The sequence below is a fragment of the Lentibacillus kimchii genome, from assembly GCF_042666895.1.
Taxonomy (GTDB): Bacteria; Bacillota; Bacilli; order Bacillales; family Amphibacillaceae; genus Lentibacillus; species Lentibacillus kimchii.
This window is the reverse complement of record NZ_JBHTGR010000005.1, coordinates 57,490-115,160: the sequence shown is the minus strand read 5'-3', so window position 1 is coordinate 115,160 and position 57,671 is coordinate 57,490. Positions and strand designations below refer to the sequence as shown.

Here is a 57,671-nt window from a genome sequence, read left to right as displayed (position 1 = left end):
TGGACCCCAAGAATAATAAAAAGCTGGGACAAGATTAGTGGAGCCGCCCGCGGAAAGACGATGTCTATTTCCGCGGGCGGTTTAGTCAGGCAAGCGTTGGTTTTGGCTGTTCGCACTTTTGTCCCAGCTTCTTTAATAATCAGTCATACGTTTTTTCCAGTTCATCTATAAGCTGGCCGACATAGGCAACAGCTTCTTTGATGGCATCTGGATTGGTCATATCAACGCCGGCTTTTTGTGCCAATTCGGACGGTGTCCTGGTTCCGCCATCTTTCAGGACAGATAGCCAGCGATCGACAGCCGGCTGTCCTTCATGGCGGATCTGACCGGCCATTGCCGTGGAAATGGTCAAACCGGCTGAATAAGTATACGGATACAATCCCATATAATAATGTGGCTGGCGCATCCAGGTAAGGCCGGCGTCATCATCAATAACAGCAGCATCGCCCCAGAAGTTTTCGAGTGTTTCTTTTTTCTGTTTACACAGGACGTCAGCGGTCAGTGGAGTGCCTGTTTCCGCCAGGTCATAAACACGGCGCTGGAACTCACCTTCGAGCAAGTGGGTCACAAAGTTATGATAATACGTGCTTAAAAGCGAACTGATAACCCAGCGTTTCCTGCGCTTATCGTCCGTTTGGGCCAACAGATTATCAGCCAGCAGCAATTCATTCAATGTCGAAGGTGCTTCGATAAAATAGGTAGACGGGCGGGTGTTGACAAGGGACTGATTGCTACCGGCAAGATAAAAATGACCAGCATGTCCCAGTTCGTGTGCCAGCATAAATGCACCGCGTATCGAATTGGTCCACGTGATGAGAACATAGGGATGAACACCGTATGGCGATGAGCAGAATGCCCCTGTCTTCTTGCCGATATTATCTGCCCGATCAATCCAGCGCTCAGTGATGCCCTTGTTTATAATCGCACTGTATTCCGGTCCCATAATCTGAAGGGCCTCCGAAATCATATCGGTTGCTTCCTGATAACTCGTTTCGGGGTTAAATTCCGGATCGAGCGGTGCCTTCAGATCGCAAAAACGCATGTCACTCAGACCAAGTTTTTCTTGTTTCAGTTTAGCAAACCGGCGCATGTGCGGTGCCAGTTCCTGCTGAATGATGTCAAGCTGGTTGTGATACATCTCCCGGCTGACCTGCTGCGGCTGCAAAAGCATATCAGTGACGGAATCATACCCTCTTAAACGCGCGGTGGTAACTTGTTTGGTCACTTCAGTAGCGTAAACTGCTGCCTGCGTGTTCTTGTACTGGTTTAGAGTGCTGACAAATGAGTCATAGGCTTGACGACGCACATGTGTATCAGATGACATTTCATAGCTGTCTTCGAAAAGTGCGGCAGACATCGGCATCTTATTGCCATCGCGGTCCTTAATTGGCTCAAATGTCATGTCAGCTGTTTTATTTCGTTCATAGATCTTTTGCGGCGCACTATGGACATCGGCAAGCGCGGCGAGTGTTTTCTCCGTATCTGGGGATAAAGTGAACGGTTTTTTTGCCAGAATATCCTGCACCATTTTACGATAGACTGCCAGATCCGGCTCTTCATTTATGAATTGTGTTAGGGTCGCTTCGGATAGCATTAAGAGTTCATTTTCTACAAATGCCAGCTTAGCACCTATGTCAGCCAGCACGGCGGAAACTTTTGCTGCGTCAGCCTGATTGTCTGGATCGGAACCGTCGGCGCTTGATTTTAAATTGGCATAAGTGGCTGCACGAATCAGCCGCTTTTGAAAATTTTCTTCAGCCTGCAGTCCCTTGAGCAAGGTTTTGGCATTGGCAGTCAGCTGCCCCTGGAATTGTATGACCTCACTCACATCCGTTTGAATAGCGTTTAGTTCCTGCTCCCATTCCTTATGGGTGGTGAACAAATCAGTTAAGTCCCAAGTCTCCTCTTTTGGTACTTCGGCACGTGATAAACGTTTTGCTTCCCTGCTCATGATCATGCTCCCCTCCATGTAATTTGTTTCTCCAGTAAATTATAAAATAAATAAGGTATAAATAACATCATTTTCCGATATTTTAAAAATTATTTTTAGAATCTTTTTTGGATCAACGTTCGCTTTTTTTCTGCGGGGTCTTCTTCCCGCAGGAGTCTTCGTGTTTTCCTCCGCTAGCTGGTCTTGTGCCATATTGATTCATTAATATAAACCTTAGATTTTGGTGGAGAGCCTCTTTTTTACCGGCTCGATTTAAGACAAAAAAATACAGCTGTTGCATAGCTGTATCAATGGAAAGGAAGGCTATTGTGCAGTACAATGATGTTAGACTTATCTGGCCGGACTATCACAATTGTCACACAGGTTGCCGTAGCAATCGGCTTTCTCAGATATTATTTGACCGCAGTTATGGCACTTTTTGTGCGGCAGGTTCCGGAAAAACTCAACAACGTTCATCATGTGTTAACAACCCCTTTTGAATAGTAGTTACATTGTATTATAACAGTATGAAACAAGTCAACCCTGTGTTACAACAAAATGGATTAATTGAGGTGATTTTTTTGAAATTAACAATTATTGGTTTATGGGGTGGTTATCCAGCTCCGGGTGGTGCCACTTCATCTTATCTACTGGAAGAGGACGGCTTCACACTGCTTCTTGATGCAGGGAGCGGTTCTTTATCGAGATTACAGACCAGAAAACAGCTTACGGATCTGGATGCTGTTATCCTGTCACATTACCACCATGATCATGTGGCAGATATTGGTGTCCTGCAGTATGCTCTGCTGTCACAGTCCTTTATCAGTTATGATGGTAATGTCTTACCGATTTATGGGCATCAGGAAGACGCGGATGGTTTCGCTTCACTGACGCACAAGTACACAGAAGGGATTGCTTATGACCCGAATGCGTCACTGGAAATTGGGCCATTTACGATCACTTTTTTAAAAACGGTTCATCCAGTTCCCTGTTATGGCATGCGAATCAGTAACGGAGATAAGGTCATTGTCTATACTGCCGATACGGCATTTCAAGAGGATTGGTATGATTTCGCAAAAGATGCCGATCTTTTGCTGACCGATTCTAACTTTTATGCCGAGCAAGATGGCTCTCAAGCAGGCCATATGACCAGTCGGGAGTGTGGCATAATTGCGCAGGAAGCCAGTGTTCAGGAACTTGTTCTTAGTCATTTACCGCAATATGGTGATCAGAACAATCTGGTCCGTGAGGCTGAGAATTATTTCTCCGGCAAAATTGAGCTGGCCAGGGAAGGATTGACTTGGGAGAAATAGATTTTTTGCTTGTCACGGCCATTTCATATATGATTGAATGAGATTAACTTTATAAGGAGAGGGAGGCAGAAACATGAAATTCATTGATAATCAGGGGATTACCGATCCAATGCTTAATTTGGCAATTGAAGAATATATCCTGCGTCATTTCGGGGAACAGGATACCTATCTGTTATTTTACATTAATCAGCCGTCGATTATTATCGGGCGGAATCAAAACAGTATAGAGGAAATTAATACGGATTATGTTGATGATAAAGGCATTAAGGTCGTCCGTCGTTTATCCGGTGGCGGAGCAGTCTATCACGACGAGCAAAATCTTAACTTCAGCTTTATCACAAAAGATGACGGTGAAAGTTTTCAGGATTTTGAGAAGTTCACACAGCCGATTATTGAAGCTTTGAATGAATTAGGGGTGCCGGCTGAGATGAAAGGGCGGAATGACTTGGCTGTGGAAGGCAGGAAAATTTCCGGGAATGCGATGTTCTCAACCAAAGGACGTATGTTTAGTCATGGGACATTGATGCTTGATTCGGAAATTGAAAATGTTGTTTCCGCCTTGAATGTCAATAAGGAAAAAATTGAGTCAAAAGGGATCAAGTCGATTCGAAGCCATGTCGCTAACATATCTGAGTACCTTGATGAAAAACTATCAATCGATACGTTTAAAGATATGATTCTGAAACACATTTTTGCTGTGGACGATGTGCAGGATGTGCCGCGCTATGACTTAACAGAAGCGGATTGGGAAGCTATTCATAAAATTTCTGAAGAACGTTACCAAAAATGGGAATGGAATTATGGCAGATCACCTCATTTTAATGTGCAGGCCTCTCATAAGTTTGCTGCCGGCCTTGTGGACGTGCGGCTGGATGTACGAAATGGCATGATCGAAAATTGCACGATTTATGGTGACTTTTTCGGCTTAGGTGACGTTAGTGAGCTTGAAAATGCCCTGACAGGTATCCCTCATAAACGCCAAACAATTGAAGATGCACTGTCTGACATTGATGTGTCTTATTACCTTGGCAAAATTCCTGAAGATGAATTTATTCGAATGCTCTATTAATGAGACAAGCTTTGTTAATCGCTCAGTCACGTAACGATCCGGCTGCCTTAAAATGACTTCTGTGTGTCGCACAGGAGTCATTTTGAGTTTTTCTAATAAAATTTTGCTCATATTCACTGAAAAATTAAGAAAAAAAGCAATCTTCTATTGCCTTTTAATGAATAAATTGGTAGATTATAGACAGCCTCTTTCTTTTCATTTAATTATGAAAGGATGAAAAACAGATGAATCATTCATATTCACCTTCTTATGAAGTAACACCTCTCACTATGGCCATCATTAGAGAGCAGAGTGAAGATGGCAGTGCCCGTTCGTGTATTTTAGAAGAACAGGATGAATTTGCTGCTTACCATACTCCGAGTAAAATCATCGATAATGCCTGCAAGTTTTTTGGATCGAGTTTGAGAGGCAGACAGGACGGTACACGCAATATTTCCAACATCACACATAAAGCTCCAATTGCGGTTGACCCGGCCAGTGGTATGTACTTTTTCCCAACAGCTTCTCCAACAAGTGCCAAATGTTCCTGGATTGCTCATTCGCATATTAATCATGTGAACCAGGGGCCTGGAAAACAGACGAAAATTGTTTTTAAAAACCAGAAAACGCTTCTATTGGATGTATCGCTGGGTTCTATACTTAATCAGGTACAGCGGACAGCACAATACCGGTACGTACTGGATAATCGCATTAAGTATCTGCAGCAGCATAATGCTGATATGGTGGCTGAGCCTTTTCCATGAGTTCTTCAATAATAGCTTGCACCTTTTTTCGGATAGCTGGATTAAAGTAATTGTGTTTTTCTTCGCTTCCCCGGCAAAGAAATAAATAAGATGAAAACGAATCATTTTTAGCCAATGTTACGACGTCAATGTTTTTATCCCGCATCCTTCTGCGCAGCTCCCTTCGCTCATCGGTAGCTTCGGCAGTCATTTTCTCCAAAAGATTGAGATAAGGTTCCTTAATCTTAAACGTGCCTTTTTGGATATGCTGTTTATCCTGCTGAATGACAACCATAGCCATAGAAAGAAACAGGAAACGTGAAGCCAGCTGCAGTTCTTCATCAGACAGGTATCGCATGTAATCCCTCCGGTACGAACATTTGTTCCAAAACTATTATATGATAAATTTCACAAAAAATATACATTAAAACCATTATTTAAGGTAAAATGAAAAGAAAGAGGCAATATATTTCCCAGTGATGTTAGTGAAATAGTTGGAACTGTTTGAGGGACGGTGGCGTTACAGCAAGACACGTTTACCGGCCAGGTGGCAAACGTCTTCTGAGCATAAGGGGCAATGAACACAATGTATTGGTTAAATATAAGTATGGCGGATTGGCAAAACTTATTCGAACAGGAAAAAATTCAGCAATTACTGCAGTCGTACGAAAATCTTGGACCGCTGCCAGGCATTTTACTGCCATTTATCGAATCGTTTCTTCCATTTTTGCCGTTAGTTGTCTTTGTGATAGCCAATGGTGCTGCATATGGTTTATGGAAAGGGTTTATATTATCCTGGATCGGAGCCTGTGCTGGAGCAGTTATTGTGTTCTGGGTTATTCGTAAACTTGGGGACAAGTCTTTATTCAAGGCTTTACGCCGAAACAAGCAGGTGCGGAAAGTGATTGGATGGGTTGACCGGCATGGCTTTGGACCGCTTTTTCTATTAATGTGTTTTCCTTTTTCGCCGTCATCGGTCATTCATGTTGTTTCAGCCCTTTCAGGCATCAGTTTCCGGCAGTTTATGCTGGCAGTGCTCATGGGGAAGTCGATCATGATTTTCTCCATTGCTTTTGTCGGTTCGAGTATTTTTGAATTTGCCAAAAACCCGGTCCGTACAGTTGTTGTGGGTGGCTGCATAGGGCTATTCTGGATTCTTGGCAAGTATATTGAACGGCGTCTTCAGCGGAAATCCCTGCTGTATGATCAGGAGAGTCAGGAGGTTAAAAGATAGACAAGCTGGTTATGCTGGTAACAGTTATATAAACTGAAGCCATACCCAGGAGGAAAGCAAGAATGAAAACAGCCTATCGTCGCACGTTTATCTCGGTTGTCCTAATGGCAATCATTCTGGCGATTATGTTTCGCTCCTGTTTATATACCAGCTATGTCGTGAACGGTGAATCAATGGAGCCTACTTTGTATGACGGGAACCTGATGATGGTTAACAAAGTTGTCTATCAGCTGACAGATGTTAACCGTTTCGATGTTATTGTGTTTCATGCTGACAAGCAGGATGATTATGTCAAACGCGTGATTGGTCTGCCTGGCGATGAAATTGTTTATCAGAATGACCACTTGTATATCAATGGTGACATGGCTGAAGAGGCTTTTTTGCAGCCTTTGCAGAAAGCGAATGCCAGACAATTGTATACACAGGATTTTACATTAAAAAATGTGACGGGAACTAAAAAAGTCCCGGAAGGCAAGCTGTTTGTGATGGGAGACAATCGCCCCTATAGCTTGGACAGCCGTAAAATTGGGTTCATTGATGCTGACGAGCTGGTTGGAAAAGTTGATATCACCTACTGGCCATTCTCTGATATGAAGCTGAGTTTTGGTTAATCCTGTCTTAGATGTGTCTTAAGCCTTTTTCTCTGTTAAAATGAGAAAAAGGTTTTAGTTTAATGTTTCGTATGAGAGTATCGGCAGAATGGTTGCTTTGATATTGTTCAATAGAGGTTATGAATGTTTCATTCGTATATTTAAAGGCAGGGGGGATATGATGGGAATTCAATTTTTACTGGGACGGGCTGGTACAGGCAAACGTGAGAAAATTTTAACTGATATTCGGCGGCAGCTGACCGAACAGCCACAGGGTCCGCCGATTTTTTACATCGTCCCGGAACAAATGACGTTCCAGCAGGAATATGCTTTATTTCAGGATGAAACCGTGAAAGGCAGTATCCGTGCTCAGGTTATGAGTTTTTCCAGACTGGCATGGCGCGTTCTTCAGGAAACCGGTGGAGCGACGAGACAATTTATTAGTTCAGTCGGCACGCAAATGATGCTCCGTAAAATCATTGCGGAAAAGGAAAGCGACTGGCATGTTTTTCAGAAAGCCTTGGAAAAGCAGGGGTTTCTGGAACAGCTTGAGAAGATGATGACGGAATTTAAACGTTACCGGATCACGCCGGGCACGCTGCGTGGGCAAATTGACGAGATGGATCAATTCTTCCATAAGAATCCAGGCGAGGCAGCGCTGTCAGGAAAGTTAGATGATCTGGCCTATATTTATGATCATTTAATCAAGGCTTTGCATGAGCATTATATTGACAGCGAAGACCAGCTAAAGTTATTGGCTGATAATATGGAGGATGCATCGTTACTGGAGAATGCGATTATTTATTTGGATGGTTTTCACCGTTTTTCCCCGCAGGAAATGCAGGTTGTGGAAAAATTGATGCAGACATGCCGCTCGGTGACGGTTGCCTTGACTATGGATGAACCGGGCGCGACAAATCCTTCAGAGCTTGATTTATTTTATCAGACGAAGGATACCTACCATAAACTGCGAGCGGTTGCTGCCGAAGACGGTGTTCCAATTGATGATCCTGTTATCATGAAACCGGAAAATGGCCGGTTGTCCGAACGGCCGTATTTCGCTCATTTGGAGCAGTATTTCGATGACCGGCCTGCTCCAGCTTATGAAGGAGAGGTGCCCATTCAGATTGCTGAGGCTGTTCATCCGCGTGCTGAAGTGGAAGGTGCTGCCCAGGAAATCCTTCAGCTTGTGCGGGAAGACAAGTATCGTTTCCGTGATATAGCGGTTTTCATTCGTCAGCCTGAGGTGTATCAGGATTTAATTTCGACGATTTTTCATGATTATGGTATTCCCGTTTTTATAGATGAAAAACGCAGTATGCTGAATCATCCGCTGATCGAATTGATTCGGTCCGCTATGGATACTGTTGAAAGCAATTGGCGCTATGATGCTGTTTTTCGTGTGCTGAAAACTGGGTTTATTCCAGCAACTGATAAACGTTACCCGCTGGATGCTGATGCGATTGATGAACTGGAAAATTATGTGCTTGAGTATGGCATTCGCTCACGTACACAGTGGCTTGGTGATAATGAGTGGGCCTTCCAGCGTTTTCGCGGATTTGAGCAATTAGCGCAGACGGATGCGGAAAAAGAGACTGAACGCCGAATTAATGCTTTTCGCAAACAGGTCGCCGCAGCATTAGGGACATTTGACCAGGATTTTCGCCAGGCTGCTACTGTCCGTGAACGCTGTGAAGTCATCTACCGGCTCCTGGAACAGCTTGATGCACCCGGGAAATTAGAAGACATGCGGGAAACATATGATGCGGAAGGACAATTGGAAAAAGCACGTGAACAGGAACAAGTCTGGAATGCGGTGATTCAGCTGCTGGACGAAATGGTCGAAATGGCCGGAAATGAAACAATGACAGAGCAATCTTTTCACGCCGCTATTGATGCCGGCTTTGAGACACTTACTTTTGCACACGTCCCGCCGAGCATTGATCATGTCATTGCTGGCACGGTCGACAGGTCCCGTATCAGCGGTACAAAATGCTCGTTGCTGCTCGGTGTGAACGATGGTACATGGCCGATGAAACCAGCAGAAGAGGGTATGATTAATGAACAGGAGCGGGATCTGTTATCAGAACATGGACTGGAGCTTGCGGAAAACAGCAAACGCCAGCTGTTGGATGACTGGTTTTATATGTACGTAGCTTTTACATCAGCACGTGATTATTTATGGGTCAGTTACCCGCTGAGTGATGCGGAAGGCAAGGCTAAGATGCCTTCACAGCTGATTAAACGTCTGGAGGATCTGTTCCCGGCTTGCTGTGATCATCTTCTGCTGCAGGATCCGGATGAGCTTATGGATGCTGAGCGTTTCATAACGACACCGGTGAAGACACGGGCAGCTTTAACGGCCCAGCTTGCTCGCGGACGGCGAGGCTATCCCGTTAAACAAGTCTGGTGGCACGTCTTAAACTGGTATATTCAGAACCATCCTAAATACAGCACAACCTATACCGTCTTACAAAGCCTGTATTATGAGAACCAGCCGGCTAATTTAAATCAGCAGACAATCAGCCAGCTCTATCCCAAACAGGTGAAAGCGAGTGTATCACGGCTGGAATCCTACTACCGTTGTTCGTATCAGCATTTTGCCAAATACAGTCTGCAGCTGCAGGAGCGACAGATATATAAGCTTGATGCGCCTGATATTGGTCAGCTGTTCCATGAAGCGCTGAAAAAAATTACCGAATGGATTCAAGCAGAGGGTAAAGACTTTTCCAAATTGACACGTCAGGACAGTGCCGGTTATGCCAGCCAGGCTGTAGAAACGCTTGCCCCGGTTCTGCAGCATCAGATCTTACACAGTTCCAATCGCTATCAATATATTCAGCAAAAATTGCAGGATGTTATTACGCGCGCGACTTATGTGTTAAGTGAGCAGGCCAGGCAGAGTGACTTTGTTCCGGTGGGACTGGAACTTGGATTCGGGGATGACGAGACGCTTCAGCCGGTTTCACTTGATTTGTCCAATGGTTTTGAGCTGAAGCTGCGCGGCCGTATTGACCGCGTTGATAAGGCTGAAGATGGCGATGGTTTGTTTTTACGGATTATTGATTATAAATCGAGTGAAAAAGGTCTGGATCTTGTCGAAGTGTATTACGGCTTGGCCTTGCAGATGCTCGCATACCTGGATGTTATTCTGTCTCAGTCAGAACAATGGCTTGGAGCTGAAGCAACCCCGGCTGGTGTGCTGTATTTTCATGTGCACAATCCTATGATTTCAGCCAGTATGAATATGCCGGATGACTTACTTGAGAAGGAACTACTCAAGCAATATAAGATGAAAGGACTCATGCTGTCGGATGAGGCGATTGTCAAATCGATGGATACGTCACTTAATTCTGGCCGCAGCGAGGTGATTCCAGCTGGTGTGAAAAAGAACGGAGAGTTTTTCAGTAATTCCAGTGTTGCTAGTCTGGAAACGTTTCACAGTCTGCAGGATCATGTCCATCATTTAATGCGGCAGGCAGGGCTTGATATCACATCAGGCGGTGTTCATTTGAATCCGTTCCAGTATAAACAGCAGACAGCATGCACGTATTGTCCGTTCCGCTCAGTCTGCCAATTTGATCCCACGCTTGAAGATAACAACTACCGTAAACTGACAGATATGAAAGATGAAGATATTTTAGCTAATCTCCGTCAGTCGACTTTCGCGGACACATGATCATGCCTTATCAGTTCGATTGACGTTTCACACTAAAAGGGAGGAGCAGGAGTAATCATGGTCAAATGGACTACGGAACAAGAACAAGCCATTTATACAGATGGCCGGGATGTCCTGGTGGCTGCTGCTGCCGGATCGGGGAAAACAGCCGTCCTGGTGGAGCGGATCATTCAAAAAATCGTTCGTGCTGACGATCCGGTAGATATTGATTCGCTGCTTGTGGTGACATTCACCAATGCAGCAGCCCAGGAAATGCGCAATCGGGTTGGTTCGGCACTCGAGAATAAGCTGGCTGAGAATCCCGCCTCTAATCATTTAAAAAAACAGCTCTCATTGCTGCAGCGTGCTCCTATTTCGACATTGCATTCATTTTGTCTCGATATCGTCAGGCGATACGCTTATTTGCTTGATATGGATCCTGCTTTCCGGATTGCTGACGACATGGAAACCGATTTGATTAAGCAGGACGTTATCGATGACTTGTTTGAGGAGTGGTACGGAAAAGAAGGCAGCGAACAACAGACTTTCTTTGACGTGGTTGATCGTTTTTCCGGTGACCGGAGTGATACCGATGTAGAAAATCTGGTGCTTCAGCTGTATACGTTTGCCATGCAGAATCCCGACCCGGATCTATGGCTTGATTCCCTTGCTGATGTTTATGAGATTCCAGATGACTGGCAGGAAAAAGATTTAAACTGGCTTCCGATTATGAAACAGGAAGTGCGTAATGAATTTGCTGCTATACGGGAAGAAATGAATAAGGCGATGGATCTGACACGCGAAAAAGACGGTCCTTACCATTATGCGGATACGATTGAGTCAGAATTGCTGCAGCTGCAGGAAGCAGAAGCTCTGGCTGATTCGTGGCAGGATCTGCAGCCGTTTATGACGGCCAGTTCGTTTCAGAAACTGTCTGGAAAAAAAGTCGATTGTGATGAAGATAAAAAAGCACGGGCTAAAAACCTGCGCGACAGCTATAAAGAACGCTGGAATAAGATGAAAGAAAACTGGTTCAGCCGCAATCTGGAGGGCCATGCTGCTGACATGCAGGAATTAGCACCGGTTATTAGACAGCTGACGACGCTGGTGAAGGCGTTTGAAGTAAAGTACACAAAGCGTAAGCGTGAACAGGCGCTTGTTGACTTTCCGGACCTTGAACATTATTGTCTGCAGTTGTTAAGAGAGGACAGCGCTGACGAGCAAGCGGTGAAGCCGTCTAATATTGCTCTTAATCTGAAGGCGCAGTTTACAGAACTGCTGATCGATGAATACCAGGATACGAATCTGGTTCAGGAAACGATTCTATCATTAATCAGCGATCAGGAAGGGGCCGGCAATCGATTTATGGTCGGTGACGTTAAGCAAAGTATTTACCGTTTTCGGCATGCTGAACCTGCTCTATTCATTGATAAATATAAACGATTTGCGAGTGAATCCCTGTCAGCCAAACGCATTGACCTTGCGAGCAATTTCCGGAGCCGGGAACTGATTCTCTCAGGAACGAATTATATTTTCCGGCAGCTTTTGGACGAGAATGTGGGTGAGATCAATTATGATGCCGAGGCAGAACTGGTCTATGCTAACGCGATGTATGATGAGCTGCCGCTTCGGGACCCGGAGCCGGAACTTGTCATCATTGACCGGGAAGCGCCGGCGGATAACGATTCAAATGCGGATGATGACGAAGAGTATCAGGATCTGACAAATGCTCAGCTTGAGGCGCGTGCCTATGCTGATAGGATAAAAGACTGGATTGGCCAGACAAACGGATCTCCGCTGCAAATTCATGATAAAACGACGGATGCACAGCGCGAAATGCAGTATCGGGATATCGTGATTCTGCTTCGTTCCATGACGTGGGCACCGACGATTATGGATGAGCTGCAAAAACAGGGGATCCCCGTATATGCCGAACTCTCGTCTGGTTATTTCGAAGCCATGGAAGTCCAGATCATGCTGAATTTGCTCAAAGTGATTGACAATCCAAGACAGGATATTCCGCTGGCGTCTGTCCTGAAATCGCCGATTGTCGGCTTGGATGAGGATGTTTTAGCCCAAATCAGGCTGGCTGATCGTCGCGGGACCTATTACGATGCTCTGAAAGCGTACCGGCAGCAAAATACGGGAGATGCCGTTTCCCAAGTGGCCGACTTTTTAGATCATCTCGAGCGGTATCGCCGTATGTCACGTCAAGGGGCTTTATCAGAGTTGATTTGGCAGATTTACCGTGAAACCGGCTATTATGATTTTGTGGGCGGCATGCCCGGTGGCCGGCAGCGTCAGGCAAACTTGAGAGCATTGTATGATCGCGCACGGGGGTATGAAACAACGTCCTTTCGTGGATTATTCCGGTTCTTGCGTTTTATCGAGCGGATGGAAGAGCGCGGGGATGATCTTGGTGCTGCGAGAGCCTTGAGCGAGCAGGAGGATGTTGTCCGGATTATGACGATCCACCGCAGTAAGGGACTGGAATTTCCGGCTGTTATACTGGGTGCGATGAACAAAGAATTCAATATGCGGGACTTGAATGCGCCTTATTTATTGCATAAAGATCTCGGGTTTGCCAGTAAATATATTGACCCGGTTAAACGGATTACTTACCCAACTTTGTTTCATCATGCTATAAGACAGAAAAAACGGCGTGAGCTGCTGGCAGAGGAAATGCGGATTTTATATGTGGCCTTAACCAGAGCAAAAGAAAAATTGCTGATGGTGGGTAACGTTAAATCGTTTGCGAAAAGCCAGGAAAGCTGGGAAGAAATCGCAGATCAGCCGGACTGGCTGCTGCCAGCACATGACCGTCTGGCGTCCAAGACCTATCTTGACTGGATTGGCCCTGCTCTGATCAGGCACCAAACAAACGGCGTTTTGCGTACGACTGGTGTCTCTGAACAGGTGCTGGAGGCCATTAGGATGGATCCATCTGACTGGTATGTGTCTGTTGTGCATGCCAGCACCTATACAGAGACGGCTGCTGATAGCAATGAGACTGCTGGCGATCTGAAAGAAAAAATCGTAAATTGGGAAAAACTTGATCTTGAAGATAATGCTTACCAGCAGGCAGTTCATAACCGGTTATCTTATACTTATCCGTATGACCAGGCTGCTCGTTCTCGTGCTAAACAGACCGTAACAGAAATTAAGCGGCAGCGGGAGACAGCAGATGAATACAGCGGTGATCAGATTGTCCGCCCATTTCAGCCTCCGATTGTTAAACGGCCGGCTTTCATGCAAGAACAGCAGACAATCACAGCAGCTGAGCGCGGCACAGCCATGCACACGGTTATGCAGCACATTCCGCTGCGGAGTCCGCTGAGCCCAAACGAGATTGCTGAATTTGTAGAGTCGCTGGCTGCTCGTGAAATACTGACGCGACAGGAAGCAGATGCAATTGATTTGGAAGCTGTTGCTGCCTTTTATCAGACGGATATCGGACATATGATCATGAACGCCGCGTATATTTACCGTGAAGTACCATTCAGCTTAGCCTTGCCGGCAGAAGAAATTTATGCCGACTGGACAGGCGATACTGGTGAGCATGTGCTGGTCCAGGGTGTTATTGATTGCGCCGTTCCGACAGAAGACGGCTGGGTGATTATTGACTATAAAACTGATGCTATCGATGAGGCTGTAACAGAAGAGCTGGAGCAAACATTGGCAGAGCGCTATGAAACTCAGATGACGCTGTATCGCCGAGCACTCGAGGACATTTGGCAACAGCCTGTAACAGCTGCCTACCTTTATTTCTTTAATATGAAGAGGCGACTGGAGATCCGTAAGACAGAGATCTTTCTGTAGGTTGCAAGGGGCTGGGACAAAAGTGCGAACCACTTGCATGACTGAACCGCTCCGGAAATAGACGTCGCTGAACCGAGCCATTGTTCGAAGCTCGAGTTAGTCGCTTTCGTTATGTCCCAGTCCCTGCAAATCCGTATTTTGTTCAATCAGCTAATTTTTAATGAATTTAGTCCCAGGACATGTTATGATAGATTTGATTTATGACAGCAATCCATTGATACATAAACATATTTGGAAAAAAGGGGGAACGATGACATGAATACACATTTGCATATAACCTCATGGGTTCTGGCTTTTATTTTGTTTGCCGTTGTTCTGATTTTGAATAAAAGCGGCAAGACCAAAGGTGCGACCATTGTGCAAATGATCTTGCGTCTGGATTATTTGCTGATTCTGTTTTCCGGCGGTCAATTGCTTTTCGCCTATTTTGGCAACGCGATGATGGGTGAGGCAATATTTAAAGGACTGGCAGGTATCTGGGCAATTCTCGCTATGGAAATGATCAGTCTGAAATCAGGACGAGAGGAGCCGTTGAAAGGCTGGTGGATTCAGCTTATTATTGCTGTCCTTCTCACACTGATTTTAGGTTTTGGCAGATTGCCTTTCGGATTTTTGCCATAAAGACGCAAGCGGCTTCCCGTTATATGGGAAGTCTTTTTCATACTGACCATGAAAAAGGCGGGGACAAAATATGAAACAATTACTTGGCATGCTGCTTGCTGTCGTTTTTATTTCAGGTTTGATTCACCCTGTTTCAGCTGCAGCAGACAAAGAAGATGTGAAGGACGAGATTATGTATGATATCGTGGTTGATCGGTTTAATAACGGCGATTCGTCGCTGAAAGGCCAGGCTGAACTTAGTGATCCATATACATATCATGGCGGCGATTTGCAAGGGATTATTGCTAAACTTGATCAATTGAAGAAATACGGTTATACGACCCTTGTTTTATCGCCTGTTATGGCTAATGCGCCTAAGGGCTATCACGGTTATTGGATAGAAGATTTTTATAAAGTCGATGAACAATTCGGGACAATGGCAGATTTGCAGGAACTAGTTAAAGAGGCGCATGACCGTGATATGAAGATTGTGCTTGAGTTTGTCACAAATTATGCTGCTGATACGCATCCCATGACTGACGATCCGGCGAAACATGATTGGTACAGCGAAAGCCAAGGTGACACATCCTTCCAGTGGCAGGATCATACCGTTACACTGGATCAGACCAATTCGCATGTCCGGCAATTTTTAACCGATGTGGCAGATTATTGGATGGATGAGACTGATATCGACGGCTATCAATTTCATGCAGCAGACAAAGCTAATCAAAATTTTTTAGGCGACTTAACCGCTCATCTGCAGGAAAACTATCCAAATATTTATTTGCTCGGCGACCGATTGGATAAAACATCCGGTGACGGGGAACTGACAAAGAATACAGCTATTCAAATGACTGATAATCCGGCATTGATGCCAGTGATGTCGGACGTATTCGCAGCTGCCGGAAAACCGGTTACATCCATCTACGAAACATGGCAGAACAATGGCCGCCAAAAAGGCCTGAATTATTTGGATACGCCGTCCAGTGAACGATTTAGCGAAAAAGTAGTGAACAGTAAACGAAACGTGCTGACGGCTTGGAAATTGGCGTTAACGTATTTGTATACACTTCCAGGCACCCCTATGGTTTATCAGGGATCAGAAATTCCAATGCTTGGTGAAGGTTTTCCGGAAAATCAGAATTTGGTTGAATGGAATAGCGCTGATGAGGATCTGGAGAAATTTAATAACCGCATTGCTTCACTAAGGTCGGAGTTTCCTGCACTGCGTCATGGCGACTATGAAATGGTTGACTCAAACGGGGCTATGAGCTTGTTTAAACGATCGTTTGAAGGTGAGTCCCTTTATATTGCGATTAATAATGATAAGGAATCACAAATGATACCAGTCAGCAGCATTAATCAAGGCAAGCAATTAAACGGTCTGCTAGGTGATAACCTTGTCAGGGCAAATGACGACGGTGACTTTGAAATTGTGCTGCCGCGTGAAACGGCGGAAATTTATTCTGTTGAGACTAATACGGGCTTGAATTGGTGGTTTATTGCTCCGATTGTAGGTATCTTGTTCATTTTTATAGCAGGGCTCATTTACTTAAAACGAAAAGAAAAAAAGCGGGAAGCTGCTGACTAATGTACAGCTTTCCCGCTGAGGGTTAATTTAAGTGTTCAGGTATATTCATGAGCAGAAATAGCACCTTGACGATGCAAATAGTAATAAACTTTCCGGTAATGGCTGATGTCAATGACGCCAGTGATGTATTTTTGCTGATAAAAATCCAACAGATCATTAATAGATTCCGGTGGGCGGTTTCGCTCGGTCTCGAAAATGGTAATCAATTCAAAAATACTCACCTTAATCCTCCTCCAAAGGGGCTTTATTAAACACTATGTCAGCGATAGCCAGTTCATGACAGAAGGCTGGCGCCGATAATAGTCACAGGAGTCTGCTGCACTGAAGGAAAAAGGCAGCTGGAGGGGATATGGCTTAATTCATTTAAAAAGGATACCCGAACGGATATCCTTTTTGCGTTTAGTTATAATGATCATTCAAAAAGAAAATAGCAATGGTGCCAGGACCCGCATGCGCTCCGATTGTTGCTCCGACCATATCGATCAGAATGTCGGCCGGATTGAATTTTTCCCGGATAGAGGCGGCTATTTCCCTGGCTGTTTCCAGATCATCTGCATGACTGATACCGACTGTTTGACTGGAAAAATCAGTTCCGCGTTCTTCCATAATCGTGAGCATCCGATTAAAAAGCTTTTTTGACCCGCGTTGCTTTTCTAGTGGAACCAATAGGCCGTCTTCAACATGCAAGATGGGTTTAATTTTCAGAAATGAACCCACAAAAGCTGCTGTCTTGCTGACGCGGCCGCCGCGATATAAGTATTCCAGATCATCGACGGTGAAAATATGTTCCATGTGCTCGGCATGATAGGTTACTGCTTCAATGATACGATCAAAGTCTGATCCATTTTGAGCAAGCTGGGCGGCGCGCAGGACGACCAGCCCGCATCCAATTGAGGCACATTTTGTATCAATTACCTGCATTTTAGCGTTTGGATATGTTTCCTTGATTTCCTGTTCAACCATTTTGGCGGTCTGATATGTACCAGATAATTCAGATGAGAATGCAGGGTAAATAAATGGCTGATCGGCCTCTGCGTAAGATGTGAAAATCTGCCTGAATAAATGTGGCGACACTTGGGATGTTTTAGGTGTTTTGCCTTCCCGCATAGCATGATAGACTGTCGTTGGTTTAATTTCGACCCCATCCTGGTACTCCTGATCGTCAAGATGAACCGTTAATGGTATCATCTCAATATTATATCGGTTATAATAGTCTTCAGATAAATCACATGCTGAATCAGCGAGGATTTTAACTGTCATATGTTCACCTCCTTTAACTGGGTTTAACGTTGACTTTTAGTTTAAAACGATTGCGGCAAATAGTCAAAGAATAGTCAAAATTCATGATAAGGCACTGTTCTTGTCAGGGGGAGTGAGACTTTTGTTCTTAGTTGAAGCCAAACGAATGATCATTGTGATAGTGGGTGCTATCCTGAATGCATTGTCACTGAATTTTTTCCTAATTTCCGCTAACGTCTATGCGAGCGGTTTCACGGGTGCAGCACAACTGATCGCAAGTGTTTTCAACGACTTTTTAGACATCGGATTATCGACTGGTATTATTTTATTTATCTTAAACATTCCCGTGGCTATATTAGGCTGGATTAAAGTCGGGAGAGGCTTCACTATATACAGTGTTGCATCAGTGTTTGTAACATCGTTTTTCCTTGAGGTGCTGCCAGTTATCCAGTTTTCGGACGATATTATTTTAAATGCCGTTTTTGGCGGTATACTTGCAGGTGCGGGTGTTGGACTGACATTAAAACATGGTGCATCCACTGGTGGTATGGATATTGTTGCAATGGTAATGTCCCGGCTTAAGGACAAGCCGATCGGAAATTATTTCTTATTGCTTAACAGCGTAATCACACTTATGGCCGGCATTCTTTATGAAGCTGAGAATGCTTTGTATACCCTGCTGACAGTGTATGTGACAACCCGCGTTATTGATGCCATCCATACCCGTCATGAGAAAGTAACAGCTATGATTATTACCCATAAGGCCGATGAACTCCAGCAAGCCATTCATAATACAATGGTGCGCGGTATCACGATCTTGCCAGCCCAGGGTGCCTATACACGAGAAGATAAAAACATGATGTATCTCGTTGTGACTCGTTATGAACTTTATGATCTGGAACGTATCATCGGTGAGGTCGACCCGAACGCCTTTACCAACATTGTCCAGACAACGGGTATATTTGGTTTCTTTAGACGGGATTGAACAGTTGTATTAGTAGCTATACATAAAAAGACAGCAATTGACGGTTGCTGTCTTTTTATGTATCAGTAGCCATATTTTTCAATGACATCAATGACTTTGGGTTTCAGTTCGTCCCATTCTACGTCAAATGCTTTATTGACAGTGATGAAGTTCTGGTAGCCAAATACATTATCGACACCATTAACTTCCATCAAATCATTTAGAATGGCGTGTTCACTTGTGTTGCCAGGCATGACAGAAATGCTGCTGTCACCTTCAAAAATCAGACTGTCTGTTGTGAATTTCAGTGCATTTGGATTTGGTGTAGCCTCAGCTATAACACCCATTTGTTGTCCCTCCATCACTTTTCATAATCAGCCCAATCATAACAGAAAAAATGACAAAAGGAAAACGCCCTTATTCAGTGGTATGAATAAGGGCGTGTGCATTTGTCTGTTAGAATCCCGCGCTTCATCATGATAATGAATGGTGGATCGTTAACATACAAGTTGTTAATTTTTAGCCTGAATGCTGTTGCTGGAAGTTATTTTGATTGGTTGCTCTGCTGTAATTGCTGTTTCAGTTCCTCCAGCTGTTGCTGTTCTTCAGGAGAAGCACTGTTTTTAGCGTCTTCAATCGCGTTGTGCGCTGTCTGCTGCTCCTCTTGATTTGCGTCAGCCGGATCGTTCATGAATTGGTCAACGGCGTTTTTAGCACGCTGCATCATACTGTTATTTTGCTCCTGTGCCATTGTAAGCCCCTCCTGTTAAATGACGGTTTTGTTCACGTGCTGTTCAACGTGAAACAGGATGAAACGAAGTGAACGCCTTTTCGCGTTCAATCCTAGTTTGTACCGTTTTAATTCAGGTATGAAAGGAAATTTCTAGAGGTTGTCGGTTTTAACGTCATGATAATGGAGGTTTAAATAGTCATTCAGGAAATGGCCAATGCCGTCCATTTCGTTTGTATCCGTTATGTATTTGGACACTGTTTTAAGCTCATCAATGGCATTGCCCATCGCTACCCCAACGCCAGCGTAATCAATCATTTCCAGATCATTATCCTCATCTCCGAATGCAATTATACGCTCTTTTGGGATATGATAATAATAAGCGACTTTTTGCAGCCCGATTGCTTTATTCAAACCTTTTTTGACAATCTCGATAATATTCCATGGCAGACCCCATTTACGGTGTTCGATGAGCTCGGCATGGTAATGATCAAGATGACTGCGCAGCTGGTCAGCGTTATCAGCATGAGGATGAATCAGCAAAGAGGTCGGATCCGTCTGCAGTTTGTTTTTCAAGCTGCCAATCGTAAACAAGGTATTTTGATCTGAGTTCTGGAAAAGCTCCATCATTTGTTCATCGTATTGATCTATATAGACACTGTCCATGACCTCGGCTACAATATTTCTGACGCCCAGATTATAACATGCTTCGATGATATGCTGAGCGCTCCTGACAGGCATAGGATTATGCAGTGTATGCCATTTGGCATCTGCAGGATGATGGATTAAGGCACCATTAAAATTAACCATCGGTGTATCCAGCTTCAGTGTTTGATAATAATCAATGCTGGAACGGTGCGGCCGTCCTGTAGCAATCACAACAATGTGTCCATTATTAATAGCTTTTCTGATTATGTTCAGATTAGTCTGACTGATTTTTTTATCAGCCGTTAAAAGTGTTCCGTCCAAGTCAAGTGCGATTAAGTGCTGTTTCGTTTTCATATTTTTCTCACCACCCCGTATGCTTCTTAGTTTATAGAGGTTAAAACATTATGTAAAGCATTCGTTTGCAATTTGCAAAAAACCCATATTATGATTAGGATACACTTATATTACAGGAAGGAACTTTAAGCATGATAGGAGTAACACAAGAGACCATTGCCAATGTGCCCAGTTTAGTCATTGTCGATCACGCAAAAGAATATGAAGCATTGCCTACAGTGACTTTCTTTCACGGATTCACCAGTGCTAAAGAACATAATTTGCCCTTAGCTTATCTGCTGGCTGAAGAAGGCTTCCGGATTATTCTCCCTGACAGCATGCATCATGGTGAACGGGACCAAGGTATATCCAGCATGAAAATCCAGCTCGCGTTCTGGGATATTGTTATGCAGAATGTTGCAGAGCTGCAGGCAATTAAAAATGAGCTGGACGAGCAAAACCTTGTGCTTGATAATCGTTTCGGCATTGCTGGGACAAGTATGGGCGGTATTACATCCGCGGCAGCATTGACACAGTATCCCTGGATTAAAACAGCCGGCATTTTGATGGGAACGCCAAAATTGCTGACATATGCCAAAACGCTTGTTGACGGCTATCAGAAAGTGGACGAAACTGCCATCACAGATGACATGACCAATGATTTGTACGCACAGCTGGAGGCATATGATTTGTCAAATCAGATCGATAAGCTGGCTGATCGGCCGGTACTCTTCTGGCATGGTGAACATGATGAGGTAGTGCCATTCAACCATTCTTATGCATTTTATGAGAATGCTCAGTCTTATTACAGCCATCCCGAGAATATCCGTTTTCTCAGTGAAGCAAATCGTGGTCATAAAGTCAGCCGTTATGCTATACTGGAAACAGTACGCTGGTTCAAACAGCACTTATAGCTATTTTATCAGGACACTGTTTCTGATAAATCAGCAGTCCTATGGTGTGCACCGCGCTGCATGAATCATTTAATCATGTATGTGTCATATGTTTAAATAAGGATAGTAACATTGAAGGAGGGATAGCTGTGGAGGCAGATCTCGAAGAAAATGTGATGGGTGCTCTTGAGAATGTTATCGACCCAGAGCTTGGTGTTGACATTGTTAATCTTGGTCTGGTATATGGCACTTCTCTGGATGATCAGGGTGTCTGTACGATTACGATGACGCTGACAACAATGGGGTGCCCGCTCCAAGGCATTATTGAGCAGGATGTTCAGCGTGTGCTTGCCGATATCCCAGAGGTCGAACAAGCTGAAGTGAATATCGTCTGGGATCCGCCATGGGGCAAAGAAAAAATGTCACGCTATGCCAAAATCGCACTTGGAATTCCGGATTGATAAGACAACTAGAGATAGTGAAAAGTATAGCTCTTCTGAAGGCTGATTCATAATATGGATCGGCCTTTTTTATGCTGTTTATTGGGAACAGACAGTCAGAAAGTGCCGCTGCAGTTTATTCAGGGGGGATGGATTCACCTAGAATAACTTTTCTTTCATTGCATCGGTATCAAGAACAAGCGCTCCCGATTCACTGGTTGTCACTAATTTTTGGTTCTTCAGCTGTGTTAATGTCCGGTTAATCGTCTCCCGGCTGGAACCGATCATGCTGGCCAGTTCACGATTGGTAAACAGGGTCGTGAATCTGACGCCTCCATTATCTGTTGCTTGCCCGTAGCTCCGTGACAGGCGCAGCAACAGCATAATAATTTGTTCATAAGTATTATGCAGCAATTTTTCTTCCAAACGCTCCTGTAAATCAACGATAATGTTGCCAAGCACCCGCAGCAGTTTGACGCAAATTTCGGGATGATTCAGCAGAACATTTTCAAACGGCTGAATCGGGATATAGATTAATACCGCGTCTTCTGATATCTCGGCGTTGGCTGGGTATTCATCCTGACGAAAGAAACCCTGATGCGGAAACATGTTGCCACCCTGGAGGATGTTGACAATCTGCTCTCGGCCGTGAACGTCGGTTTTATAGATTTTAACTTTGCCCTGATAGATAAAATAGACATCTGTTAAAGAATCGCCCTGCAGGAAAACGTATGAGCCACGCTGGTACTTCTGGTAACGGGCGAGATTTATAATGGGCGTGAGTTCGTCATCGGTCAAATCTTTGAACAGGGGAACACTCTGAAGCAATTCCTTAATGGTACGGGTGTTCATAATGCTCACTCCTTTTCCTGCCTATACTGTAAAAATAGCGTCACAGTATTGTATCATAAGTCGGCAAACACCGTCTTTTCCCAGTCTTGATTAAGCATGTGGAGTTCTATTCAGCGCGTGTTATAAAAATAGAATGACCAGTATGCCAACGATAAAGCAATACGAGGCAAAGTATTTCAGATTCCCTTTTGCCATAATATTCATGAACCATCTCAAGGAATAGTAAGTAGCTGTAATAGACGCCGCCAGTGCCATAATGGGTGGTATCATCCCAACATCAATATGACTGCTGCTGTTCAAAAGATCACTGGCAGACAGCAGCGTTATCCCAAGACTGACAGGTATATACAGCAGGAAAGAGAATCTTAAAGCTGTCTCTGTTTTCATGCCGGTAAGCATCGCGGCCACAATTGTGGCGCCTGAGCGGCTGATGCCTGGTACAAGCGCGACTGACTGGGCCAGTCCAACTATAATGGCATCGCGCATTGTAATGCTGCCGTCATGTTTATGCCCGCGCAAATTACGAATGACCCATAAGGCTGCTCCGGTTATCAAAAGCGTTATACCGACAATGGCAGCACCACTCAAGCGGCTTTCAATATAATCTTCAAATAAGAGACCAATGATTCCAGTCGGAATGGTTGCAATGACTAAACAGGACACAAAGTGAAAATCATCTCGTGAACGGCTTTCCCGCGTCATAATGAAACGGATGCTGTTTGTGATTAGATGATAAATAGCTGTCCGGTAAATGACCAGTATCGCTAGCAGGGAACCAAAATTGACCATAATCTCAAATGATAATCCTTGAATTTCGATACCGAAGAGTTCCCTGACAATAACGAGATGGCCGCTGGATGAAATAGGAATGGGCTCAGTGAAACCTTGCAGCAAACCGAGTACAATATACTTTACTAATAACCAAAACGCTTCAATTGTTTCCATTTGATGACCACCTCAATTTTTAATGCCATATAGTCACCAACCCATGGGTAAGTGAATAGGTTGGTGAGCAAGGAGGCTGATAAACATGGAAATGACGAATCATTATCAACATACGTATGACATGTGTAAACAGCATATGCATTCCTATGTTCTTGCTGAGATGAATGACGGTACACAAGTTGATGGGATTATTACAGGGCTGGATGGTGAGTGTGTCTATATGGCTGTTCCAATCAGCTGTGGTGAACAGGTGCCATATTCAGGGCAGGCGCCTTATGGACAGATGCCATATGGGCAAATGCCATATTCAGGCCAAATGCCTTATGGACAAATGCCATATTCGGGGCAAACACCTTATGGACAGATGTCATATCCTGGAGGCCATCAGTACCATAATTGCCACCAGCGTGAGGAAGATATAGGTGGTTTTGGCTATGGTAATCCTGGATACGGCTATGGATCCGGTTATGGCTATGGTTACGGCTCAGGCTATGGTTCTGGTTATGGGTATGGCTACGGCCCTGGTTACGGACATTACGGACGTCGGAGACGATTCAATCGGGCAGTCCTTCCACTGGCTGCTTTGATATCCTTAACCGCACTTCCGTGGTACTAAAATTAGACGATTCATGAAACGATCGAGACATAGCGTTTCATACAAAAAGCCCTTGTCCCCAAAACAATAGGGGGCAAGGGCTTCTCTTAAAAGTCTGTATTACTGACTCTCGTCTTTCAGCATACCTTCACCCAGTACATAGACAGCGACTGATATCGCAATGGTCATCACCAGGGTACCTCCAATTTGAAATGCATTACCTGCCATGCTGGATAATACATATGAAACAGCACAACTGATCACAAATGTCCAGATTAGTGGCCATATAAAACGCATGTCTCGACACCTCATTTTTAAGTAGACTCTCTGTTTACAGTTTAGCAAACCGATTCGGAAAATGGAAGGACTTAATTTAATCCGCGGCTATAAAACAGTCAGTGCAGTATGGGTATAACGGACCGTTTTGGTGATTTTAAGTAACTGTTTTAGCAAGGAGGTGTTCCGGTTAATGCTGTTAGTTGAAAATTGCTTTCACTGGATAGGTTTTCATATTACACGTCATTTGCTGGAAAAAGGGTATTCCATCGATGGTGTTGATGATTTGGAAACGGAAAAGAAAGAGCATCTATCGTTATTTGTTGGACGTCATAATGCGTTTCGGCACTACCAGACAATGTCTGAGTTATCAGAACAGCACTATAATGTTATTATTCGTATACAAGATCACAGATTAAGATTAGGGGGCGGTCGGTCAGTCACCGTCAAATTACCGTTCATATTCGGTGAGTGGATGCCAATTGTCAACAACAGTGAATCTGACAGCCGGCAAGAGAACATGCCATTTGATTTAGATGCGTATTTACGGGGAGCAGTTTATATTGATGACCTGGTTCAATGCCTGGGGCAGTGGATCGAAGCCTCACAGCTGCCGGCGGTTATGGAGGTTCGATCTGCTGATGGTCCGCACCTGGAAGGTGGACAACTTGAAAATTATGTCTATGTACGGAACAATAGACCTGTACTTGAAAATGCTGAGAAGGTTAAACGCCACTATCAGCGGTATCAGTCATTTTATTAATGCTATCAGAACAATTAGTGTTGCCATCTCTGTACAAGCTAATGATGGTTTAGAAATGGGGCGTCAACGTGAAACAGTTTTTGATGATTTTGATGACTGGTTTCGTGCTGCTTTTAGCCGGCTGCAGTCTCTTTATTGATTCAGGTCACTTGCAAAATGCCGGGATGCTGGTGGAAACGTCTATCGATAATCAGCCATGGAATCAAAAAGGTTACGACGGACTGCAGGCGATTGAAGACACCTATAATACCGATGTGTTCTATAAAGAAGAGATAAAAACGAAAGACGAAGTCCGTCAGGCCGTTGATGAATTTGCGGACAAAGGTGTCAATCTTATATTCGGTAACAGCAGCAGTTATGGCAAATATTTTGAGGATTTATCCGAAACATATCCAGGGATCCATTTTGTTTATTTTAATGGTGAAAAATTTGCTGAACGCGTGACCAGCCTGAACTTCAACTCACATGCCATGGGTTTTTTTGCTGGAATGCTTGCAGGCAAAATGAGTCATACGAATCAAGTTGGCGTGATTGGTGTTTTTGATTGGCAAGCGGAAATAGAAGGATTTTATGCAGGTGTGAAGTATCAGGATCCAGAAGTTAAGGTCCATTTAAACTATGTGAATGACTGGAATAACAAGGATAGGGCAATGCAAATGTACGATGAACTGAGAAATGATCATACAGATGTTATCTACCCTGCTGGGAATGCTTACAGTCAGAAAGTCATTAAACGTTCGCGCAATGATGGCATTTATACCATTGGTTATATAGCTGATCAATCAGAAATCGCAGAACAAAATGTGCTGACAAGTACTGTTCAGGATATCGAAACGTTATATAAACGAGCAGCTGAAAATGTTAATGAAGGTGATTTGCGCGGGGGTGTGCTGACGTATGATTTCCAAGACGATGTCATTTCGCTTGGTCAATTCAGCCCGGATGTGCCTGAGTCATTTCAGAAAAAACTGCAGGAAGAGGTGGATGCCTATAAGGATACAGGCATATTGCCGAATGAACGGGAAAATGAGCAGGGAATGGATTAGCAAATTCTTGCATATTAATTTAGCATACCTTAAAATTAAGACCAAGTCATAATGATTGCTTTTAAATTTATTTGCTTTTATAGTTTTTGAAGCGATGAATACTTGTAAAAATCGCTATTAACGATTCATAATAAGGAGATGGGAATTATGGGCGTTGGCTTGTTAGGGACGGGACATTTTGTACCGGAACATGTTTATACAAATAGCGACATGGAAAAAATCGTTGATACAAGCGATGAATGGATCCGGTCACGAACTGGGATTGAGGAGCGGCGTATTGCAGACGATGAGACGGACACATCTGATATGGCTTTCTATGCTGCGCAGAACGCTTTGGAAGAAGCCAATGTAAACGCTGAAGATCTTGATATGATCCTCGTTGCAACAGTGACCCCCGATACACCTTTTCCCTCAGTAGCCTGCATGCTGCAGGAGAGGCTTGGAGCAGGAAATGTTGCAGCTATGGATCTTGCAGCCGCATGCTCCGGCTTTATGTATGGTGTCATAACAGCTAAACAGTTCATTGAATCAAATGATTACGAAAACATTTTAGTAGTCGGGACAGAGAAGCTTTCTAAAATTACAGACTGGACGGACCGGAGTACGTGCGTTCTTTTTGGTGACGGTGCCGGGGCGGCCGTGGTTGGTCCAGTTTCAGAAGGGAAAGGGATTCTCTCATTTGAACTGGGATCCGATGGTTCCGGCGCAAAAAATCTTTATCAGGGTGAAGATTCAGGTTACCTTCACATGAATGGACGTGAAGTGTTTAAATTTGCTGTCAGACAAATGCCCGAATCATCTGTTAACGTCGTGGAAAAGGCTGGCTTTCAAAAAGATGATGTCGATTATTTAATTCCGCATCAGGCAAATATTCGTATTATGGAGTCAGCCCGCGAGCGCCTGGGTATTTCTGAAGATAAGATGGCAACATCGGTTAAGCGGTATGGCAACACTTCTTCTGCTTCCATTCCTATTGCTTTATCAGAAGCCGTTAAAAGTGGTAATATAATAACTAATGATTTAATCGTTCTCGTTGGTTTCGGCGGCGGTCTGACGTGGGGTGCTGTTGCCTTGCGCTGGGGCCGTTAAGACTACTCAGGGATCTATAGGAGGCGTGAAAATGGTTGAAAAAAGAGTTGTGGTTACAGGTCTGGGAACGATATCTCCCAACGGTAACGATGTGGCAACAATGTGGAATAATGTTAGTTCTGGAACAAGCGGCATTGACTATATCACCCGGATTGATCTCGATGAACTGCCTGCAGTGGCAGCAGCTGAAGTGAAGGCGTTCGATCCGACTGGTTATATAGCGAAAAAAGATGCCAGGAAGATGGACTTATTCACACAATATGCTGTCGCAGCCTCCCGCATGGCAGTGGACGATGCGGAGTTGACAATTGATGAAACGAATGCCGATCGCGTTGGTGTTTGGGTTGGCTCCGGAATTGGCGGTATGGCAACGCTTGAGGATCAGCATACAAAACTTTTGGAAAAAGGGCCCCGCCGGGTCAGTCCTTTTTTTGTGCCGATGATGATACCGGACATGGCTGCAGGACAAGTATCGATTCAGTTGGGTGCAAAAGGCATTAATTCCTGCACAACAACGGCGTGTGCATCCGGTGCCAATTCGATTGGTGATGCCTACAGAGCGATTGAACGTGGTGATGCTGACTATATGGTTGCTGGCGGAACAGAAGCTCCTATAACCGCTCTGGCATTCTCCGGGTTTTCAGCCATGAAGGCACTATCGACAAATGAACAGCCGAATAAAGCAAGCCGCCCGTTTGATAGTGATCGTGATGGTTTTGTCATGGGTGAAGGGGCTGGTATTCTTGTGCTGGAAACATTGGAATCAGCCCTTGAACGTGGTGCGCATATTTACAGCGAGATCGTTGGCTATGCTGCAACTGGTGATGCCTATCATATTACAGCACCCGCTGAAGATGGGGAAGGCGCTGCTCGTGCTATGAAACAGGCTGTTCAGGATGCTGGCATCGCTCTGTCAGATGTTGATTACATCAATGCACATGGGACAAGTACAGAACTCAATGATAAATATGAAACACAGGCTATTAAAGATGTGTTCGGCGAGCATGCCCGGCATTTAGCTGTCTCCTCAACAAAAGGTGTCACAGGCCATTTGCTGGGAGCTGCTGGAGGCCTGGAATCAGTCATTTCCTCTAAAGTAATTGATGAAGGTGTGATTCCGCCAACCATGAACTATGAGACACCGGATCCGGATTGTGATCTGGATTATGTGCCAAATGAGGCACGGGAACAGTCAGTTAATACGGTCTTGAGCAACTCACTTGGATTCGGCGGACATAATGCTGCCTTGATCTTTCAAAAATATCAGTAATGAAACTGGCTGCTTAAGCAGTCAGTTTTTTTGTCCGCACACTTATAATACGTAACGACAAACTATAATCATGAATCATTTGCTGCCGCATAAACTATAGTAAATAGATTGGACAAGCTAAGGTGGGACAAGCGTATGCTGCTGATTTTTATTTTCCTCACCGGATTTGGTCTGGCTGTTTCAGGCGGCGTATCGATTATTGCCTATATGAATTTTTTGCCTGTTGGTGTAACCTGGGGAGATTATCTTATCTTTTTAGCCGGGCGGCCTGAGTGCTATTTCTTCCCGGCTGGTCTCTTGTTGATGGCTCTGACATTATGGCGCTACAGCAGTAACCCTTAATTTTGAATGGATCGAATAAAATTTTACAGGATGGTTAAAATGTATTTTAAATACATTTCTTTAATGATTCATTCAAAAGTGAGGGTGATGTATGCTATATTTACATGATGTTTGGCTGAACTGGTTTGAAGGCGAAGAGAATGGCTATAATGTATGTTTTTTTCATGAATGGCGCAGAAGTGACAGTATTGAGCTGCTTGATCAAGTACCCTTGCTGTACATAACAGAAGAACTTTTCGATTATATTGAGAATGACATGCATAGTCTGCCGGACGATATGATGAACCAAGTTTACAAGCGGGCTTACATGCGCAAGAATCAGGATCGTCAGCCTCTTGAGTTTGCAGCTGTGGTGACAGATGGCCGCGACATTATCGCTTTTGATACAATCGGCTATCAGATTCCTGTACGGAAGAGCCGGCTCATTCCAAGGCAGGAACAACTTGTTTATGATATGATCAAAACAACGCAGCCGGAATCGTTTAACTTTGACGGAAGTTCCGTTACCAAGGAATATCATATATTGTCTATGAATCCAGAATTCGTTCATGGTCTCACAAGGCGTGAACGCCAGCTGAAGCAGCTTCTGATGATTGCCATGGATCAGCTGAAGACTGCTGACAATCTGGAGGAACTGCGGTACTGGCTGACTGAATGGGATCCCAAGCAGTATCCCTATATACAGAATATGGATGTGACTGCGGTATGGAACAGACTGTATGATGGTGTTAAGTATGGCTGGCGACAAGCACATGAGGATTTGTGTCAGAAGATGATTAAAGGTCAGCCTTTTCTGGAACAGATGTGGGATATCGAGCAGAAGACGCTGCAAAATACGTCAAAACTGAAGTGAATCATGAACGTCTGGCTTGTAACATCAAAACGGCAAAGGACAACTTAAAGATCTGTTAATAAAAAAACGTGCGGCTCCTGCGAAAAGGGCAGAACCGCACGTTTTTTATTGTTTTTTCACGCGTCCGAGTCCCATGGCTTTTTTGGCCTTCTTCAGCATTTTATTGGCGGCATGGGAGGCTTTATCGGCACCTGTATCCAAAATATCATCAAGCGCATCAGAGTCAAGCAGTTCCCGGTAACGATCCTGGATGGGCTGCAGCACGCTGATGACGGCGTCAGCCGTGCCCTGTTTGAACTCACCATAACCCTTTCCGGCATAGAGTGTTTCTATTTCTTCAATTGTTCGGCCGGAACAGCTGGCGAAGATCGTCAGTAAGTTGGAAATACCAGGTTTGTTCGTTTCATCATACGTTACAATCCCGTCAGAGTCAGTAACGGCACTTTTAATTTTTTTGTCAATTTTTTTCGTATCATCAAGCATGGAAATGAACGCTTTTTCGTTTTCGTCCGATTTGCTCATTTTTTTAGATGGATCCTGTAATGACATAATCCGTGCTCCGACTTTTGGAATGCGGGTTTCAGGAATGGTGAAGATATCATTAAATTGCCGGTTGAACCGCTCCGCTAGATTGCGTGTCAGTTCCATATGCTGTTTCTGGTCTTCCCCAACAGGCACCATGTCTGTTTGATATAATAAAATATCTGACGCCATAAGTGATGGATAAGTCAAGAGCGCTGATGAGACCGTTTCTTGTCCGGACGCTTTATCTTTGAATTGTGTCATGCGTTCCAGTTCGCCGGTATAGCTAATGGACTCAAGCATCCATCCCAATTGTGTATGGGCCGGCACTTCGGACTGGATAAACAGGGTTGCTTTTTCCGGGTCGATACCGGATGCTAAGTATAAAGCTGCTAGTGAACGGATATTGCTGCGCAGTTTCAACCGGTCTTGTGGAACGGTGATGGCATGCTCATCAACAATGCAAAAATAACAGTTGCTGTCTTCCTGCAGCCTGACGAAATGCTGAATGGCTCCAAGGTAATTGCCCAGAGTTAATGTGCCGCTTGGCTGAATACCTGAAAAAATTGTCTGCATAGTTGTCACTCCTTCATTTTTGGCCAATAAAAAAAGATTCATTTATCCCAGTTGAAAGGGACGAATGAACCGCGGTGCCACCCTGTTTACCATACAATAACTATATGGTCACTTTAAAAATAAAGCTCGAAAGCCCATTTCCAAATTAACCCGGTGCTTGTTTTCACCAGCCACAAACTCTCTTGAATAACCGTGAGCTAACTGTACTTCTACTTTGTCATTGCTTTTTTATGATTTTTTATCATTATATACGATACTGATATCAAAAATCAAATGTTTTATGAAACAGTTTAGAGAAAAGACATGCGAATCGCGTTTACGGACACCGCCGATTCAGTTAGAATATAAAGAGTGGCTATAAAACGGCGAATTTTATGACGACTGTTAATTAGCTTGATAACTAAAAAAAACAGGGGGAGGCGTCATTAATGGTAACCAAATGGGTGATTATCGCTCTTGTGGTATTTCTGATACTGATTGTACTGATTCCGGGAGTGATTTTATTCAGGCTGTACAGGAGGGACACTCAACAAAAACAGCATGCTGTATTGCAAAATTATCCTGTTCTGGGACGAGTACGTTATATTCTGGAAAAAATCGGTCCAGAGCTTCGTCAATATTTGTTTTTGAATGATCAGGAGGGGAAACCCTTCAACCGGGATCAGTTTGAATTTGTCGTGAAGGCCGGCAAATATAACAGCAGTATTATGAGCTATGGGTCTGAACGGAATTTTGCGGATGATGGTTTCTATTTAACGAATAGTATGTTCCCGGCTTTAGATGATGAATTACGAATCGGCAAGACACCCGCAATTAAAACCCGAACGTATGAGATTGATCAGGAAAATCTGTTTAAACGTAAGGAAAAGAGCAAAGAAACCGAAATTAATCCGTCTTATCTGGCTGATGAAGATAATGTGATACTGGGATTCCATACGGCAAGGCAGCCTTTTTATTTAAAAGGCCTGATCGGCCAGTCTGCGATGAGTTATGGATCGCTGGGCGAGAATGCTATCACCGCCTTGTCTGAGGGACTAGGCATTGCCGGCGGTTCATGGATGAATACCGGAGAAGGAAGTGTTTCACCTTATCATTTAAAGGGTGATACAGATCTTATCATGCAAATCAGCCCAGGGTTATTTGGCGTGCGTGATAAGGCTGGTAACTTTTCCTGGGAGGCCTTTCGGAAACAAAGTGAGGTTGAGCAAGTTAAAGCTTTCGAACTGAAACTTGCTCAGGGTGCTAAAACAAAAGGCGGCCATGTGAATGGTGAAAAAGTAACTGAAGAAATTGCGAGAATCCGGCATGTTGAGCCGGGGCAGGATATTGATAGTCCCAATCGATTCCCCGGCATTTCCAGCCCAGAAGAATTGCTTTTCTTTTTGGACCAGCTGCGGGATGTCAGCGGCAAGCCGATCGGGATTAAAATTGTGGTCGGTGATGAACAGCAAGTTGACAGCCTGGTGAGTAAGATGGCTGATTCTGGGATTGTACCGGATTTTGTGACAATTGATGGAAGCGAGGGCGGCACGGGTGCCTCTTTTTATGCACTTGCGGAATCTGTGGGTCTGCCTGCTTTCTCGGCGCTTCCGCTTGTGGATGAGGCTCTGAAGCGATATGGTCTGCGCGATAACCTAAAAATTATCGCATCTGGTAAGCTGATGACACCTGATAAGATTGCCATCGCTCTCTGCCTTGGAGCGGATCTGATTAATATCGCGAGAGGTTTTATGATCAGCACTGGCTGCATTATGGCTCAGGTCTGTCATACGAACACTTGCCCAGTAGGGGTAGCTACGACTGATCAGCATCTGCAGCAGGGATTGGTTGTCGACGAGAAGAAATACCGTGTGGCTAACTATTTGACTGTCTTGCGTCAGGATCTTTTTGATCTGGCAGCGGTAGCTGGTCTGGATAGTCCGACTAAATTTAACCGCGATCATTTAGTATATCGTTCAGCATTCCGGCAGTTTTCACAGGAACAAGTATAATTAGCTTCAATGATTCCTGTATAAAGGTGAAAATATGGCCATGGCTATAAAAAATTGTATCATTTTGTCGTAAAAGGAAATTTTTATTCTATTAAAAATGCATTTTTTCCTATATAATAAATTAAAAAGGGATAGGAGACTGATGATATGAAGGCCAAACTTCTTAAGATGCCGGCATTTGGTATAATTCTGGCCATAGCTTTGCTGTCATTTGCACCATCTGCCGCGAATGCGGAAGAAGAGGACGACGCTTTAAAAGAAACGTCGCATATAAAGCGGCAAATCAGTTTGGAGCCAATTGACTTAGATAAGCATATGCAACGATTTACATATGACACAGGTCTGGATTTTGATTACCCGGATGCTGTGCGGGGTATCTATGTGACAGGCAATTCTGCGGGCGGTGATCGCCTGGATAAACTGGTTAATCTTGTGAACACGTCTGATTTAAATGCGATGGTTATTGATATTAAAGAAGACCATGGGAACATCACCATCAGTGTTCCGGACGATTCGCCATATAAAGATGCAGCATCTGATTTTATTGGTGAACCGAGAGAGCTGCTGGAATATCTGGAGGAGGAAGGCATTTATCCGATTGCCCGGCTTGTTGTCTTCAAAGACTCGGTCCTCGCGGAAAAGAACCCAGAGCTTTCGTTCAGGAAAAATGGGGAAATCTGGACAAATAATAAAGGCGAGGCGTTTGTCAGTCCGTTTCAGAAAGATGTCTGGAAGTATAATGTTGATTTGGCCAAAAAGGCGGCTGAACTAGGGTTTCAGGAGATTCAATTTGATTATGTTCGTTTTCCGGAGGGATTTGAAAAACGGGATGATGAATTGGACTACAGCATGGGTGACTATAAAAATGACGACACGAATAATGTCGAACGCCGTGTTCATGCCGTAACTGATTTTGTGGAATATGCCAAGGACGAACTTGATTATTATGATGTTGATGTAGGCGTCGATATTTTTGGATATACAGCAACAATCGACGATGCCCCGGGTATAGGACAGAATTTTTCAGATATATCCAATCAAGTTGATGTTATTTCGTCTATGATTTATCCAAGTCACTGGACAGCATATTTCGGCATTGACTTTCCTGATAAAGAACCTTACAAAACAGTCAATCGCTATGCGGAGACTGAAAATAAACTGCTTGAAAGAATTGACGACAAACCTGTTTCGCGTCCCTGGATACAGGACTTTGAAGCACCATGGCTGTACAGTGGTGCACCAACCAGTTATGGTAAACCTGAGGTCGAGGCCCAGATTAAAGCATTAAACGAAAATGGTATCGATGAATTTTTACTGTGGAACGCCGGCAACTCGTATACTGAAAATGTTGATTATACACCATTGAACTAATGTATTGTGCATCGAGTGGCTGATAATTTAATGAAATGCTGGATATTTAGTGAATAAATGCCGTCTAATCGTTGCATAATAGGCATAGAAGGCAACAACAGTGAAACTGTTATTGGTGAGGCAGAAAATCTCTTAATCGAGAATGCTGTGTTGTACTTGAAAACAGAATTTGCTAAGAAGAAAGGTTGTTGCCTGGCGAAGGTTCTTTCAATTAAATGGGTTTAGTTTAGCGTCAAATGTGGTATTAACTATTAGATGAGCATTTTATGAATTAACGTTTTGTCACTATTTCTCAATAAAACAACCTACATTTTAATTGACATGTATAGTATAATATACATATAAGTTATTTAAACCTATTTTAATCTGATAACAAGTTGTTCATGAGATGTATCCATATTTAGAATTGAGGAGTGATGTTACATGGTAACACTTTATACCTCACCAAGCTGTACATCATGCAGAAAAGCAAAAGCGTGGCTGGAGGAGCACGATATACCGTTTACAGAACGCAACATCTTTTCGGATCCATTAACGTTGGATGAGATTAAAGAAATTCTGCGTATGACAGAAGATGGAACTGATGAGATTATATCAACCCGTTCAAAAGTATTTCAAAAGCTGGATATTAACATTGATCAGATGCCAATGAAGGACTTGTTTCATTTGATTCAGCAAAACCCGGGTCTTTTGCGCAGGCCAATTATTCTCGATGAAAAACGGCTTCAGGTTGGCTATAACGAAGATGAAATCCGCCGCTTCCTTCCCAGAACAGTACGGACATTCCAGCTTCGTGAGGCCCAGAGACTGGTCAACTGATTTGTGCAATGTGTACAGCAAAATTAAAAACGCAGATCCTCAAAAATCAGGTCTGCGTTTTTTCATGAATTGGATTTGCTGGCTGACTAAAAATGTGAACAGCGCTAGTGACATGAAGGATGAAATCATTTAAAATATTGAATAAACATTATTTATAGGCAAATGAATTTTCAATTAGGATCCTGTTATCATATAATATAATAAAGAACCATGAATCGTACCATGTGTTCATAAATATATCACTGCGAAAGATACCTATTTGACTCTTCCGCCTTATACTGCAAAATATGAAATACATGATTCTTTATTAGAAGGGAGAGAAGCAGGATGGAAATAGAGCGGATTAATGAAAATACAGTTAAGTTCTATATTACGTATATGGATATTGAAGATCGGGGATTCCAGCGGGAAGAGATTTGGTATAACCGTGAACGGGGAGAACAGCTTTTTTGGCAAATGATGGAAGAGCTTAACTATAAAGAAGACTTTAACGTTGACGGGCCGTTATGGATTCAAGTACAGGCAATGGATAAGGGATTGGAAATCATCGTTACAAAGGCACAGATTTCTAAAGACGGTGAAAATCTTGAACTGCCGGATGACGACGGGCAGACTGTCGACGTTTCAGTAGATGAAAAAATTGAAAATGTACTGGATTATAAGTTTGGTTCCAATCAGCAGACCGACAATAAAAACGCTGACGAAGATGGAAGTCTGACATTGATTGTCCGTTTCAATGATTTTGAGGATATTATACAGTTAAGTCATTATGTCCGGGTTAGTGATGATGAACTGGAAAATGCCCTGTTTCATTATCAGGATGATTACTACTTGTCTATTGTGTTCCCGGAAGAGGATGATGACAGACAGGAGGATCTGCTCAGTCAAATATTTGAATTTGGCATAGATACGGATATAACTATTCACTTGCTTGAGGAATACGGCAAGCAGATATTTGCCAATAACACTTTCGGGCAAATTCGTACCCATTTCCCTGCTATGGCTGGACGCTCTGAATAAAAAGAGTGTCTTTTTTTTGTTTCTACAAATTTGCAGGATTTTGTCCATCTCTGTCGAATTAGATGCGAGGAGGTGTTTTTATGCTGCAAGCTAAAACAGAATATGGTGAGTTTGTGACCCTTGCATCGCTAAAGCGTGAACGTATTAGCCGCTTGAAAATGCAGAACCAATTTTTCTGTCCGGTGTGTGACAAGCCTGTTATTGCTAAAGCAGGCTCTCTGATGGTGCCGCATTTCGCCCATCATTCTAAGGGCAACTGTCCATCACATGAAGGTGGAGAAGGTGTTTATCATGAAAAGGGCAAGCTGCTGCTCTATCAGTGGCTCGTGCATCAGCACCTGGATGTACGTCTTGAAGCCTATTTGCCTGCTATTAACCAGCGTCCGGATATTCTTCTTAACGTGAATAATAAAACGATTGCTATTGAGTATCAATGTGCGAGAATTCCACTGAGTCAAATTATCAGTCGAAATGAAGGCTATTACAGTCAGGGGATTGAGCCGATTTGGATCCTCGGTGCAAACCGGTTCAACCGGCGTGGCCAGAATCACATTAAAATTGATCAGTTTCAGCTTCAGTTTATTCATCAGTTTTCTTCTGATTTTCCTCTTACGTTATACTACTTTTGTCCGAATACACTTCGCTTTATTTTATTTCAGGATTTTTATTTTTTAACATTGCAGAAAGCTGCCGGGAGATTGCTTATCAACAAATTGCCGCAAATGATTGTAACCGATTTATTTCAACCGGCATGGTTTCAGCATGAACAGCTCTGGCGAATATGGAAACGTGAGAAGCGCTCGTTCCGTTTAAAGCCTCCCGGACGGGGTTATGGACGTGAATTCGCATGGCAGCAATGGCTGTATGTTAATCGTCTGCATAAAGAAACACTGCCTGCTATCATCCATCTCCCTGTATCAAGTCAATTTAGAATGACAACGCCGCCTTGGAACTGGCAGAGCCGTCTTTGTACCGATATTATTGCTCCGCTCGAAAACGGTGACGCATTCAATCTGCAGGACTGCTTGCATTTTTTACGTCAGCATATTCGGAATCCACAGTCAACGCCGCTTGTTAAACCCTCTATCTGCCCAGTTTATCAGTACTTGCAGCTGTTGGAACACATGCAGCTTATTCAGGAAGTTACCCCAAATGTATTTGTCAAGAGGCAAACCATCCTATTTTTTAAGCATGTTGAAGATGCCTTACATGGTGAATCTGTATTGATGGAACAGATGATGAAGCAGAATACAGGCATGGATCACGTATAATTCGTTATACTAAGTTAGAAGGTTTTTTGTTTCAAAACAAGAATAAAATGGTTATGCTGAATGGTAAAGGAGGCTAAATAATGGCAAATGAAACGAAAGAATTACCGGCAAGAAGTGATATACCAGAAGAACGAAAGTGGAATCTGGAAGATATTTTTGCAACCGATGCTGATTGGGAGGAGGAACTTAAAGCACTGCAGCGTGCGTTTCCGGAAATTGAAGCGTTTCAGGGAAAAATCGCTGAATCGGCACAAAATTTATACGATGTTTTGCAGTTGCAGGATAAGCTTTCAGAGCGGCTTGGACAGTTTTTTGCCTATGCACATATGCGCAGTGATGAGGATACAACGAATCCAACCTATCAGGCGATGGAAGCCAAAGCGGAAAACCTTTTGACGATTGCTTCTAGTTCCATGAGTTTTATTGTTCCAGAAATTTTAGCGATGGACGAAAGCAAATTGAAACGCTTTTTGGAGGAAAATAAGGATCTGCAGTTTTATGAACACGTTTTAAATGACATTAACCGGCAGCGTCCACACGTATTGAACGAAAGAGAGGAAGCTCTTTTAGCGGAAGCATCTGAACCTATGTCGAGTGCACCGAATACGTTCAGCATGTTAAATGATGCCGACTTAGAGTTTCCTTCCATAAAAAATGAAAAAGGGGAAGATGTTGATTTAACACAAGGCCGGTTTATAGGATTTATGCAATCGAATGACCGTGATGTCCGCAAATCAGCTTTTAATGCGATGTATGGCACATATGGTAAATTTATTAACACCTTTGCCTCGACACTCTCAGGTATGGTTAAAGCCAATAATTTCAATGCTAAAGTGCGGAACTATGATTCAGCACGTCAGGCAGCATTGGACAGCGATAACATACCAGAACAAGTCTATGATAATCTGATTGAGGCAGTTAATGAAAAACTTCCGCTGCTGCATCGTTACATGCGGTTGCGTAAACAGGTCCTGGGTCTTGATGAGCTGCATATGTATGATGTTTATACCCCGCTTGTTAAAGATGTCGACATGAGCTTTTCGTATGAAGAAGCACAGGATTATGTGCTTGAAGGACTAAAACCTCTCGGGGATGAGTATGTGAATACCGTGAACGAAGGTCTTAATAGCCGCTGGATTGACGTGGAGGAAAATAAGGGTAAACGCAGTGGTGCTTATTCATCCGGTTCGTATGGGACACATCCTTATATTTTGCTGAACTGGCAGAACCAATTGGATGACGTGTTTACACTGGCCCATGAACTCGGTCATTCCATGCACACATATTATACAACCCATAACCAGTCATTCCGCTATGGCAATTATTCAATCTTTGTGGCTGAGGTTGCTTCAACAACGAATGAAGCTTTAATGAATGATTACTTGCTGAATAAGGTTGAAGATGATAATGAAAAACTGTATTTGCTGAACCACTTTTTGGAGGGCTTCCGCGGGACAGTCTTCCGTCAGACGATGTTTGCAGAATTTGAACATGAAATTCATAAGCATGCGCAAAACGGTGAAGCTTTGACAGCTGAGAACCTGACATCTATTTATTATGATTTGAATAAAAAATATTATGGTGAAGACATGGTGTCAGATGAGGAAATCGGCAAGGAATGGGCGCGGATACCGCATTTCTACATGGATTACTATGTTTATCAGTATGCAACCGGCTACTCAGCTGCTACGACACTTGCTAATAAGATTCTGAGCGGCGAAGAAGGTGCTGTAGACCGCTACTTGGATTATCTTAAATCAGGAAGCAGTGATTATCCGATTGAAGTGCTGAAAAAAGCAGGCGTTGATATGACATCGAAAGAACCAATTCTGTCTGCCCTCGATGTGTTTGAGGAAAAACTGAATGAAATGGAAAACCTGCTGCTTAAAAAATAATCGAAAAAAGCTGCTACTGCACTAATGCGCAGTGGCAGCTTTTTATTGCTGATATTAAGGTTTCTGCGGATAGCACGGCGTGAACACTCGGCCAGTTATCAATGATCCATTACCGCATCCGTTTTTTTGTGTGAATATTTCGGTGTGTGAAGGAAAAAATTGTTAAATAAATCGAGATGAACAAAAATGGCAGTGTAATGTAGAGCGGGATAAGCTGCATTAGTCCGAGAAGGTTAAAAAATATGGCGACCACTGTCAGCAGAAAAAAAAGAAATGGGAGGAGATTTTTCATCCTATCACTCCTATATAAAGATAATCAGTAAAACGTTAAAGGATTCCTAATGAATGGTATGTGACAGAGCTGTGAAATAGACGTGTGACATTTTTGTGAAATAGTGAACACACTAATTGCGAAATAAACAGGCCACTGTTATTATTAAAATGTGATATAAATCACAAACAAAACCCCTTTGTTTTGATCATGAAACTTTCTCCTACCCCCCTTTGTTTAATACAGAGACGGAGAAAAACAGGATGTGCGCTGCCCCGTACATCCTGTTTTTTTGCATTGTTATAGACTTTTATTAGAAAGTCAGGGTGCAGACTATTAAAAAACGCCCATGAGCTTTTTTCGGCTCTGAGCGTTAGTCTAGTCAGCTATATATCTCCAAAACGTTCCGTGCTTAACAGGGATTTTTTCCACTGTCTGCTGCAGTTTTAGTTTTTTCATCTCCTTATCCGTTTTGCTTGCGGACCAGTCATAGACAACTGAGATTTCTCGATTGCCGACCACCTTGTAATATTTAAGAAAACTTTCAAGCGGCGGCTTGCTTGAGGGGACTGGATCTTTCTGCAGAATTTGTTTAAGAATCTGGACGTAAATATCATATGGATAAAGACCTGATACTTTAATCCCCTGATCGTCCGTCTTTTGATTAAAAAAGACAATCGACGGCACATAGTCTACATTCATCTCGCCGGTCAGTTTCAAATCCGATTGAAAGGCTCTTTTAGCTGAAGATGAGTACAAGTCATCGGTGAATTCATCAATATCCAGCTTGGCTTTTTGGGCGCAATGTTTAAGAACATCTGCGTCAGATATATTTTCTTTTCCCAAAAATGCACTTTCTTGCATGCGGCGCAGGAACGTTTTACCTGCCTTTTTGCCCTGTAATTCAGCTGCTTTGACAGCAATCGAAGCAAGCCATGGAGACGAGATGTTATTTTCCGTCCATAAGTCACCGTCACAACACATACCCGTTCGCGTGGCTGTTTTTTCCCATATGCGTTTTAATTGCTGCGGTTTATCAAAATTGTCTTTATTCAGTGAATGAAGCAATCCGCTGACGATGGGCTGTAAAGTGAAAAAACGCCCAAATTCCATGGACAGTTTTTTTAGAAAAGGCTCAAGTGACCAGCATTCCGGACACAATGGATCGATAAAAACATAAACCTCAACAGGCTTTTGAAAGGAATCGACATAGCTGTATGTTGACGATGTTTTTGTATTTGATGAGCCTTGCAGCTCCTGCTGATTCCAACGCACATCGATTCTCCTCTCTAGTGGATAGTCAAAAAGTGAGCGGATCAGCTTTTGGACGGTAACATTTTTTCGCCGTGTTAATACGCCCATTTTGCGTTATCATTTGAACAGCTTGTTTCGTATGGTTTACACATTTTTGCTTTAATTGATCGCACCTATATTTTAGCAATGTCACATAAGCATGGCAACAAATCCGATTACCTGCTCGGTTTAGCGGCCTGGCATAGCGGCAAAGAACCGCTGGATTTTATTAGGTGTTGCGCGTTTTTTTATATCAAAGTCTTCCAGTGTTTTGCTGATCGCCTGTTCGCCATCCGTTTTGGAAGCTGCTTCAATTTCCAATTCATAGTCGGTAATACCGTGATAGGTGCTTTCATCCAGGACGAAAACCAGGCTGCTGTCATCGAATTCCCGCCGTTTTGTTGTCATACTTCCAAAATAAAGCAAATCTTCAATTGAAATATTTTTGTCGGTGAGCCGTTTAATGACACTGCTTCCTGCTGTGCCTGCTCTGTTCAGCCAGTTATGGGCCTCTTCCGGCGTCAGTGTATCATGCGTTTCCAATAGACCATCCGTGCTGGGCTCCTTTAGTGTTAATGTGAATGCTTGTTCTTTTTCGCGTATTCGAAGCGCACATCCCAGGTCTTTCAGGGCAAAATCAGGGGTTTCAAAGTAATGGTTTGTTTGCACGTCAGGATATTCCGGGAAAGCCAGCCCTCCGAAGAGACGGTCAAACTCTTCTTTTATTAATAAATTTTTGTACTCAATTTCGATTTCCTGCACAAGCCATTCCTCCATCATTATAAATTTAAAACGTTGCTTCAAGACGTATGCAACCATATGCCTTTCTGAACTCATTATGGGAAATGATACGTCAATATGCAAAATAAGACCAGGAAAATATGTTATGATAAGTGACAGAAGATAGATTGGACAGGTGATGTGAACAATGCAATGGGACGCAATGCTTGCACCGTATGAACAGGCAGTGGAAGAACTGAAGATTAAATTAAAAGGCATACGCAAACAGTTTGAGTTTGATGCAAAGCATTCACCGATTGAATTTATAACTGGGCGTGTCAAACCAGTGCCAAGCGTTTTAGAAAAAGCTGAAGCTAAACGAATACCGCTTGACCGGCTTGAGGAACTGCAGGATATTGCGGGTGTCCGTGTTGTTTGCCCATTTGTTGGTGATATTTATACAATAGTCGAGATGATTCGCTCACGTGAAGACTTAACCATCAGTGAGGAAAAGGATTACGTGTCACATAAAAAAGAAAGCGGTTATCGCTCGTACCATATGATTATTGACTATCCTGTCGAAACAATTCAAGGTGTTAAAATTGTTATTGCTGAAATTCAGATCCGTACCCTGGCCATGAATTTCTGGGCAACAAATGAGCACTCTTTAAACTATAAATATAAAGGGAATATCCCATCTGATATTAAAGCCAGACTAAAACGTGCTGCAGAGGCAGCATTTAAGCTTGACGAAGAAATGTCCATCATTAAGAATGAAGTACAGGAAGCAAAACGAATGTTTTACCGGAAATGAGGAGGACAGCTATTGAAATTTGCGATTGTATCGAAAGGCGATGAACGCTCCAATAAAATTCAGGCAACCATCAAGCAATATCTAACGGATTTCGATTTGGATTACGATGAAGCAAGTCCTGATCTGGTCATTTCAATTGGCGGTGATGGTACGTTTCTGGAAGCATTTCATCAATATATTGATTGTCTCCATTACACCTCATTTATAGGGGTGCATACTGGTCATTTAGGCTTTTATGCGGACTGGACATCGGATGAAGTCGAAAAACTGATTATCGAAATTGCCAAAACGCCTTTTCAAGTGGTGGAATACCCGTTGCTTGAAGTTGTCATACGGGATGAAGATGGAGGCGAAGAAGACCGCTTTTTGGCCCTGAATGAATCGACAATCAAGACAGCTGAAGGTTCAGTTGTCTTCGATGTGGAAATTAAAGGCTCCCACTTTGAAACGTTTAGAGGCGATGGGCTGTGTGTGTCCACACCATCTGGGAGCACAGCTTACAATAAAGCGCTGGGTGGCGGCATTATCCATCCGTCACTCGAAGCATTTCAGTTAACTGAAATGGCTTCCATCAATAATCGGATGTTCCGCACGATTGGTTCACCGCTTATTTTGCCAAAGCATCATACATGTATGCTGAGACCTATCGGCAGTAAAAAGACATTCTTAATTGCAGTGGATCATTTTGCGAAGACTTATTCCCATGTGAAATCCATTCAATTCCGGGTTGCGGAAGAACAAATACGGTTTGCCCGGTTCAGGCCATTTCCCTTTTGGGACAGGGTGCGTGATTCATTTGTTACAGATGATAATGTTTGATAGGGACATGTTTAAGGATGGTGCTGCAGCATGAACTGGATAATCACCGCACAGCATGAAGGATTGATGGTACGAACTTATTTGCAGCGGGAGAAGCGATTTTCCAAACGGCTGCTAAAACAAGTGATCCATGGTGGTACCATCCAGGTGAATCATGCCACAACAACAGCAAGACATATTCTGAAAGACGGTGATGTGCTCAGCATCCGTTTGCCGGAAGAGAAAAAAGGTGCTATGATGACACCGGAAAAGATGCCGCTGGCTATTCTATATGAAGACGATGCGGTTCTCGTCCTTAACAAACCTGCTGGGAGAGCGTCCATTCCATCGATCAATCATTCGAGCGGAACCATGGCAAATGGTGTTTTGGCCTATTATGCGGAGAAAGGGTTGCCTTACACTTTCCATATCGTGACCAGACTTGATCGGAATACATCTGGCGTTATGCTGGTGGCAAAACATAGCTGGAGCCATTCACTTTTAGCGGAAGCACAGCGAAACGGCGTTGTGGAACCGACTTATTATACCATCATCGAAGGCCATCTGAAGCAAAAACAGGGCAGTATCAGTGCGCCCATAGGTCGCAAGGATGGCTCAATAATTGAGCGGACGGTCAGAAGTGATGGCAAAAAGGCTCTGACACATTACCAGGTTGTTAAGGAGACCACGGAGCATACATGCGTTCTCGTCAGGTTGGTGACAGGACGCACCCATCAAATCAGAGTCCATTTTGCACATATGGGGCATCCGATCGCCGGAGATGATTTATACGGCGGGGCTCTTTCTTTTTTTAAACGCCAAGCGCTGCATTGTTATCAATTAACATTTGTACACCCAGTGTCAAGTGAGCGCATGACGTTTAACGCTGAACTGGCGGATGATCTGCAATTCCCGTGTTAATCTGTGACAAGAAATCAGACACCATAGTGGCAATTGACGTTGTTGATAATCGTCCAGCTGGTGTCATACAACACCGAGAAAGGTTGTGCTCATATGGACAATAACGACAATGAAACAATCCTGGCAGAGGAATTGCAGCAGTCTGTTAAACATGACGATATGCAGGCTTTCCGCACCGCATTTTTCGATTTGCATCCTTATGATCAGGCCTCTTTTTTTACTGAACAGCCCAAAACCGTTCGCTTGCAAGTTTATACATATTTATCTCCAGAAGAAACAGCAGATTTTATAGAGCACATTGATCTGGCTGATATTCGACCGCTTGTCAGAGAAATGGACCCGCGCTTTGCTGCTATGGTGATAGCGGAAATGGCCACAGATGATGCGGTCGACATATTAAATGAACTGGAAAAAGATGTTGTTGTCAGCCTGCTGACCATCATGGATCAAAAAAGTTCTGCGGCGATTAAAGAGCTGCTTCATTATGAAGAAAAAACGGCTGGCAGTATTATGACCACCGAATATATTGCCATCGACGAATCTAAAACCGTGAATGAGACAATGGCTTATCTCCGGGCTGAGGCGCCTGAAGCGGAGACTATTTATTACTTGTACGTCGTTGACGAGGATAAGCACATTGCTGGTGTTTTATCACTGCGGGATCTGATTGTGGCAGAAGCGGATGTCCGGGTTGACCAGTTAATGAATGAAAGTATCTATGCGGTATCAGTCGCAGAGGATCAGGAAGACGTGGCGCAGATGATTCGTGATTACGATTTTCTGGCACTGCCTGTCGTTGATTTTCAAAATCATTTGCTTGGTATTATTACAGTCGATGATATTTTAGATGTGATGCATGAAGAAGCCGGTGAGGATTATTCGATGCTGGCTGGTGTATCCGAAATGGACCGATCAAAGGATGGTGTACTGAAATCAGCCAAAAAACGTTTGCCATGGCTTATCATTCTTTTATTTTTAGGAATGCTGACCGCCAGCCTGATTGGCCAGTTTGAGGATGCACTTGAAAAAGTAGCCGTGCTTGCTGTTTTCATACCGCTGATTGCTGATATGGGCGGGAATACAGGAACTCAGGCCCTGGCCATTGCTGTGCGCGGTATTACAACAGGAGAATACGGCAAGCAGGGAAAAATGAACCTTATTTTACGTGAGACAGGCATTGGCCTGATTAATGGGCTGGTTTGCGGTCCGATTATTGCTGTCATTGTTTATTTCTGGCATGATAATCTTGTTCTCGGTCTCCTGGTCGGATTATCGATTGCCTCAACACTGCTGGTGGCGACACTGGCAGGAGCGCTTGTTCCGCTTCTCATGCATCGATTGCACATTGATCCGGCTGTCGCTTCCGGCCCATTTATCACAACCATTAATGATATTATTTCTATTATGATCTACTTTGGAATGGCAACGTTATTTATGCAGTATTTAATTTAAAGTCAGGCTTAATCAAGCTGCCCGGTGGCTGCTGATTAAGCCTGTATTATGTTTGAAAATAATGGATGCTATAAGCAGGCAGACACACAAAGAAAACAGTTCTCATATAATGGGGTGATGAATGGTTAAAAAGGAGCTGATAGCAATGGCTAAAAAAGAGGCGAGAAATCCATTACTTTATATTCAGCAGCCGGGTATCAAACCACCAGAAGCAACCATGCAAAGTCATTACAGGACCCCCAAAAAAGAGAATCAGACCGAGTCTAAAAAAGTTAAGACACACCCGTTTAGCCGAAATTATTTTGAACATAAACAAGACATATATGAAGAGGCGGAAGAGGCGGATGTTCAGAGGGCTGAGCCAAGCGGCGAATTCCTTGATGACAACGACCAGCCAATTGATGAGCCTGCAGAAGATCAAGCGCGCAAAAAGCGGTTCAGGGATATGGACTTGGAAGAACGGATCAATTATTTTCTGGTGACGCCTGACCATGTCCCGGCTATGCGGGCTGAAGTTAAAACAGAGGATCAGAACTATCGTGGAAAGATTGTGGATTATCAGGATGCGACCGTCTATATGCGTGTGGGAAGGCGGCCAAAGCTGACAGAAATCCCGTTTGATACAGTTACAGAAATTCGTTTGATTGGCTTCTAGTGTCCATTTAATATGTGAAAATAAAATAAATAAAAACGGCACTCACCATTGAGGTAAGTGCCGTTTTTATTCATTACCTGAACGCGTTAATTGCTGGCAGGCATGTGACATGGCAAAAGCAGTCTAGATCTACAGTGATGCAAATGCCTGTGGCACACAAATGCTTCGTATATTGGTGGATTGGATCATGCGGTGATTCATTGTCATCATGTGGGTCGCGCAATAGTTCAACGACGGCACAGCAATTTTCGTCGATCTTTTTGACGCGGAAGTAAAAACTTGATGTCATGTTACTGACGTCATTCGGATTCGCACCATAACCTTTAAACGGCTCGCAGCCATCCCCGCAATAGAGTATAACGGGTACTGTATCCAGGCCATTGTTGCCGCCACCTCCATCTGACTCACCAAGAAGATCGTTTATAGACTTTTCACAGCTGGTGGAGCAGCAATTCTCGACGACATCCTGCTGGGCATCCTCAATTTCTTTTAGTACATCGCAGACACAGTTACCTGAACGATGGTCTTTTCCACATCCCATGAACGATTACCCCTTTCATGTTTTATTGACTTGATGTCTCTAATAGAGTATGTGCGGATGGGTATATGGTGTGGGCACTTGTCTCACCAGCATAAAAATATTCGGGCGGAGGTCGATTCGTGAACGTAAAAGGTGGATGGATTCAGTTAGCGGCGGGAATATAAGTCTGTACATTCAGACTTATTTATGCATAGACTAATAGCAATCATCTCATTTGAACTTTGTGTTGAAGCAAAAAGTTAGATTTTTGCGTGAATAGTGGAATATTTTGTACGCACAACGGGTATAGATAAGTAAGAACACATTTGAGGATGTGCAGAAAGGGGGGGGACGGATTATGGGTTATATACTGCCAGTGAATCATGATCAGTATTATAATTATCAAAGGCGTTCCATCAGAGAAGAGCAGAATCCCTTCCACATCGAAAAGCCAGCCAGGATCATTCTGAAAAAACTTAATCGTCAGGATTGGCAGTGGCGTTCGGATACCTATAGAACAGACAACCAGACTGCTTTAGAATTGAGACGACCTGGTCTGCCTGAAGCTGCTGAATTATATGGCCAATTGACCGGTAAAGGCCGGGAATTTAATCAATCTGTATAGAGAAGAGCGAACAGCGGGAGAACAAGAGTTGCAGAAGGAGGGTGGTAACCGCAGACGCCCTTCTTTATGCATTAGGTGCTCTTTTGATCATGATAAAGCGTTACAAACAGTTTTTGCTGGTTATCCTGCCACTCAGCATAAAAAACGTCGTCAATGGCCTGAATGTTTTGCCTGTGCAATTCATTTTCCAGCCATGTTTTTGTTAATTTCGCTTCTTCTAGATTGTCCCACACGATTTCGCCATCACTAATGACTGTTCTGCCAATTTTTACAGGCGTTGGCGTGACATTGAGATCAGCATTCGTGGGTGTCTGATAATCCGGTTTTTTCAATACAGAAATCGTGCCGTCCACTTCAAGAACAGCATACTCCACTTCTTCAACTGAAAAGACATCTTTAGAACGCAGCAAGTGCTGCAATTCATTAAGATTCAGCCGATTTTTCTTCAGAATATCATGGATAAGGAGACCTTTATGGATAACGAGAGAAGGCCGGCCTTCCATGACCGCTCGTGACCCTTTGAATTTCAGGGTGGTCTTTTCTGTAATGTACAGCAATAATCCCCATAGAACGACTAAAAAGGCGATTTCAGTTATCCCGGAATTTTTGTCAAATAAGGCGTTGCCAACAAGTTCCCCCAAGATAATAGCTGAAATAAAATCAAATGGCGTCAGAGCGGAAATCTGCGTTTTACCAAGGGCTTTTACCAACACGAATAAGGCAAAGAAACCAAAAACGGTATCAACGAGCATCAATAAGTATTTCAAGAACATTACCTCCTTCTGTAGGTAGTGTAACCATGATGGCATATGTCATACAGGAAGTAGAGGTGGTATTTGTTCTTAAAAAAATAGGCTGGGACAAACGTGCGAACCACTTGCGTGACTGAACCGCTCCGGAAATAGACGTCACTTTCCGCGGGCGGCTGGTGAGCCTTCTCGTGCTCGTCGCGTTAAAAGCTTTTTCGATGTAGCCTACGCTCCTCGCAGGTTGCAGCTTATTCGGCGAAGCTTTGCGCTGCGCTTGGCGCGCTCCGGGGTTTCACCTATCCTTTGCTCCCGCAGGAATCTCCGTCTTTTCCTCCGCTGAATCGGAGTATTGTTCGACGCTTGAGTTAGTCGCTTTCGTTATGTCCCAGCCTCAGTTAGCTCAATTGTTTGGACATGGCAACATGCGGAATGCCCGCTTCCATGAATTCTTCCGATATTGCATGATAGCCCAGTCTCTTATAAAAATGAATCGCATGTGTCTGAGCATTTAGTTGTGCTTCAGTATAACCTGCATTCTTTATGATCGTTTCCATCGCCTGGATCATCTGCGTTCCGAGGGATTGTCCGCGCTGCTGTTTAAGAACACAGATTCGTTCCAATTTGCCCAGGCTGTCAGCAAATCGGACACGGCCCACGGCAACGGGGCTGCCAGCATCATAGCCGAGCAAATGGATGGCCTCTTCATCATAGGCATCGATTTCTTCATCTGCCGGCACTTGCTGCTCGTCAACGAATACCGTTGTGCGAACAGCGAAAGCTTGCTGTTTTTCTTCCGCTGTTTCCACTACTTTGACGTTCATACAAATTCCTTACCAAATATAAAGGATTCATGAACATTCCAAATGCCATTATCGAGCTGATAGACCAAATGGAAGCGGTCAATCTTATCGGTGAGCTGAATATCTTTCATGCTGAGACTGCCATAAACATCTGAATATTCATCCTGGGAAAGATCCTGCGCCATTGTAATATGCGGAACAAATGAATACGTACGATTGTCCGGGAATTTGCCTGATTGCATTTTTTCCGCTAAGTCATACAAAGGCTGAACCGGTTCAACTTTTAAATAGATTGTGTTGGTAACCGGGGCAAAGGTGCTCACCTTATTGACGGTTAAGTCAAACGGTTTGGTTTCATTCGCGATATACTTTAATTCGGTTATCAATTCTGTGATTTTAGCATCGTCAGTATCAAATGCTTCTTTTAAGGTGAGATGAGGCGGAATCAGTGTATAGTGCGGATCATAACGTTTTCTGTAAGCATTAATTTCATCTTGAACCGGTTTTGAAGGAAATATAACAATACCGTAGTGCATGAAAAAACCTCCTCATTGTAATAACTGTGTTGCGTATTTTATAAACAGTTATGCACCCTAATTATAACAAACATAAAATTAATCTAAAATTAAAATGCGGTAAAATTTTAAATAGGCCCTAATATATTGGCAAATGCTTGTCTTAAATCATGCTGCCAATAGCCCCATGTATGGCGGCCATTTTCCAGTTCATGATAGGTGTTATCAACATGGGAAGTCTGCAGCAGATTATGAAGTTCACGGTTAGATGTTAAGAAGTCCTTTATATCGCCGTCGGTTGTTTCAACAGCAGTTTCTTCCGTGCCAATGGAGTGGTAAACAGCAATACTGGAAATGGCTTTTGCAGTTTTGACAGCATCTAAAACTGACTGATCCACGTAGGGCGATTGCATGATCACCTTGCCAAACGTATGCGGATACGTCAGGGCTGTCATCAAAGCTTGAGATCCTCCCAGTGAGTCGCCAGCCAGTGTTCGTGCATGGGCCATATAGAGGGAAGGAAAGCTGTCATCAAGATATGGAACCACCTCAAGGGCAAGAAATTTTCTGTAAGCGCGGCTTTGCTGGCCTTGCGGATGGTATTTTTCCCGGCGGTCCCATTTGTCGCTGTAATGGATTCCGACTAAAATGGTACCAGTTATAGCACCTTGTTCCTGCAGTTCGTCACACCACGTTGCAGCTCGTCCCATCTGATAATAATCATTTCCGTCCTGCATAATACAGAACTGATATTTGTACAGCGGTGAAAAGGCTTCCGGCTGATATATTTTCAGAGTCATTGTTTCCTGCAGATACTGACTGTGGAGCTGTTTTTCGGTCATGGTTCCTTTGTGTCTGATAATGACCACCTCGCTTGAGTGTGATTTGGGTTAAAACGTGATCGACTCAAGTTTATCATGTTTGGCTTCGATGTGTGACCTTTTAATCACCGGATCTGCTGTCAAAGCAGCGATGTTATATTTTTGACAGTCAAGGCAAATACTAATGGCCAAAAACAAGGTGAGGTGAGGATTCAGATGCTTTGGCTGATTGGAAAAACCGTTTTTCTATATTTTATTGTCATTATTATTATTCGCTTATTGGGAAAGTCAGCATTTGCCCAATTAACTGCACATGATATGGCTGGCATTTTTTTTGTGATTACGATTGCGTCCGGGCCAATAGTCACTGATCATTTTGGCCATACAATAACGGCTCTGGTGACGGTCAGTCTTGTCCATATTGGTATTTCCAGGTTAATGCTGCTCAATCGTCTAAAAAAACTTTTTATTGGCGAACCGGCAATTGTGATTAAACATGGCAATCTGGTCAAGGAAAACTTACAACATTTTCATATCACGCTGTCTGAATTGTTATCCGAATTAAGGGAAAAAGGCTATCCTGATATCGCATCAATCGATTATGCGATTATTGAGCCGTATGGGGGTATAAGTATTGTGCCAAAGCAGGAAGTGAGACCTGTCACATCGGATCAGCTGAATCTTGCAGTAAGCTATCAGGGTCTTCCTATTACAGTGATCGTGGAAGGCAGCATTCAACAGCAAAATTTAACATTGATTAATCGAGATAAGCAGTGGCTGATGCATGAATTAGAAAAAGCGGGGTTTTCGGGTCCGGGAACTATATTCTACGGCGCTGTCCGGGAGTTCAATCATTCGCTGGTCATTGATGACGGAACAGGTGATACAGGTTAATAAGGGGTGAAAACCTGGAAAATGTGATGATTTTTTTAAATATGTGTGGAAATGACGTCTCCTAAGTTTTTTTGCGTTACATTATAATAGACACGGATTTAAAAGGAGGATACGCTCATGGAAACAGGCGGAAATGAAAAAGCACAGCGATTGCAGGGAATGCTGGAAGAAGCCTTAACCTCTGTAACTGAAAGATTAGACGTATTAGAGCAGGAAATCGCCTCTGTCCGAAAAGAACAGAAAGAACTGAAAGAAATGCTGGAACATAAGGAAGAATAGTGTATTGCCATATGCAAAAGACTGAGCCTGACTATCATCTGTGGGGAAGTTAGCGACACTTGAGCAGGATACTAACGAACTTTAGACTGATCCGGTAAAATTAAGACTGTTATGTCAATTATTGGAACAAGATGTCGAAATAAAAAGGCTTAGGGAGATGTTATAAAATGGTCAGCGATTTTTACCACGCTTTAACAACAAGACACTCATATTATGAATTGGATAAAAACATACAGATATCCGATGAAAAGATTCAAGAGATCGTTGAATTTGCTGTAGCGCATACACCGTCCGCTTTCAATTCCCAAACGGCCCGTCTGGTAGTTTTATTGGGAGATGAACATGATAAGTTATGGGCTATTACAACGGAAAGGCTAAAACGGGAAGTTGGCGATAACGATTTTTCGAACACCCAGAAGAAAATGGATGCTTTTCAAGCGGGTTATGGAACCGTGTTATTCTTTGAAGATCAATCGGTCGTTCAGCGCTTCCAGAATGATTTTGCACTGTATGCTGATAAATTTCCTATTTGGTCAAGTGAGGCATCCGGTATGCACCAGTTAGTGGTATGGACGGCACTTGAATCAGAAGGGCTGGGAGCATCCCTGCAGCATTATAACCCGCTTATTGATGATGAGGTGAAAGAAACATGGAACATTCCTGATCACTGGGCATTGCATGCGCAGATGCCATTTGGCAATCCCACATCTTCTGTGAGCAAGAAGGACATGCAGCCTATTGCAGATCGTGTGAAGGTTTATAAATAAGGCAGTATCTAAAATATGGTGTGATTTGCGTTATCTTTTGATGTCAATTAATACTGAGTCCTCCTTGGTTCTATCATGTCGGAGTCGACGCTTCGATATCCTGTAATACGATACCAAGGGGCTCATTTTTGTATTAAACCTCACATTTTTCCTTGCAGGAATGCTCCGCTAATTTTGATTCGTTTTAAGTTTGATAAGTCTCTGTCCCAGTCTTTTTTTACTAAGAGGGACTATCGTCATCTGCTTACAATAAAAACGCCTACACCCGTTGGGGCGCAAGCGTTCTGCGGTATGATTCCGAGTGGGCTCGAACCACCGACCTCATGCCTGTCAAGCATGCGCTCTCCCAGCTGAGCTACGGAATCGTATATGTATTAATTTGTCGACAGTTAATAATATAACTGATTTATGGTTAACTGTCAATGGTTTTCTTATTGCCCCCTCCTGATTGGAAATGTCTTGCAAAGTCAAAATAATTAATCTGCTTTATCATGTATTTTATGTTAATCTACTATTAGGAGGAAAGAAGTTCTTCCTAATCTGCTAGAGGAGGGATGCAGATGAAACGAAAAATTCTGGTTGCCTATGATGGTTCTGATTTAAGTCATGAAGCACTGAATGAGGCCAAACTGCAGGCAAAAGGCGTTCCCGAGACGGAGGTTTATGTACTTGCGGTGGTGACTCAGGCAGGACCGGCCACCAATGCAACAGCTGCAAGCAGCTTTGAAAAGGAAATTGCGGATAAGTTCCATACCAAAATGGAAAAGATCAAGAGCGATTTTGAACAAAGCAATATAACTGTGTATACGGATGTAACGATTGACGTTGACAAGCGTAACGCAGGTGAGCAAATTTGCTCGTACGCTCTTGAACATCAGGCTGACTTAATCATAGTTGGCAGCCGGGGGCTCGGAGACGTAAAAAAACTGTTTCTTGGCAGTGTAAGCAATCGTGTTGTGGAGCTGTCACAATGCCCGGTTCTGATTATAAAATAATGTGTCATTAAAAAAGCGGCGCTTAACTGCTCGGGGCAGTCAGGCGCCGCTTAAAATGTGTTCCAGCGTTTAACTGGCATTACTTGCAGTGGGTGTTGTGTTCCGGATCATATAATCAAATGCACCTAAAGCGGCTGTTGCACCGGAACCCATAGAAATGATGATCTGTTTATAGGTCGTGTCGGTGCAATCGCCGGCAGCAAAAATCCCAGGAACATTTGTCGCACCTTGTTTATCAACGGCAAGCTCACCGTACTGGTTTTTTTCAATTGAGTCATCAAGCCATTCAGTATTTGGCAACAGTCCGATCTGAACAAAAACACCTTCAACGTCCAACTGATGGGATTCCTCAGTTTCACGATCAACGTAAGTCAGACCATTGACTGTTTCGTCACCGGTGATTTCGGTTGTCTGTGCATTTTTAATCACGGACACATTCGACATGCTGTTCAAACGATCCTGGAGAACGGAATCAGCTTTTAATACTGACGAACGTTCAAGAAGCGTAACATGTTTAACGAGTCCGGCAAGATCAATGGCTGCCTCTACACCGGAATTGCCGCCGCCGATCACTGCAACAGGTTTTCCTTCAAATAAAGGCCCGTCACAGTGTGGACAGTAGGCAACACCCTTGTTTCTGAATGCTTCTTCACCAGGGACATCGATTTGACGCCAGCGGGCTCCTGTCGCCAGGATGGCCGTTTTGCTTTCGAGAACAGCGCCATTTTCCAGCTCAACCTCAATGAAGTTGTCTTTTCTTTCGAGACGTTTAGCATTTTGCTGAGCCATGACGTCCACCTTATAATCAGAAACATGGTTTTCAAGATTAGCAGCTAAGTTAGGGCCATCTGTCTGTTTAACGCTAATGAAGTTTTCAATCGTATTCGTATCGAGAACCTGGCCGCCAACACGATCGGTTAAGATGCCAGTGCGGATGCCTTTACGGGCAGCATAAATGGCAGCGCTGCCCCCAGCTGAGCCGCCGCCGACAACAAGCACATCGAAAGGATCCTTATCAGCAAACTCTGATGCGTCTGCACCACTTCCCAGTTTTGTCAGGATTTCTTCAAGTTCCATGCGGCCGCTGCCCCATTCTTCGCCGTTTAAGAAGATAGTCGGAACGCCCATGATGTTATTCTGGTCAACTTCATCCTGATAAGCTCCGCCTTCAATCATGGTATGCGAAATATTGGGGTTCAGCACACTCATAATATTTAACGCCTGAACAACAACCGGGCAATTATGGCAGCTGAGACTGACATACGTTTCAAAATGATAGGTGCCTTCCATGTTTTTGATCCGGTCAATAACGCTCTGCTCTTCTTTTGGAGAACGTCCGCTTGCCTGAATCAGCGCGAGTACAAGTGATGTGAATTCATGTCCAAAAGGGACGCCGGCAAATGTGATGCCAGTGTCCTCATCGGCACGATTAACGCTGAAACTAGGGGTTCTCTTCAGTGCTACTTTCTCGATTGTGATTCTGGAAGACATGGAAGACAGCTCGTCCACCAATTCCTGCATTTGTTTAGATACATCATCAGAACCGATGCTGACTTTTAGTACTAAATCGCCTTCTAGAAGCTGCAGATATTGCTCTAATTGTGATTTAATTTCAGCGTTTAGCATAATTATCGTACTCCTTAGATTTTACCTACGAGATCAAGGCTTGGTTCAAGCGTCTCGTCGCCTTCTTTCCATTTAGCTGGGCAAACTTCACCAGGGTTTTTCCGGACATATTGGGCAGCTTTGATTTTATCAATCAGCGTGCTCGCATCACGGCCGATGCCGTCAGCATTAATTTCCATAGTCTGAACAATACCATCCGGATCGATGATGAAGGTACCACGATCGGCAACGCCCTGATCTTCAATGAGAACATCGAAATTACGAGCGATTTGATGAGAAGGATCACCAATCATGGTGTATTCAATTTTGTTAATCGCTTCAGAATGATCATGCCATGCTTTGTGAACAAAATGGCTGTCAGTAGAAACAGAATAGACTTCTACGCCAAGTTCTTGCAGTTTAGCATATTGATCCTGCAAATCTTCAAGCTCAGTTGGGCAGACAAATGAGAAGTCCGCTGGATAAAAGCAAACAATACTCCAGTGCCCTTTTAGATTTTCTTCATTTACGTCGATAAAATCACTGCCTGGCTGATAAGCCTGAGCCTGGAATGGTTCTATTTCTTTGCCGATTAATGACATAGTATAGCCTCCTCAGTGTTGTTTGTAATTTTTATTACATAACTATTATTACATATATCTTAATTAATTTCAGCAGATGAAGCGTAAAATTTTGTGAACGGTGTCGACTATTAGGATTGACATAGACGTTTTAGTCTATACGTATTTAAAGTCAGTCGAAAATTGTTTAAGCTTTTGGCTACTATGTTATAATAAAATTATTTGCATCGAGTCTTAATGAAATAGGTGACGACTGTTGAAGATAGGAATTGATAAAGTTGGATTTTTTGCACCCCACTTATATTTGGATATGAGAAAATTGGCTGACAGCCGGGGGGTGGATCCGGATAAGTTTACGATCGGAATTGGTCAGGACAGAATGGCGATTGCTCCCATCACACAGGACGCGGTGACATTAGCTGCGAATGCCGCACTGAATATATTGACCGAAGCGGATAAACAGGCAATTGACTTTGTTATCTTTGGAACGGAGACGGGCGTTGATAATTCCAAGTCAGCAGCCGTTTATGTCCATGAACTGCTGGGACTCAATCCGTATGCCCGGGCGATTGAGGTGAAGCAGGCCTGCTACGGAGCAACAGCTGGTATTCAAATGGCTAAAGGGCATATTACACTGAATCCGGACAGTAAAGTGCTTGTGTTGGGGTCTGACATTGCACGATACGGCTTAAACACTGCAGGTGAGGCGACACAGGGAGCTGGCGCAGCAGCTATGCTGATCAGTGCTGACCCGCATATCCTGGCGCTGGAAGATGAGAGTGTCTACTTCACGTCTGACATTATGGATTTCTGGCGTCCGCTATATTCGGATAATGCTTTTGCAGATGGTAAATTGTCCAATGAGCAATACATAGCCTTCTTTTCGACTGTATGGGAAAAATACAGGGCAAAGACAGGGGTGACCCTGAATGATTTTGCTGCGATGTGCTATCATTTGCCATATACAAAACTGGGATACAAAGCCCTGAAAACGATTTTGGATGAGGTGTCCGAAGAAAAGCAGGAACAGCTGCTAGCCCGTTATGAGCAAAGCACTCGTTACAACCGGAATATCGGTAATATTTATACGGGGGCATTATATTTGAGTTTGTTGTCGTTGCTTGAGAACACAGATAATCTGCAAGCGGGTGACCGGATTGGCATGTTCAGTTATGGTTCAGGGGCTGTCGGTGAATTTTTTGCTGGTATACTGCAGCCTGGCTATCAGGATCATTTGTACACACAACAGCATCAGCAGCTGTTTTCCAGCCGATCTGAAGTGACGATTCCGGAATATGAGTCAATTTTTGAAAAGACACTCCCAAAAGACGGGTCAACAGTTGAACTGCCTGTCGCTAACGATCCCGCTGTGATTTGTCTGGCCGGTGTGGCTGAGGATAAACGGCACTATATTAATAAAGAGTCTGAACGTTAACGAACCGAGCGCGACTCATTTTATTTGTGTGCAGGAGACATGCTAATAATGGATGATATAATGAAAGCAACTGACCTGAAAACAAAACAATTTGATAAAGCATTGGATGATATCCTGGATTTGTTTAACAATTGCGTCCTGTATGACGGAGGATCGTGACGAATGATTATACAGGCTGTTCGCTTGTTTTCCCGGATAACGATCGTTAAACTGCAGTTATCGAGACAGGTCAGGAGGGGTCATGTTGAAAAGTGTTATCGTTAAGCAGAAGGAAGACGGAAATATATTGGCAACGACTGACAACCCGGCACCGGAAATGGGACCGGAGGATTTACTGGTTAAGGTGCATCATGCAGCAGTGAATCGGACCGATATCCTGAACAAAAAAGGGAAGGTAAATTACGCAGTCAATCCCATTTTGGGTGTCGAAGCTGCAGGAACGGTTGTCGATGCAAATGGCAGCCGGTCATTCTCTGAAGGTGACAGGGTGATGGGGCTTGTCAATGGCGGCGGATATGCCGAATATGCCGTGATGCCGGCTGATCGCGCGATGCCCATTCCTCAATCATTATCGTTTGCTGAAGCAGCTGCCATTCCGGAAGTTTTTCTCACAGCTTATCAAACACTGTTCTGGATTGCTGAATTAAAGTACCAGGAGACGGTCTTAATTCATGCAGGTGCCAGTGGTGTCGGGACTGCTGCTATTCAATTAGCTAAACAACTTCGTGATGCGCAGGTGATTGTGACAGCTGGTTCAGAGGAAAAACTGCAATTTTGCCGCGAACTTGGCGCAGATGTCCTGATTAATTATAAGGAACAATCATTTGCGGATGCTGTACAGGAAGCAACCAACGCACAAGGCGTGGATGTGATTCTTGATTTCGTCGGTGCC

The 57,671-nt window shown here is 43.6% G+C and carries 58 protein-coding genes, 1 tRNA gene and 1 other annotated feature (1 of these 60 running past the window's edge); of the genes, 37 read left to right on the top strand and 22 right to left on the bottom strand.

Annotation, left to right across the window (positions count from 1 at the left end; genetic code table 11):
- Window positions 1-139 precede the first annotated feature (139 nt).
- Both pepF (ACFQU8_RS03345) and yhfH read right to left on the bottom strand, forming a co-directional pair.
- The gene (pepF, locus tag ACFQU8_RS03345) at window positions 140-1,951 is read right to left on the bottom strand and encodes an oligoendopeptidase F (RefSeq protein WP_382357753.1); all 1,812 of its coding nucleotides are present in this window, start codon (window positions 1,949-1,951) and stop codon (window positions 140-142) included.
- Between the two features lie 330 nt (window positions 1,952-2,281).
- The gene (gene yhfH, locus ACFQU8_RS03340; protein ID WP_382357752.1) at window positions 2,282-2,410 is read right to left on the bottom strand and encodes a protein YhfH; all 129 of its coding nucleotides are present in this window, start codon (window positions 2,408-2,410) and stop codon (window positions 2,282-2,284) included.
- Window positions 2,411-2,511: 101 nt separating this feature from the next.
- On the opposite strand from yhfH, the gene ACFQU8_RS03335 reads away from it, so the two are divergent.
- The 3 genes from ACFQU8_RS03335 to ACFQU8_RS03325 all read left to right on the top strand — a co-directional run bounded on the left by ACFQU8_RS03335 (window position 2,512) and on the right by ACFQU8_RS03325 (window position 5,055).
- On the top strand, window positions 2,512-3,243 hold the full coding sequence (locus tag ACFQU8_RS03335; protein ID WP_382357919.1) for an MBL fold metallo-hydrolase: 732 nt from the start codon (window positions 2,512-2,514) through the stop codon (window positions 3,241-3,243).
- 73 nt (window positions 3,244-3,316) lie between these two features.
- Window positions 3,317-4,312, top strand: a complete 996-nt coding sequence (locus ACFQU8_RS03330) for a lipoate--protein ligase (protein WP_382357751.1) — start codon at window positions 3,317-3,319, stop codon at window positions 4,310-4,312.
- Window positions 4,313-4,536: 224 nt separating this feature from the next.
- Entirely contained in the window at window positions 4,537-5,055 is a 519-nt protein-coding gene (locus ACFQU8_RS03325; protein ID WP_382357750.1) for a competence protein ComK, read from the top strand.
- Here ACFQU8_RS03325 and ACFQU8_RS03320 read toward each other — a convergent pair.
- Window positions 5,003-5,392, bottom strand: a complete 390-nt coding sequence (locus ACFQU8_RS03320) for a hypothetical protein (protein WP_382357749.1) — start codon at window positions 5,390-5,392, stop codon at window positions 5,003-5,005. The two genes, ACFQU8_RS03325 and ACFQU8_RS03320, sit on opposite strands and share 53 nt — an antisense overlap.
- A gap of 228 nt (window positions 5,393-5,620) precedes the next feature.
- On the opposite strand from ACFQU8_RS03320, the gene ACFQU8_RS03315 reads away from it, so the two are divergent.
- From ACFQU8_RS03315 to ACFQU8_RS03290, 6 genes are all read left to right on the top strand, one after another.
- Window positions 5,621-6,268: a TVP38/TMEM64 family protein gene (locus tag ACFQU8_RS03315; protein ID WP_382357748.1), complete on the top strand. Its 648-nt coding sequence runs from the start codon at window positions 5,621-5,623 to the stop codon at window positions 6,266-6,268.
- A 62-nt stretch (window positions 6,269-6,330) separates the two neighbouring features.
- A complete protein-coding gene (lepB, locus tag ACFQU8_RS03310; protein ID WP_382357747.1) occupies window positions 6,331-6,879 on the top strand; it encodes a signal peptidase I in 549 nt (182 codons plus the stop codon).
- Between the two features lie 160 nt (window positions 6,880-7,039).
- Window positions 7,040-10,537, top strand: coding sequence for a helicase-exonuclease AddAB subunit AddB (gene addB / locus ACFQU8_RS03305; RefSeq protein WP_382357746.1), 3,498 nt, complete (start codon window positions 7,040-7,042; stop codon window positions 10,535-10,537).
- Between the two features lie 57 nt (window positions 10,538-10,594).
- On the top strand, window positions 10,595-14,335 hold the full coding sequence (gene addA, locus ACFQU8_RS03300; protein WP_382357745.1) for a helicase-exonuclease AddAB subunit AddA: 3,741 nt from the start codon (window positions 10,595-10,597) through the stop codon (window positions 14,333-14,335).
- A gap of 255 nt (window positions 14,336-14,590) precedes the next feature.
- The gene (locus ACFQU8_RS03295; protein WP_382357744.1) at window positions 14,591-14,956 is read left to right on the top strand and encodes a YisL family protein; all 366 of its coding nucleotides are present in this window, start codon (window positions 14,591-14,593) and stop codon (window positions 14,954-14,956) included.
- Between the two features lie 70 nt (window positions 14,957-15,026).
- Window positions 15,027-16,526, top strand: a complete 1,500-nt coding sequence (locus ACFQU8_RS03290; RefSeq protein ID WP_382357743.1) for an alpha-amylase family glycosyl hydrolase — start codon at window positions 15,027-15,029, stop codon at window positions 16,524-16,526.
- 35 nt (window positions 16,527-16,561) lie between these two features.
- Here the strand turns inward: ACFQU8_RS03290 and yppF are convergent, their stop codons facing one another.
- Both yppF and ACFQU8_RS03280 read right to left on the bottom strand, forming a co-directional pair.
- Complete coding sequence (gene yppF, locus ACFQU8_RS03285; protein WP_382357742.1) at window positions 16,562-16,747, bottom strand: YppF family protein; 186 nt, start codon at window positions 16,745-16,747, stop codon at window positions 16,562-16,564.
- Between the two features lie 178 nt (window positions 16,748-16,925).
- A complete protein-coding gene (locus ACFQU8_RS03280) occupies window positions 16,926-17,786 on the bottom strand; it encodes a DegV family protein (RefSeq protein WP_382357741.1) in 861 nt (286 codons plus the stop codon).
- A 121-nt stretch (window positions 17,787-17,907) separates the two neighbouring features.
- Between ACFQU8_RS03280 and ACFQU8_RS03275 the strand changes: the two genes are divergently transcribed.
- Window positions 17,908-18,750, top strand: coding sequence for a YitT family protein (locus ACFQU8_RS03275; protein ID WP_382357740.1), 843 nt, complete (start codon window positions 17,908-17,910; stop codon window positions 18,748-18,750).
- Window positions 18,751-18,812: 62 nt separating this feature from the next.
- On the opposite strand, the gene ACFQU8_RS03270 is transcribed toward ACFQU8_RS03275, so the two are convergent.
- The 3 genes from ACFQU8_RS03270 to ACFQU8_RS03260 all read right to left on the bottom strand — a co-directional run bounded on the left by ACFQU8_RS03270 (window position 18,813) and on the right by ACFQU8_RS03260 (window position 20,461).
- Window positions 18,813-19,076 (bottom strand): NifU N-terminal domain-containing protein, encoded by a 264-nt coding sequence (locus tag ACFQU8_RS03270; RefSeq protein ID WP_382357739.1) that lies wholly within the window; start codon window positions 19,074-19,076, stop codon window positions 18,813-18,815.
- Window positions 19,077-19,273: 197 nt separating this feature from the next.
- Complete coding sequence (locus tag ACFQU8_RS03265) at window positions 19,274-19,480, bottom strand: DUF3813 family protein (protein ID WP_382357738.1); 207 nt, start codon at window positions 19,478-19,480, stop codon at window positions 19,274-19,276.
- 132 nt (window positions 19,481-19,612) lie between these two features.
- On the bottom strand, window positions 19,613-20,461 hold the full coding sequence (locus ACFQU8_RS03260) for a Cof-type HAD-IIB family hydrolase (protein ID WP_382357737.1): 849 nt from the start codon (window positions 20,459-20,461) through the stop codon (window positions 19,613-19,615).
- Window positions 20,462-20,592: 131 nt separating this feature from the next.
- Between ACFQU8_RS03260 and yjfP the strand changes: the two genes are divergently transcribed.
- Window positions 20,593-21,354, top strand: coding sequence for an esterase (yjfP, locus tag ACFQU8_RS03255; RefSeq protein ID WP_382357736.1), 762 nt, complete (start codon window positions 20,593-20,595; stop codon window positions 21,352-21,354).
- Window positions 21,355-21,482: 128 nt separating this feature from the next.
- Entirely contained in the window at window positions 21,483-21,794 is a 312-nt protein-coding gene (locus ACFQU8_RS03250; protein WP_382357735.1) for a metal-sulfur cluster assembly factor, read from the top strand.
- Window positions 21,795-21,932: 138 nt separating this feature from the next.
- Here ACFQU8_RS03250 and ACFQU8_RS03245 read toward each other — a convergent pair whose 3' ends face one another.
- Both ACFQU8_RS03245 and ACFQU8_RS03240 read right to left on the bottom strand, forming a co-directional pair.
- On the bottom strand, window positions 21,933-22,625 hold the full coding sequence (locus ACFQU8_RS03245; RefSeq protein ID WP_382357734.1) for a Crp/Fnr family transcriptional regulator: 693 nt from the start codon (window positions 22,623-22,625) through the stop codon (window positions 21,933-21,935).
- Window positions 22,626-22,745: 120 nt separating this feature from the next.
- Window positions 22,746-23,570, bottom strand: a complete 825-nt coding sequence (locus tag ACFQU8_RS03240; protein ID WP_382357733.1) for an undecaprenyl-diphosphate phosphatase — start codon at window positions 23,568-23,570, stop codon at window positions 22,746-22,748.
- Window positions 23,571-23,655: 85 nt separating this feature from the next.
- Between ACFQU8_RS03240 and ACFQU8_RS03235 the strand changes: the two genes are divergently transcribed.
- Window positions 23,656-24,186 carry a hypothetical protein gene (locus tag ACFQU8_RS03235; protein ID WP_382357732.1) on the top strand — a complete coding sequence of 177 codons (531 nt, stop codon included), beginning with the start codon at window positions 23,656-23,658 and terminating at the stop codon, window positions 24,184-24,186.
- A 99-nt stretch (window positions 24,187-24,285) separates the two neighbouring features.
- On the opposite strand, the gene ACFQU8_RS03230 is transcribed toward ACFQU8_RS03235, so the two are convergent.
- Window positions 24,286-24,462 (bottom strand): DUF2929 family protein, encoded by a 177-nt coding sequence (locus tag ACFQU8_RS03230; RefSeq protein WP_382357731.1) that lies wholly within the window; start codon window positions 24,460-24,462, stop codon window positions 24,286-24,288.
- Window positions 24,463-24,634: 172 nt separating this feature from the next.
- Here ACFQU8_RS03230 and ACFQU8_RS03225 point away from each other — a divergent pair, with 172 nt between their 5' ends.
- The 6 genes from ACFQU8_RS03225 to ACFQU8_RS03200 all read left to right on the top strand — a co-directional run bounded on the left by ACFQU8_RS03225 (window position 24,635) and on the right by ACFQU8_RS03200 (window position 29,804).
- Window positions 24,635-25,204: a hypothetical protein gene (locus ACFQU8_RS03225; protein WP_382357730.1), complete on the top strand. Its 570-nt coding sequence runs from the start codon at window positions 24,635-24,637 to the stop codon at window positions 25,202-25,204.
- Window positions 25,205-25,272: 68 nt separating this feature from the next.
- Complete coding sequence (locus ACFQU8_RS03220) at window positions 25,273-26,250, top strand: BMP family ABC transporter substrate-binding protein (RefSeq protein ID WP_382357729.1); 978 nt, start codon at window positions 25,273-25,275, stop codon at window positions 26,248-26,250.
- A gap of 147 nt (window positions 26,251-26,397) precedes the next feature.
- Complete coding sequence (locus ACFQU8_RS03215) at window positions 26,398-27,339, top strand: beta-ketoacyl-ACP synthase III (RefSeq protein ID WP_382357728.1); 942 nt, start codon at window positions 26,398-26,400, stop codon at window positions 27,337-27,339.
- Between the two features lie 31 nt (window positions 27,340-27,370).
- Window positions 27,371-28,609 (top strand): beta-ketoacyl-ACP synthase II, encoded by a 1,239-nt coding sequence (gene fabF / locus ACFQU8_RS03210; protein WP_382357727.1) that lies wholly within the window; start codon window positions 27,371-27,373, stop codon window positions 28,607-28,609.
- Between the two features lie 135 nt (window positions 28,610-28,744).
- Window positions 28,745-28,951 (top strand): hypothetical protein, encoded by a 207-nt coding sequence (locus ACFQU8_RS03205; protein WP_382357726.1) that lies wholly within the window; start codon window positions 28,745-28,747, stop codon window positions 28,949-28,951.
- Between the two features lie 91 nt (window positions 28,952-29,042).
- Window positions 29,043-29,804 carry a YjbA family protein gene (locus ACFQU8_RS03200; RefSeq protein WP_382357725.1) on the top strand — a complete coding sequence of 254 codons (762 nt, stop codon included), beginning with the start codon at window positions 29,043-29,045 and terminating at the stop codon, window positions 29,802-29,804.
- Between the two features lie 105 nt (window positions 29,805-29,909).
- Here the strand turns inward: ACFQU8_RS03200 and trpS are convergent, their stop codons facing one another.
- Window positions 29,910-30,902, bottom strand: a complete 993-nt coding sequence (gene trpS / locus ACFQU8_RS03195; RefSeq protein ID WP_382357724.1) for a tryptophan--tRNA ligase — start codon at window positions 30,900-30,902, stop codon at window positions 29,910-29,912.
- 53 nt (window positions 30,903-30,955) lie between these two features.
- Window positions 30,956-31,132 (bottom strand) — a binding site (T-box leader).
- A 198-nt stretch (window positions 31,133-31,330) separates the two neighbouring features.
- On the opposite strand from trpS, the gene ACFQU8_RS03190 reads away from it, so the two are divergent.
- From ACFQU8_RS03190 to pepF (ACFQU8_RS03165), 6 genes are all read left to right on the top strand, one after another.
- Window positions 31,331-32,893, top strand: a complete 1,563-nt coding sequence (locus ACFQU8_RS03190) for an FMN-binding glutamate synthase family protein (protein ID WP_382357723.1) — start codon at window positions 31,331-31,333, stop codon at window positions 32,891-32,893.
- A 147-nt stretch (window positions 32,894-33,040) separates the two neighbouring features.
- A complete protein-coding gene (locus ACFQU8_RS03185) occupies window positions 33,041-34,264 on the top strand; it encodes a putative glycoside hydrolase (RefSeq protein ID WP_382357722.1) in 1,224 nt (407 codons plus the stop codon).
- A gap of 423 nt (window positions 34,265-34,687) precedes the next feature.
- Window positions 34,688-35,083, top strand: coding sequence for a transcriptional regulator SpxA (spxA, locus tag ACFQU8_RS03180; protein WP_382357721.1), 396 nt, complete (start codon window positions 34,688-34,690; stop codon window positions 35,081-35,083).
- Between the two features lie 327 nt (window positions 35,084-35,410).
- Window positions 35,411-36,103, top strand: coding sequence for an adaptor protein MecA (gene mecA, locus ACFQU8_RS03175; protein WP_382357720.1), 693 nt, complete (start codon window positions 35,411-35,413; stop codon window positions 36,101-36,103).
- 80 nt (window positions 36,104-36,183) lie between these two features.
- Window positions 36,184-37,374, top strand: coding sequence for a competence protein CoiA (locus ACFQU8_RS03170; RefSeq protein WP_382357719.1), 1,191 nt, complete (start codon window positions 36,184-36,186; stop codon window positions 37,372-37,374).
- A gap of 80 nt (window positions 37,375-37,454) precedes the next feature.
- Window positions 37,455-39,269: an oligoendopeptidase F gene (gene pepF / locus ACFQU8_RS03165; RefSeq protein ID WP_382357718.1), complete on the top strand. Its 1,815-nt coding sequence runs from the start codon at window positions 37,455-37,457 to the stop codon at window positions 39,267-39,269.
- A 649-nt stretch (window positions 39,270-39,918) separates the two neighbouring features.
- On the opposite strand, the gene ACFQU8_RS03160 is transcribed toward pepF (ACFQU8_RS03165), so the two are convergent.
- Both ACFQU8_RS03160 and ACFQU8_RS03155 read right to left on the bottom strand, forming a co-directional pair.
- Window positions 39,919-40,815: a ClpXP adapter SpxH family protein gene (locus ACFQU8_RS03160; protein ID WP_382357717.1), complete on the bottom strand. Its 897-nt coding sequence runs from the start codon at window positions 40,813-40,815 to the stop codon at window positions 39,919-39,921.
- 207 nt (window positions 40,816-41,022) lie between these two features.
- Complete coding sequence (locus ACFQU8_RS03155; protein WP_382357716.1) at window positions 41,023-41,595, bottom strand: CYTH domain-containing protein; 573 nt, start codon at window positions 41,593-41,595, stop codon at window positions 41,023-41,025.
- 166 nt (window positions 41,596-41,761) lie between these two features.
- Between ACFQU8_RS03155 and ACFQU8_RS03150 the strand changes: the two genes are divergently transcribed.
- The 5 genes from ACFQU8_RS03150 to ACFQU8_RS03130 all read left to right on the top strand — a co-directional run bounded on the left by ACFQU8_RS03150 (window position 41,762) and on the right by ACFQU8_RS03130 (window position 46,193).
- A complete protein-coding gene (locus ACFQU8_RS03150; RefSeq protein WP_382357715.1) occupies window positions 41,762-42,367 on the top strand; it encodes a GTP pyrophosphokinase in 606 nt (201 codons plus the stop codon).
- Window positions 42,368-42,379: 12 nt separating this feature from the next.
- Window positions 42,380-43,186: an NAD kinase gene (locus tag ACFQU8_RS03145; protein WP_382357714.1), complete on the top strand. Its 807-nt coding sequence runs from the start codon at window positions 42,380-42,382 to the stop codon at window positions 43,184-43,186.
- 30 nt (window positions 43,187-43,216) lie between these two features.
- Window positions 43,217-44,086, top strand: coding sequence for an RluA family pseudouridine synthase (locus ACFQU8_RS03140; protein ID WP_382357713.1), 870 nt, complete (start codon window positions 43,217-43,219; stop codon window positions 44,084-44,086).
- A gap of 93 nt (window positions 44,087-44,179) precedes the next feature.
- Window positions 44,180-45,538 carry a magnesium transporter gene (gene mgtE, locus ACFQU8_RS03135; RefSeq protein ID WP_382357712.1) on the top strand — a complete coding sequence of 453 codons (1,359 nt, stop codon included), beginning with the start codon at window positions 44,180-44,182 and terminating at the stop codon, window positions 45,536-45,538.
- Between the two features lie 145 nt (window positions 45,539-45,683).
- Entirely contained in the window at window positions 45,684-46,193 is a 510-nt protein-coding gene (locus ACFQU8_RS03130; RefSeq protein ID WP_382357711.1) for a CotO family spore coat protein, read from the top strand.
- A 73-nt stretch (window positions 46,194-46,266) separates the two neighbouring features.
- On the opposite strand, the gene ACFQU8_RS03125 is transcribed toward ACFQU8_RS03130, so the two are convergent.
- Window positions 46,267-46,734, bottom strand: coding sequence for a CotY/CotZ family spore coat protein (locus ACFQU8_RS03125; protein WP_382357710.1), 468 nt, complete (start codon window positions 46,732-46,734; stop codon window positions 46,267-46,269).
- A 337-nt stretch (window positions 46,735-47,071) separates the two neighbouring features.
- Here ACFQU8_RS03125 and ACFQU8_RS03120 point away from each other — a divergent pair, with 337 nt between their 5' ends.
- Window positions 47,072-47,338 carry a hypothetical protein gene (locus ACFQU8_RS03120; RefSeq protein WP_382357709.1) on the top strand — a complete coding sequence of 89 codons (267 nt, stop codon included), beginning with the start codon at window positions 47,072-47,074 and terminating at the stop codon, window positions 47,336-47,338.
- A gap of 71 nt (window positions 47,339-47,409) precedes the next feature.
- On the opposite strand, the gene ACFQU8_RS03115 is transcribed toward ACFQU8_RS03120, so the two are convergent.
- The 4 genes from ACFQU8_RS03115 to ACFQU8_RS03100 form a co-directional block, all read right to left on the bottom strand.
- Entirely contained in the window at window positions 47,410-48,105 is a 696-nt protein-coding gene (locus ACFQU8_RS03115) for a DUF421 domain-containing protein (protein WP_382357708.1), read from the bottom strand.
- A gap of 377 nt (window positions 48,106-48,482) precedes the next feature.
- Window positions 48,483-48,908, bottom strand: coding sequence for a GNAT family N-acetyltransferase (locus tag ACFQU8_RS03110; protein ID WP_382357707.1), 426 nt, complete (start codon window positions 48,906-48,908; stop codon window positions 48,483-48,485).
- Window positions 48,905-49,423 (bottom strand): YjcG family protein, encoded by a 519-nt coding sequence (locus tag ACFQU8_RS03105; RefSeq protein WP_382357706.1) that lies wholly within the window; start codon window positions 49,421-49,423, stop codon window positions 48,905-48,907. Before ACFQU8_RS03105 ends, ACFQU8_RS03110 begins: the two co-directional genes overlap by 4 nt.
- A 107-nt stretch (window positions 49,424-49,530) precedes the next feature.
- Entirely contained in the window at window positions 49,531-50,244 is a 714-nt protein-coding gene (locus ACFQU8_RS03100; RefSeq protein WP_382357705.1) for an alpha/beta hydrolase, read from the bottom strand.
- 195 nt (window positions 50,245-50,439) lie between these two features.
- On the opposite strand from ACFQU8_RS03100, the gene ACFQU8_RS03095 reads away from it, so the two are divergent.
- The 3 genes from ACFQU8_RS03095 to ACFQU8_RS03085 all read left to right on the top strand — a co-directional run bounded on the left by ACFQU8_RS03095 (window position 50,440) and on the right by ACFQU8_RS03085 (window position 52,163).
- Window positions 50,440-51,117, top strand: a complete 678-nt coding sequence (locus ACFQU8_RS03095; protein WP_382357704.1) for a DUF421 domain-containing protein — start codon at window positions 50,440-50,442, stop codon at window positions 51,115-51,117.
- A 117-nt stretch (window positions 51,118-51,234) separates the two neighbouring features.
- Window positions 51,235-51,396 carry a hypothetical protein gene (locus tag ACFQU8_RS03090; protein ID WP_382357703.1) on the top strand — a complete coding sequence of 54 codons (162 nt, stop codon included), beginning with the start codon at window positions 51,235-51,237 and terminating at the stop codon, window positions 51,394-51,396.
- A 167-nt stretch (window positions 51,397-51,563) separates the two neighbouring features.
- On the top strand, window positions 51,564-52,163 hold the full coding sequence (locus ACFQU8_RS03085; RefSeq protein ID WP_382357702.1) for a nitroreductase family protein: 600 nt from the start codon (window positions 51,564-51,566) through the stop codon (window positions 52,161-52,163).
- Between the two features lie 292 nt (window positions 52,164-52,455).
- Here the strand turns inward: ACFQU8_RS03085 and ACFQU8_RS03080 are convergent.
- Window positions 52,456-52,528, bottom strand: a tRNA-Val gene (locus ACFQU8_RS03080).
- A 195-nt stretch (window positions 52,529-52,723) separates the two neighbouring features.
- On the opposite strand from ACFQU8_RS03080, the gene ACFQU8_RS03075 reads away from it, so the two are divergent.
- Window positions 52,724-53,158 carry a universal stress protein gene (locus tag ACFQU8_RS03075; RefSeq protein ID WP_382357701.1) on the top strand — a complete coding sequence of 145 codons (435 nt, stop codon included), beginning with the start codon at window positions 52,724-52,726 and terminating at the stop codon, window positions 53,156-53,158.
- 69 nt (window positions 53,159-53,227) lie between these two features.
- Here ACFQU8_RS03075 and ahpF read toward each other — a convergent pair whose 3' ends face one another.
- Both ahpF and ahpC read right to left on the bottom strand, forming a co-directional pair.
- The gene (gene ahpF, locus ACFQU8_RS03070) at window positions 53,228-54,787 is read right to left on the bottom strand and encodes an alkyl hydroperoxide reductase subunit F (protein WP_382357918.1); all 1,560 of its coding nucleotides are present in this window, start codon (window positions 54,785-54,787) and stop codon (window positions 53,228-53,230) included.
- A gap of 11 nt (window positions 54,788-54,798) precedes the next feature.
- Window positions 54,799-55,365, bottom strand: coding sequence for an alkyl hydroperoxide reductase subunit C (gene ahpC, locus ACFQU8_RS03065; RefSeq protein ID WP_382357700.1), 567 nt, complete (start codon window positions 55,363-55,365; stop codon window positions 54,799-54,801).
- Between the two features lie 235 nt (window positions 55,366-55,600).
- Between ahpC and ACFQU8_RS03060 the strand changes: the two genes are divergently transcribed.
- Entirely contained in the window at window positions 55,601-56,779 is a 1,179-nt protein-coding gene (locus tag ACFQU8_RS03060) for a hydroxymethylglutaryl-CoA synthase (RefSeq protein WP_382357699.1), read from the top strand.
- 244 nt (window positions 56,780-57,023) lie between these two features.
- Window positions 57,024-57,671: the 5' portion of an NAD(P)H-quinone oxidoreductase gene (locus ACFQU8_RS03055; protein WP_382357698.1), read on the top strand. 342 nt of this gene lie beyond the right edge of the window; only the first 648 of its 990 coding nucleotides appear in the window; it begins with the start codon at window positions 57,024-57,026; the stop codon falls past the right edge of the window.

Bases quoted from the DNA above. Each gene is read 5' to 3' on its own strand.
- pepF (WP_382357753.1), bottom strand. From the start codon at position 1,951: ATGAGCAGGGAAGCAAAACGTTTATCACGTGCCGAAGTACCAAAAGAG.
- yhfH (WP_382357752.1), bottom strand. From the start codon at position 2,410: ATGATGAACGTTGTTGAGTTTTTCCGGAACCTGCCGCACAAAAAGTGC.
- ACFQU8_RS03330 (WP_382357751.1), top strand. From the start codon at position 3,317: ATGAAATTCATTGATAATCAGGGGATTACCGATCCAATGCTTAATTTG.
- ACFQU8_RS03325 (WP_382357750.1), top strand. From the start codon at position 4,537: ATGAATCATTCATATTCACCTTCTTATGAAGTAACACCTCTCACTATG.
- ACFQU8_RS03320 (WP_382357749.1), bottom strand. From the start codon at position 5,392: ATGCGATACCTGTCTGATGAAGAACTGCAGCTGGCTTCACGTTTCCTG.
- ACFQU8_RS03315 (WP_382357748.1), top strand. From the start codon at position 5,621: ATGTATTGGTTAAATATAAGTATGGCGGATTGGCAAAACTTATTCGAA.
- lepB (WP_382357747.1), top strand. From the start codon at position 6,331: ATGAAAACAGCCTATCGTCGCACGTTTATCTCGGTTGTCCTAATGGCA.
- addB (WP_382357746.1), top strand. From the start codon at position 7,040: ATGGGAATTCAATTTTTACTGGGACGGGCTGGTACAGGCAAACGTGAG.
- addA (WP_382357745.1), top strand. From the start codon at position 10,595: ATGGTCAAATGGACTACGGAACAAGAACAAGCCATTTATACAGATGGC.
- ACFQU8_RS03295 (WP_382357744.1), top strand. From the start codon at position 14,591: ATGAATACACATTTGCATATAACCTCATGGGTTCTGGCTTTTATTTTG.
- ACFQU8_RS03290 (WP_382357743.1), top strand. From the start codon at position 15,027: ATGAAACAATTACTTGGCATGCTGCTTGCTGTCGTTTTTATTTCAGGT.
- ACFQU8_RS03280 (WP_382357741.1), bottom strand. From the start codon at position 17,786: ATGACAGTTAAAATCCTCGCTGATTCAGCATGTGATTTATCTGAAGAC.
- ACFQU8_RS03270 (WP_382357739.1), bottom strand. From the start codon at position 19,076: ATGGGTGTTATAGCTGAGGCTACACCAAATCCAAATGCACTGAAATTC.
- ACFQU8_RS03265 (WP_382357738.1), bottom strand. From the start codon at position 19,480: ATGGCACAGGAGCAAAATAACAGTATGATGCAGCGTGCTAAAAACGCC.
- ACFQU8_RS03260 (WP_382357737.1), bottom strand. From the start codon at position 20,461: ATGAAAACGAAACAGCACTTAATCGCACTTGACTTGGACGGAACACTT.
- yjfP (WP_382357736.1), top strand. From the start codon at position 20,593: ATGATAGGAGTAACACAAGAGACCATTGCCAATGTGCCCAGTTTAGTC.
- ACFQU8_RS03245 (WP_382357734.1), bottom strand. From the start codon at position 22,625: ATGAACACCCGTACCATTAAGGAATTGCTTCAGAGTGTTCCCCTGTTC.
- ACFQU8_RS03240 (WP_382357733.1), bottom strand. From the start codon at position 23,570: ATGGAAACAATTGAAGCGTTTTGGTTATTAGTAAAGTATATTGTACTC.
- ACFQU8_RS03235 (WP_382357732.1), top strand. From the start codon at position 23,656: ATGGAAATGACGAATCATTATCAACATACGTATGACATGTGTAAACAG.
- ACFQU8_RS03230 (WP_382357731.1), bottom strand. From the start codon at position 24,462: ATGCGTTTTATATGGCCACTAATCTGGACATTTGTGATCAGTTGTGCT.
- ACFQU8_RS03225 (WP_382357730.1), top strand. From the start codon at position 24,635: ATGCTGTTAGTTGAAAATTGCTTTCACTGGATAGGTTTTCATATTACA.
- ACFQU8_RS03215 (WP_382357728.1), top strand. From the start codon at position 26,398: ATGGGCGTTGGCTTGTTAGGGACGGGACATTTTGTACCGGAACATGTT.
- fabF (WP_382357727.1), top strand. From the start codon at position 27,371: ATGGTTGAAAAAAGAGTTGTGGTTACAGGTCTGGGAACGATATCTCCC.
- ACFQU8_RS03205 (WP_382357726.1), top strand. From the start codon at position 28,745: ATGCTGCTGATTTTTATTTTCCTCACCGGATTTGGTCTGGCTGTTTCA.
- ACFQU8_RS03200 (WP_382357725.1), top strand. From the start codon at position 29,043: ATGCTATATTTACATGATGTTTGGCTGAACTGGTTTGAAGGCGAAGAG.
- trpS (WP_382357724.1), bottom strand. From the start codon at position 30,902: ATGCAGACAATTTTTTCAGGTATTCAGCCAAGCGGCACATTAACTCTG.
- ACFQU8_RS03190 (WP_382357723.1), top strand. From the start codon at position 31,331: ATGGTAACCAAATGGGTGATTATCGCTCTTGTGGTATTTCTGATACTG.
- ACFQU8_RS03185 (WP_382357722.1), top strand. From the start codon at position 33,041: ATGAAGGCCAAACTTCTTAAGATGCCGGCATTTGGTATAATTCTGGCC.
- spxA (WP_382357721.1), top strand. From the start codon at position 34,688: ATGGTAACACTTTATACCTCACCAAGCTGTACATCATGCAGAAAAGCA.
- mecA (WP_382357720.1), top strand. From the start codon at position 35,411: ATGGAAATAGAGCGGATTAATGAAAATACAGTTAAGTTCTATATTACG.
- ACFQU8_RS03170 (WP_382357719.1), top strand. From the start codon at position 36,184: ATGCTGCAAGCTAAAACAGAATATGGTGAGTTTGTGACCCTTGCATCG.
- pepF (WP_382357718.1), top strand. From the start codon at position 37,455: ATGGCAAATGAAACGAAAGAATTACCGGCAAGAAGTGATATACCAGAA.
- ACFQU8_RS03150 (WP_382357715.1), top strand. From the start codon at position 41,762: ATGCAATGGGACGCAATGCTTGCACCGTATGAACAGGCAGTGGAAGAA.
- ACFQU8_RS03140 (WP_382357713.1), top strand. From the start codon at position 43,217: ATGAACTGGATAATCACCGCACAGCATGAAGGATTGATGGTACGAACT.
- mgtE (WP_382357712.1), top strand. From the start codon at position 44,180: ATGGACAATAACGACAATGAAACAATCCTGGCAGAGGAATTGCAGCAG.
- ACFQU8_RS03130 (WP_382357711.1), top strand. From the start codon at position 45,684: ATGGCTAAAAAAGAGGCGAGAAATCCATTACTTTATATTCAGCAGCCG.
- ACFQU8_RS03125 (WP_382357710.1), bottom strand. From the start codon at position 46,734: ATGGGATGTGGAAAAGACCATCGTTCAGGTAACTGTGTCTGCGATGTA.
- ACFQU8_RS03120 (WP_382357709.1), top strand. From the start codon at position 47,072: ATGGGTTATATACTGCCAGTGAATCATGATCAGTATTATAATTATCAA.
- ACFQU8_RS03110 (WP_382357707.1), bottom strand. From the start codon at position 48,908: ATGAACGTCAAAGTAGTGGAAACAGCGGAAGAAAAACAGCAAGCTTTC.
- ACFQU8_RS03105 (WP_382357706.1), bottom strand. From the start codon at position 49,423: ATGCACTACGGTATTGTTATATTTCCTTCAAAACCGGTTCAAGATGAA.
- ACFQU8_RS03100 (WP_382357705.1), bottom strand. From the start codon at position 50,244: ATGACCGAAAAACAGCTCCACAGTCAGTATCTGCAGGAAACAATGACT.
- ACFQU8_RS03095 (WP_382357704.1), top strand. From the start codon at position 50,440: ATGCTTTGGCTGATTGGAAAAACCGTTTTTCTATATTTTATTGTCATT.
- ACFQU8_RS03090 (WP_382357703.1), top strand. From the start codon at position 51,235: ATGGAAACAGGCGGAAATGAAAAAGCACAGCGATTGCAGGGAATGCTG.
- ACFQU8_RS03085 (WP_382357702.1), top strand. From the start codon at position 51,564: ATGGTCAGCGATTTTTACCACGCTTTAACAACAAGACACTCATATTAT.
- ACFQU8_RS03075 (WP_382357701.1), top strand. From the start codon at position 52,724: ATGAAACGAAAAATTCTGGTTGCCTATGATGGTTCTGATTTAAGTCAT.
- ahpC (WP_382357700.1), bottom strand. From the start codon at position 55,365: ATGTCATTAATCGGCAAAGAAATAGAACCATTCCAGGCTCAGGCTTAT.